At 44.4% G+C, this 57,671-nt stretch carries 52 protein-coding genes and 1 pseudogene; 41 read left to right on the top strand and 12 right to left on the bottom strand.

The features are described 5' to 3' along the window. The first annotated feature begins 96 nt into the window (after positions 1 to 96). Genes pglZ through B5E64_RS10245 form a run of 4 tightly spaced genes read left to right on the top strand, consistent with a single transcriptional unit; the run spans position 97 to position 7,452 of the window. Positions 97 to 2,691: a BREX-1 system phosphatase PglZ type A gene (gene pglZ / locus B5E64_RS10260; RefSeq protein ID WP_087168427.1), complete on the top strand. Its 2,595-nt coding sequence runs from the start codon at positions 97 to 99 to the stop codon at positions 2,689 to 2,691. A gap of 18 nt (positions 2,692 to 2,709) precedes the next feature. Further along, the gene (gene brxL, locus B5E64_RS10255) at positions 2,710 to 4,776 is read left to right on the top strand and encodes a protease Lon-related BREX system protein BrxL (RefSeq protein WP_087168426.1); all 2,067 of its coding nucleotides are present in this window, start codon (positions 2,710 to 2,712) and stop codon (positions 4,774 to 4,776) included. Positions 4,777 to 4,784: 8 nt separating this feature from the next. Continuing rightward, positions 4,785 to 7,172 (top strand): PHP domain-containing protein, encoded by a 2,388-nt coding sequence (locus B5E64_RS10250; RefSeq protein ID WP_087168425.1) that lies wholly within the window; start codon positions 4,785 to 4,787, stop codon positions 7,170 to 7,172. Further along, entirely contained in the window at positions 7,150 to 7,452 is a 303-nt protein-coding gene (locus B5E64_RS10245; RefSeq protein WP_087168424.1) for a hypothetical protein, read from the top strand. The genes B5E64_RS10250 and B5E64_RS10245 overlap by 23 nt, the downstream gene beginning before the upstream one ends. Before the next feature lie 24 nt (positions 7,453 to 7,476). On the opposite strand, the gene B5E64_RS10240 is transcribed toward B5E64_RS10245, so the two are convergent. Further along, positions 7,477 to 8,181 (bottom strand): hypothetical protein, encoded by a 705-nt coding sequence (locus tag B5E64_RS10240; RefSeq protein ID WP_087168423.1) that lies wholly within the window; start codon positions 8,179 to 8,181, stop codon positions 7,477 to 7,479. Positions 8,182 to 8,484: 303 nt separating this feature from the next. Here B5E64_RS10240 and B5E64_RS10235 point away from each other — a divergent pair, with 303 nt between their 5' ends. Further along, on the top strand, positions 8,485 to 9,234 hold the full coding sequence (locus B5E64_RS10235) for a hypothetical protein (protein ID WP_087168422.1): 750 nt from the start codon (positions 8,485 to 8,487) through the stop codon (positions 9,232 to 9,234). Positions 9,235 to 10,168: 934 nt separating this feature from the next. On the opposite strand, the gene B5E64_RS10230 is transcribed toward B5E64_RS10235, so the two are convergent. Together B5E64_RS10230 and B5E64_RS10225 are read right to left on the bottom strand one after the other, a co-directional pair. Further along, on the bottom strand, positions 10,169 to 10,501 hold the full coding sequence (locus B5E64_RS10230; protein ID WP_087168421.1) for a type II toxin-antitoxin system RelE/ParE family toxin: 333 nt from the start codon (positions 10,499 to 10,501) through the stop codon (positions 10,169 to 10,171). Continuing rightward, positions 10,498 to 10,803, bottom strand: coding sequence for a type II toxin-antitoxin system RelB/DinJ family antitoxin (locus B5E64_RS10225; RefSeq protein ID WP_087168420.1), 306 nt, complete (start codon positions 10,801 to 10,803; stop codon positions 10,498 to 10,500). Before B5E64_RS10225 ends, B5E64_RS10230 begins: the two co-directional genes overlap by 4 nt. 1,054 nt (positions 10,804 to 11,857) lie before the next feature. Between B5E64_RS10225 and B5E64_RS10215 the strand changes: the two genes are divergently transcribed. The 7 genes from B5E64_RS10215 to B5E64_RS10185 all read left to right on the top strand — a co-directional run bounded on the left by B5E64_RS10215 (position 11,858) and on the right by B5E64_RS10185 (position 17,114). Beyond that, positions 11,858 to 12,967 (top strand): XRE family transcriptional regulator, encoded by a 1,110-nt coding sequence (locus tag B5E64_RS10215; protein ID WP_087168419.1) that lies wholly within the window; start codon positions 11,858 to 11,860, stop codon positions 12,965 to 12,967. Between the two features lie 4 nt (positions 12,968 to 12,971). Then, a complete protein-coding gene (locus B5E64_RS10210; RefSeq protein WP_087168418.1) occupies positions 12,972 to 13,172 on the top strand; it encodes a PLD nuclease N-terminal domain-containing protein in 201 nt (66 codons plus the stop codon). Then, complete coding sequence (locus B5E64_RS10205; RefSeq protein ID WP_087168417.1) at positions 13,169 to 14,086, top strand: ABC transporter ATP-binding protein; 918 nt, start codon at positions 13,169 to 13,171, stop codon at positions 14,084 to 14,086. Before B5E64_RS10210 ends, B5E64_RS10205 begins: the two co-directional genes overlap by 4 nt. Then, the gene (locus tag B5E64_RS10200) at positions 14,083 to 14,841 is read left to right on the top strand and encodes a hypothetical protein (protein WP_087168416.1); all 759 of its coding nucleotides are present in this window, start codon (positions 14,083 to 14,085) and stop codon (positions 14,839 to 14,841) included. The genes B5E64_RS10205 and B5E64_RS10200 overlap by 4 nt, the downstream gene beginning before the upstream one ends. Positions 14,842 to 15,011: 170 nt before the next feature. Continuing rightward, complete coding sequence (locus B5E64_RS10195) at positions 15,012 to 15,920, top strand: YafY family protein (protein WP_087168415.1); 909 nt, start codon at positions 15,012 to 15,014, stop codon at positions 15,918 to 15,920. A gap of 61 nt (positions 15,921 to 15,981) precedes the next feature. Beyond that, complete coding sequence (locus tag B5E64_RS10190; protein WP_087168414.1) at positions 15,982 to 16,488, top strand: GyrI-like domain-containing protein; 507 nt, start codon at positions 15,982 to 15,984, stop codon at positions 16,486 to 16,488. Next, positions 16,485 to 17,114 (top strand): GyrI-like domain-containing protein, encoded by a 630-nt coding sequence (locus tag B5E64_RS10185; RefSeq protein ID WP_087168413.1) that lies wholly within the window; start codon positions 16,485 to 16,487, stop codon positions 17,112 to 17,114. Before B5E64_RS10190 ends, B5E64_RS10185 begins: the two co-directional genes overlap by 4 nt. Before the next feature lie 466 nt (positions 17,115 to 17,580). Here B5E64_RS10185 and B5E64_RS10180 read toward each other — a convergent pair whose 3' ends face one another. From B5E64_RS10180 to B5E64_RS10170, 3 genes are read right to left on the bottom strand one after another with little or no spacing between them, the layout of a single operon-like run. Next, positions 17,581 to 17,775 carry a cysteine-rich KTR domain-containing protein gene (locus B5E64_RS10180; RefSeq protein ID WP_087168412.1) on the bottom strand — a complete coding sequence of 65 codons (195 nt, stop codon included), beginning with the start codon at positions 17,773 to 17,775 and terminating at the stop codon, positions 17,581 to 17,583. Position 17,776: 1 nt separating this feature from the next. Beyond that, a complete protein-coding gene (locus B5E64_RS10175; RefSeq protein ID WP_087168411.1) occupies positions 17,777 to 18,526 on the bottom strand; it encodes a CPBP family intramembrane glutamic endopeptidase in 750 nt (249 codons plus the stop codon). Further along, positions 18,523 to 19,095, bottom strand: coding sequence for a TetR/AcrR family transcriptional regulator (locus B5E64_RS10170; RefSeq protein WP_087168410.1), 573 nt, complete (start codon positions 19,093 to 19,095; stop codon positions 18,523 to 18,525). Before B5E64_RS10170 ends, B5E64_RS10175 begins: the two co-directional genes overlap by 4 nt. 393 nt (positions 19,096 to 19,488) lie before the next feature. Here B5E64_RS10170 and B5E64_RS10165 point away from each other — a divergent pair, with 393 nt between their 5' ends. From B5E64_RS10165 to B5E64_RS10130, 8 genes and pseudogenes are all read left to right on the top strand, one after another. Further along, the gene (locus tag B5E64_RS10165) at positions 19,489 to 19,746 is read left to right on the top strand and encodes a hypothetical protein (protein ID WP_087168409.1); all 258 of its coding nucleotides are present in this window, start codon (positions 19,489 to 19,491) and stop codon (positions 19,744 to 19,746) included. Between the two features lie 3 nt (positions 19,747 to 19,749). Next, a complete protein-coding gene (locus B5E64_RS10160) occupies positions 19,750 to 21,399 on the top strand; it encodes a recombinase family protein (RefSeq protein ID WP_087168408.1) in 1,650 nt (549 codons plus the stop codon). 224 nt (positions 21,400 to 21,623) lie between these two features. After that, complete coding sequence (locus B5E64_RS18390) at positions 21,624 to 22,346, top strand: helix-turn-helix transcriptional regulator (RefSeq protein ID WP_242960145.1); 723 nt, start codon at positions 21,624 to 21,626, stop codon at positions 22,344 to 22,346. 97 nt (positions 22,347 to 22,443) lie between these two features. Next, entirely contained in the window at positions 22,444 to 23,118 is a 675-nt protein-coding gene (locus B5E64_RS10150; protein ID WP_087168469.1) for a response regulator transcription factor, read from the top strand. A 4-nt stretch (positions 23,119 to 23,122) separates the two neighbouring features. Further along, entirely contained in the window at positions 23,123 to 24,043 is a 921-nt protein-coding gene (locus B5E64_RS10145; protein ID WP_087168407.1) for a HAMP domain-containing sensor histidine kinase, read from the top strand. Between the two features lie 57 nt (positions 24,044 to 24,100). Continuing rightward, positions 24,101 to 24,811 carry an ABC transporter ATP-binding protein gene (locus B5E64_RS10140; RefSeq protein WP_087168406.1) on the top strand — a complete coding sequence of 237 codons (711 nt, stop codon included), beginning with the start codon at positions 24,101 to 24,103 and terminating at the stop codon, positions 24,809 to 24,811. Continuing rightward, positions 24,805 to 27,444, top strand: a complete 2,640-nt coding sequence (locus B5E64_RS10135) for an FtsX-like permease family protein (protein WP_087168405.1) — start codon at positions 24,805 to 24,807, stop codon at positions 27,442 to 27,444. The genes B5E64_RS10140 and B5E64_RS10135 overlap by 7 nt, the downstream gene beginning before the upstream one ends. Before the next feature lie 84 nt (positions 27,445 to 27,528). Beyond that, positions 27,529 to 27,861: pseudogene (locus B5E64_RS10130) on the top strand (iron-containing alcohol dehydrogenase); the annotation flags it as partial. A gap of 89 nt (positions 27,862 to 27,950) precedes the next feature. Here B5E64_RS10130 and B5E64_RS10125 read toward each other — a convergent pair. After that, positions 27,951 to 28,628, bottom strand: coding sequence for an alpha/beta hydrolase-fold protein (locus B5E64_RS10125; RefSeq protein WP_087168404.1), 678 nt, complete (start codon positions 28,626 to 28,628; stop codon positions 27,951 to 27,953). Between the two features lie 230 nt (positions 28,629 to 28,858). Here B5E64_RS10125 and B5E64_RS10120 point away from each other — a divergent pair, with 230 nt between their 5' ends. The 5 genes from B5E64_RS10120 (at position 28,859) to mgrA (ending at position 35,063) form a co-directional block, all read left to right on the top strand. After that, entirely contained in the window at positions 28,859 to 29,074 is a 216-nt protein-coding gene (locus B5E64_RS10120) for a hypothetical protein (protein WP_242958991.1), read from the top strand. A gap of 143 nt (positions 29,075 to 29,217) precedes the next feature. Further along, the gene (locus B5E64_RS10115; RefSeq protein WP_087168402.1) at positions 29,218 to 30,918 is read left to right on the top strand and encodes a M3 family oligoendopeptidase; all 1,701 of its coding nucleotides are present in this window, start codon (positions 29,218 to 29,220) and stop codon (positions 30,916 to 30,918) included. Positions 30,919 to 31,015: 97 nt separating this feature from the next. Next, positions 31,016 to 31,849 carry an acyltransferase domain-containing protein gene (locus tag B5E64_RS10110; RefSeq protein WP_087168401.1) on the top strand — a complete coding sequence of 278 codons (834 nt, stop codon included), beginning with the start codon at positions 31,016 to 31,018 and terminating at the stop codon, positions 31,847 to 31,849. A 251-nt stretch (positions 31,850 to 32,100) separates the two neighbouring features. Continuing rightward, on the top strand, positions 32,101 to 34,050 hold the full coding sequence (locus tag B5E64_RS10105; protein ID WP_087168400.1) for a fructose-1,6-bisphosphatase: 1,950 nt from the start codon (positions 32,101 to 32,103) through the stop codon (positions 34,048 to 34,050). Positions 34,051 to 34,061: 11 nt separating this feature from the next. After that, positions 34,062 to 35,063, top strand: coding sequence for an L-glyceraldehyde 3-phosphate reductase (mgrA, locus tag B5E64_RS10100; protein WP_087168399.1), 1,002 nt, complete (start codon positions 34,062 to 34,064; stop codon positions 35,061 to 35,063). Between the two features lie 55 nt (positions 35,064 to 35,118). On the opposite strand, the gene B5E64_RS10095 is transcribed toward mgrA, so the two are convergent. Further along, entirely contained in the window at positions 35,119 to 36,045 is a 927-nt protein-coding gene (locus B5E64_RS10095) for an AraC family transcriptional regulator (protein ID WP_087168398.1), read from the bottom strand. Between the two features lie 251 nt (positions 36,046 to 36,296). Between B5E64_RS10095 and B5E64_RS10090 the strand changes: the two genes are divergently transcribed. Together B5E64_RS10090 and galT are read left to right on the top strand one after the other, a co-directional pair. Continuing rightward, the gene (locus B5E64_RS10090) at positions 36,297 to 37,460 is read left to right on the top strand and encodes a galactokinase (protein ID WP_087168397.1); all 1,164 of its coding nucleotides are present in this window, start codon (positions 36,297 to 36,299) and stop codon (positions 37,458 to 37,460) included. Positions 37,461 to 37,478: 18 nt separating this feature from the next. Continuing rightward, on the top strand, positions 37,479 to 38,969 hold the full coding sequence (galT, locus tag B5E64_RS10085) for a UDP-glucose--hexose-1-phosphate uridylyltransferase (protein WP_087168396.1): 1,491 nt from the start codon (positions 37,479 to 37,481) through the stop codon (positions 38,967 to 38,969). 137 nt (positions 38,970 to 39,106) lie between these two features. Here the strand turns inward: galT and B5E64_RS10080 are convergent, their stop codons facing one another. Continuing rightward, positions 39,107 to 40,849, bottom strand: coding sequence for an NFACT RNA binding domain-containing protein (locus B5E64_RS10080; RefSeq protein WP_087168395.1), 1,743 nt, complete (start codon positions 40,847 to 40,849; stop codon positions 39,107 to 39,109). A 121-nt stretch (positions 40,850 to 40,970) separates the two neighbouring features. Here B5E64_RS10080 and B5E64_RS10075 point away from each other — a divergent pair, with 121 nt between their 5' ends. The 8 genes from B5E64_RS10075 (at position 40,971) to B5E64_RS10040 (ending at position 47,843) form a co-directional block, all read left to right on the top strand. Then, a complete protein-coding gene (locus tag B5E64_RS10075) occupies positions 40,971 to 41,849 on the top strand; it encodes a YicC/YloC family endoribonuclease (RefSeq protein ID WP_087168394.1) in 879 nt (292 codons plus the stop codon). Between the two features lie 29 nt (positions 41,850 to 41,878). Continuing rightward, positions 41,879 to 42,496, top strand: a complete 618-nt coding sequence (gene gmk, locus B5E64_RS10070; RefSeq protein WP_087168393.1) for a guanylate kinase — start codon at positions 41,879 to 41,881, stop codon at positions 42,494 to 42,496. 26 nt (positions 42,497 to 42,522) lie between these two features. Continuing rightward, the gene (rpoZ, locus tag B5E64_RS10065; RefSeq protein ID WP_087168392.1) at positions 42,523 to 42,765 is read left to right on the top strand and encodes a DNA-directed RNA polymerase subunit omega; all 243 of its coding nucleotides are present in this window, start codon (positions 42,523 to 42,525) and stop codon (positions 42,763 to 42,765) included. 63 nt (positions 42,766 to 42,828) lie between these two features. Beyond that, positions 42,829 to 44,151, top strand: a complete 1,323-nt coding sequence (gene rimO, locus B5E64_RS10060; RefSeq protein WP_087168391.1) for a 30S ribosomal protein S12 methylthiotransferase RimO — start codon at positions 42,829 to 42,831, stop codon at positions 44,149 to 44,151. Continuing rightward, positions 44,152 to 44,697: a CDP-diacylglycerol--glycerol-3-phosphate 3-phosphatidyltransferase gene (gene pgsA / locus B5E64_RS10055; protein WP_087168390.1), complete on the top strand. Its 546-nt coding sequence runs from the start codon at positions 44,152 to 44,154 to the stop codon at positions 44,695 to 44,697. A 1-nt stretch (position 44,698) separates the two neighbouring features. Next, a complete protein-coding gene (locus B5E64_RS10050; protein ID WP_087168389.1) occupies positions 44,699 to 45,964 on the top strand; it encodes a competence/damage-inducible protein A in 1,266 nt (421 codons plus the stop codon). 155 nt (positions 45,965 to 46,119) lie between these two features. Continuing rightward, positions 46,120 to 46,812, top strand: coding sequence for a nitrogen fixation protein NifU (locus tag B5E64_RS10045; protein ID WP_048622003.1), 693 nt, complete (start codon positions 46,120 to 46,122; stop codon positions 46,810 to 46,812). A 20-nt stretch (positions 46,813 to 46,832) separates the two neighbouring features. Beyond that, positions 46,833 to 47,843 (top strand): GGGtGRT protein, encoded by a 1,011-nt coding sequence (locus B5E64_RS10040; protein ID WP_087168388.1) that lies wholly within the window; start codon positions 46,833 to 46,835, stop codon positions 47,841 to 47,843. A 259-nt stretch (positions 47,844 to 48,102) separates the two neighbouring features. Here the strand turns inward: B5E64_RS10040 and B5E64_RS10035 are convergent, their stop codons facing one another. From B5E64_RS10035 to B5E64_RS10025, 3 genes are all read right to left on the bottom strand, one after another. Beyond that, entirely contained in the window at positions 48,103 to 48,381 is a 279-nt protein-coding gene (locus B5E64_RS10035) for a DUF4160 domain-containing protein (RefSeq protein WP_087168387.1), read from the bottom strand. Beyond that, complete coding sequence (locus B5E64_RS10030) at positions 48,365 to 48,637, bottom strand: hypothetical protein (protein WP_087168386.1); 273 nt, start codon at positions 48,635 to 48,637, stop codon at positions 48,365 to 48,367. Before B5E64_RS10030 ends, B5E64_RS10035 begins: the two co-directional genes overlap by 17 nt. Positions 48,638 to 48,812: 175 nt before the next feature. Then, positions 48,813 to 49,352, bottom strand: a complete 540-nt coding sequence (locus B5E64_RS10025; RefSeq protein WP_087168385.1) for a Uma2 family endonuclease — start codon at positions 49,350 to 49,352, stop codon at positions 48,813 to 48,815. Between the two features lie 253 nt (positions 49,353 to 49,605). Here B5E64_RS10025 and B5E64_RS10020 point away from each other — a divergent pair, with 253 nt between their 5' ends. From B5E64_RS10020 to B5E64_RS09995, 6 genes are all read left to right on the top strand, one after another. Continuing rightward, positions 49,606 to 50,151 (top strand): histidine phosphatase family protein, encoded by a 546-nt coding sequence (locus B5E64_RS10020; protein ID WP_242960144.1) that lies wholly within the window; start codon positions 49,606 to 49,608, stop codon positions 50,149 to 50,151. Between the two features lie 129 nt (positions 50,152 to 50,280). Next, positions 50,281 to 51,492 (top strand): aminotransferase class I/II-fold pyridoxal phosphate-dependent enzyme, encoded by a 1,212-nt coding sequence (locus B5E64_RS10015; protein WP_087168384.1) that lies wholly within the window; start codon positions 50,281 to 50,283, stop codon positions 51,490 to 51,492. Between the two features lie 129 nt (positions 51,493 to 51,621). Further along, positions 51,622 to 52,965, top strand: coding sequence for a CapA family protein (locus B5E64_RS10010; protein WP_162610176.1), 1,344 nt, complete (start codon positions 51,622 to 51,624; stop codon positions 52,963 to 52,965). Positions 52,966 to 53,024: 59 nt separating this feature from the next. Further along, the gene (locus tag B5E64_RS10005; protein ID WP_087168382.1) at positions 53,025 to 54,356 is read left to right on the top strand and encodes a replication-associated recombination protein A; all 1,332 of its coding nucleotides are present in this window, start codon (positions 53,025 to 53,027) and stop codon (positions 54,354 to 54,356) included. Next, positions 54,343 to 55,923: a DUF975 family protein gene (locus B5E64_RS10000; protein WP_087168381.1), complete on the top strand. Its 1,581-nt coding sequence runs from the start codon at positions 54,343 to 54,345 to the stop codon at positions 55,921 to 55,923. Before B5E64_RS10005 ends, B5E64_RS10000 begins: the two co-directional genes overlap by 14 nt. A gap of 100 nt (positions 55,924 to 56,023) precedes the next feature. Then, a complete protein-coding gene (locus tag B5E64_RS09995; protein WP_087168380.1) occupies positions 56,024 to 57,472 on the top strand; it encodes a 4Fe-4S dicluster domain-containing protein in 1,449 nt (482 codons plus the stop codon). Positions 57,473 to 57,671: the final 199 nt, after the last annotated feature.

Here is a 57,671-nt window from a genome sequence, read left to right as displayed (position 1 = left end):
GTTATTATTATATGCTAAAAATAAGAAACTGTCAAGAGCGTAGAAGAAAATCAAGTGTTTTTGCTCTTTACTTTTTTAAGTAAGGAAGGTATCGGTATGGATTCAGATAAAATCATACAAGAATTGAATCAGCGGTTTGCCGCACCACTGCAGGAATTCTATAAGCGTCGTATCATATTCTGGTACGATGAAGATGGAGAGTTCCGTGAGAGGCTGGATGAAGTTACGCTGAATAATGCAAAGTTGGTCGCACTGACCGGAACCAACAACTTTGCGGTGAAAAAACTTCTGTCGGTGGACAATACCACGAACAATTTTCTGGTATATTGCCCGCTGTCCTATGAGAAGCCGGAGGATGACTGGCTTCTAGATATTGAAATGTATAGCGAAGAATTCCGGGCAGATCTGATCTCTATCTGGATGGACGAGCTGGGGATTCCGTCAACGTCAGCGATGCGTAAACAGGTGAAGGAATACCGGAAGTTTTTCAAAGCAAAGGTGCGCAGGGATAAGATTGCAAGTCAGAGTAAAGCACCTGTGATTCCGGTGCAGCTCCATATGGCTGTTATGGGAGCACTGGGTGGTCTGAAGGATGTCTCACCGGCAACAATCATGAAAGAAGTACTGAAAGCCGGAATGGATATTAATACGAATAATCTGTACCGGGAGTTTGTGAATTATGGTGCGGATAAGGCTTTTTGGAACATAGTGAAGCAGGTATCTGGTTATGTATCTGATCAGCCGGCGATCACAATGCTGGCAATACATATGTTATTGACAGCAACCACAAGGACGATGAGGCTAGAATATCTGGCGGGACTGGACAAGTTCATTTCTTCGCCGCATCAGGCGTTCTGCTTTGATTTTATTTCTGACTGGCTTCATGCCGAAGATCGGGAACAGCTTGTAGAGATCGCAAAATCTGTGGAGGATGAACTGAAGCTTCCGCAGCGGTTTATGAAGCTGGAGGTCAGTGATCTGCTGGATACGGAAGTCTTTCCGTGTCTGGATGAAGTGATCCTGATCAAGCTGATGACAGAGATCGGAGATCATATCATTGATGTGGATGTGATCAAGCGGACAGTAGAGAAACGCCGGACGTGCGTAAACTATAAGCCATTCAAAGATTATTACGAGGGAATCCTGCAGGTGGCGAACATGCAGGCGTTCTATAAAGAGCATTCGACAGGCTTCCATTCTGCTGAGGCGAAGAAGGTCTGGAAAGAATATACTTCCGAGTATTACAGGATGGATACTTATTACCGTCTGTTCCATAAGAGCTATGGAGAAAGCCTGAAGGCATACAATTCTGATTTGCATGACCTGTTCCGCTCTGTCATGGAGAAAGTGGAAGGGCTGTATAAGAACTGGTTCCTGGGGCAGCTGGGCGGCAACTGGCAGACCGTATGTTCTGAGGAACTGGCAAAGTATGGCCGGATTTTGGAAGTGCCACAACAGGCAGACTTTTACAGAAACCGCATTGAAAATGCGGACAGCAGGGTATTTGTTGTCATTTCCGATGCCCTGCGGTACGAAGTGGCTGCTTCCCTTGCGGAGCAGTTAAGACGCGAGACACAGGCGGATGTAAAGCTTCAGGATGTCCAGGGTATCTTTCCGACCATCACAAAGTTCGGCATGGCTGCGTTGCTTCCGCATAAGGAACTGGAAGTGGAGCTGCATGGTGAAGTCCTGAAGGTTATGGCGGACGGCGTTTCAACGGATGCCGGATACCGGGATAGGATCCTGAAGGCGGAGAAGCCGAACAGCGTGGCAGTAAAATATGAAGATCTGGTAAATGCGAAGAGAGCTGACCGAAGCGCAATGGTAAAGGGAATGGATGTTGTGTATATCTATCACGATACCATTGATGAGGCAAGTCATACATCCGATACGATGGTGTTCCCGGCCTGCGATAACGCAATACAGGAATTGAAGAACCTGACGAAGATCATCTGTAATGATTTCGGCGCGACACACATCTTGTTCACGGCGGATCATGGATTCCTTTATACCTATAGTCCGCTGACCGAGGATGACAAGATTGATAAAACCGGATTCGTCAATCGCATTGTGGAGTATGGCAGACGCTATGCAATCATGATGAAGGATTCGGATCCCGGTTATCTGCAGAAGGTTCAGTTCCTGGGCGGAACATCCGAGTATGATGCTTTTGCACCGAAAGAAAATATTAGAATTAAAATGAACGGCAGCGGGCTTAATTTCGTTCATGGCGGGATCAGCCTTCAGGAAATGGTCGTGCCGGTCATTGATTATCATTTCCTGAGAAATCAGAGTAAGCAGTATCAGCGGAATCAGAAGAAGTATGATACGAAGCCGGTGGAGGTGAGTCTTCTGTCGGCAACACATAAAGTCAGCAATATGATCTTTTCACTGAACTTCTACCAAAAAGAACCGGTGGGGGATAATCGCGAGGCTGCGACTTATCAGCTGTATTTCACGGACAGCAATGGAAAGCAGATCAGCGATGTTGCGAAGATTATTGCGGATAAGACCAGTGACAACGGACAGGAGAGGACATTCCGGTGCAGCTTCAATCTGAAGTCGCTGAAATATGATAACAAGGAAATCTATTATCTCGTGATTGCGGATGCGGACGGCTTGGTTGTATCCAGGGAAGAGTTCCAGATAGATATTGCCTTTGCGGTGGATGAATTTGATTTCTTTAGTTAAGGCGAAAGGAGAGAATGTATGGAGCCTATCGCTGAAAATGCTGTAAATAAGCGTGAGGAAATAAAGAACAAGCTCCGTGAGAGTTTTGACGGAAAGATCGTTCGGAAGGATCTGACGAAGAAGATTAAGGAAGGGGCGAATGTGCCGGTGTACGTGCTGGAGTTTCTTCTTGGTCAGTATTGCAGTTCCGATGATGAGTCTATCATTGAGCAGGGGGTACAGAATGTGAAGCGGATCTTGGCGGATAACTTTGTCCGTCCGGATGAATCGCAGAAAGTTCTGTCAAAGCTCAGGAAAAAAGGAAGCTATACCGTCATCGATATGATTACGGCACGGCTTGATATGAAGCGGAATATTTATATTGCAAGTTTCTCTAATCTGGGTATCGACAATGTTCTTCTGGAAGATGAATACCCGGAGAAGTATGACCGGCTGCTCTGTGGCGGTATCTGGTGTATTGTCCAGCTTGATTACGAGTATGTGGAAGAAGAAAAGAAGAATGGGATGCCGGTACAGATCCGGAAGTTGACTCCGATCCAGATGCCTCATGTGGAGATTGACGAGCTGAAGGAAGGCAGGAAGCGTTTCACAGAGGATGAGTGGCTGGATATCATGATGCGTTCTATCGGTATGGAGCCGGACGTTTTGTCTGAGCGTGAGAAGTGGCTGCTTCTTTTACGTATGGTTCCGCTGGTAGAGAATAACTTTAACCTGTGTGAATTGGGTCCGAGATCCACGGGTAAATCCCATCTGTATAAGGAAATATCGCCGAACAGTATTCTGGTATCCGGCGGACAGACCACGGTGGCTAACCTTTTTTATAATATGGGAAGGAAAACAATTGGCCTTGTCGGTATGTGGGATGTTGTTGCTTTTGATGAGGTGGCCGGTATTCATTTTAAGGATAAAGACGGGATCCAGATCATGAAGGATTATATGGCGTCCGGATCCTTTGCCAGAGGCAAGGAGGAAAAAGCGGCCTCCGCATCGATGGTTTTTGTGGGAAATATTAATCAGAGTGTGGATGTTCTGTTGAAAACTTCCAGTCTATTTGATCCGTTTCCGCCGGAGATGGGGACCGATACAGCGTTTCTGGATCGTATACATTGTTATATTCCGGGGTGGGAGATTCCGAAGTTTCGGCCGGAGCATTTTACAAATGATTATGGTTTCATTACGGATTATCTGGCTGAGTTCCTGCGGGAGCTGAGAAAAGAACAGTATGGGGACGCTCTGGATGAGTATTTTCGTTTGGGAAGGAACCTGAATCAGAGAGATACGATTGCGGTTCGGAAGATGGTGGGCGGTCTTGTGAAGCTCATGTATCCGGACGGCGAATATACAAAAGAACAGCTGGAAGAGATCCTGAAGATTTCTCTGGAAATGCGTCGGCGTGTTAAGGAACAGCTGAAAAAGCTGGGTGGCATGGAGTTTTATGATGTGAATTTCTCCTATATCAATCTGGAAGACATGTCCGAGCATTATGTTTCGGTGCCTGAGCAGGGCGGTGGCAAGCTGATCCCTGAAGGGCTGTGCAATCCGGGACAGGTTTATACCGTATCACAGGGAAAGTCCGGGATGATCGGAGTGTTCCGCCTGGAAAGCCAGATGCTTCCGGGTAACGGCAAGCTGGAGCGGACAGGACTAGGTTCTGACCGTGATGCGAGGGAATCTTCCAATACGGCTTTCAATTATCTGAAGGCGAACGGTAACAGGATCAGTGGTTCTATCAGTACAACGCAGAAGGATTACATTATCAATTATCAGGATCTGCAGGGAATCGGTATGACCGGGAAGTTGGCTCTTCCAACGCTGATTGCGCTGTGTTCTATCGCTTTGGGAAGACCGGTGCAGAGTTCCACGGCGATCCTAGGTGAGATCAGTATCAGCGGTACGTTGATCAAAGTGGATAACCTGGCGGATACGCTGCAGGTGTGTCTGGATTCCGGGGCGAAGAAGGTGCTGCTTCCGCAGACATCATTTGTAGATTTTGCAACGGTGCCGCCGGAGTTGATGAGTGCGTTCCAGTTGATTCCGTATCAGAGTGCGGAGGATGCGGTGTTTAAGGCGTTGGGGGTTGAGTAAGGAGATTTATGAAGATAGTAGAAACTGGATATAAAATTGATTTACATATCCATTCCGTTTATTCTTGTGCAAAGGATAAAAAGAAGGTGGCTTTCAATACAATAGATAACATTGACGTTCTGGCAGAGAGACTGAATGCCAATGGCGTTCAAATGTGTGCCATTACGGATCACGATGTGTTTAGATTCGATATGTATAAGGCGTTGAAGGATTACGAAAACGATGAACAGTACTCTGTTATTAAAGTATTTCCAGGTGTCGAATTTACAGTTGAGTTTATCGGAGAAAAAGGTCCGACCATTTTACATGTAATTGCAGTTTTTAATGATGAGGATGAGACCAAAGTGGCGAAGATCGCTGATTGTTTGGTAGATGATAAAGGGAAAACTGCATATGACAAAGGGAGTGCTTTTTCAGAAGAAAAGTTTCTTTCCATTTTGAGAAGCATTGATCTGGATACAGCCCTTATTGTTCATCAGAAGAGTTCGTTGACAGCATCTCGTCCGTACAAAAATGATGCAAAAACTGTTGGAGAAGAGAAGTTCCAAGAGTTTGTTTATACTGACTATTTTGAAGCGTTTGAATTCAAAAACCGTAAGAACGAGGTGTTCAATAAGAATTTTCTGAATGCACAGGATCTGACTGAGGATATCCGATTTATTACGGGGTCTGATTGTCATGACTGGCGGCATTATCCCAAAGAGACAGAAAATGATAATACGGATTTCGTCTATACCTATGTGAAATGCCTGCCCTGTTTCAGAGGCCTGGTTATGGCAATTACAGATCACAGAAGAATAAAGACTGTCAATAGCTTTTTCAATCCGACTGAGACCTACACGAAGAACTTGCAGATTACGATTGATGGTGAAAACTATGTTGTTCCTCTTTCGAGAGGAATCAATGTTATTATTGGAGACAATTCGATAGGAAAGTCCCTGCTGCTGCACAAGTTAACAGAATACAGAAAGCAGCAGGAAGGTCTGCTCAATAAGTCCGTGGTTCGAGGATATGAAAAATATTTGAAAAAGCATAATATCGAGATTGGAACAACAATTCCTGCGGCAGAGATATTTGCTTTTGATATGCAGGGTGAGATCCGTGATAAGTTTGAACAGGAAAAAATCAAGTCTGACGATTTTCTGAGTCCGTATTATCCGGCTCCAATTAAGTCAGGAGCATACAAAGAAAAGATTCAGAGAAAGCTGAATGTTATTTTTGCATTCCTGGAAGAAAAATTTGCACTGGAACTTTTGGAAGCTCAACTGGGTAGATTTAAGATACTTGATGAAGACATAGAACAGGCAGAGAGTATAACGTTTGTTGGATCCGTTTCAAAGAATAATCGACGTGTAGAAGGCTACAATAATATAAGCGGTGATCTGGATAATGTTGTCGAACAGATTGAGACGATAATGGAAAGCCCCTGGCTTGAACAGGATGACAGAAAACAGTTGGAATATATTATTGAACAGCTGGACAGTATGTCCATGCGTTATGAGAAGAAAAAGAAAAGGGCCGAAAGAGAAAATACAAAAATCGCTCTTTTTCAGAACGCTGTCAGTAAGTTTAAGCAGAAATATCAGTCCTCTGTTTCGGATACGCAAAAAAAGCTGTCAACTTACAATGAGAATATTGACAATGCAGCAGAAGCGATTGCGGCTATTATTAGGCGGAGAGAGAAGCTAACAGTGCCGGACTTCCGCATTGAGAAGGAAACTATTCAGATACAGACGGAACGTGTCCACGATTATGAATTTAATAGTCGGTTAGGAATAACAGAAATTGACGAAGAGTATGTTAAGAGCCTTTTTGCATCGGAGATGAAAAAAGGCACTAAGAAGTCTGTTCTGGAAATGAGCCAGGATGAATTGTCAGAACGATTTTCATATTTTACAGGAGCTCCATCAGAAGCACTGAATGAGTTGAAATCAAAAATACAGGAAAAGTTGGATGACGATCTGGCGAACAAATTTACGATAACTCAGGCGGGAAAAGACCGGACGCAGGAATTGTCCTCCGGACTAGATGCCCAAATATATTTTGATATCTTATCTTATGAAACGAGTCACGATGGTATGTATATCATTGATCAGCCAGAAGATAATATTTCACAGAAGGCTGTTCGGGATTATCTGCTTGACAGGTTTAAGATTATGGGGGAACATCGGCAAGTTTTAATGGTAACCCATAGACCGCAGTTTATCGTAAATCTTGATGTCGATAATGTTATTTTTATTGGGAAAGAAGATGACAAGATTTATATTCAGTCAGGGGCTCTTGAATATCGGGATGCGGATTATAACATCCTCGATATCATTTCTGACCACATCGAGGGTGGTTTAGATACATTACGAAGGAGATGGAAACGATATGAAAAGAACACTTCAATTTAGAAGTACAGAGGATGGTTATGCATGCTTTGACAACAAAGAAAATATTTTTGAGATATCGAAAGCCGAACTCCAATTTGACGTAAAAGCATTTTATCAGGCTTTTTACAGTGGAGATAAAGATTTTGAAGATATCGAAGTGGAAAACTGTGTTTCGGACGATAAAGAGGCAAGACGTGTTTATGAGTGTATCACTCAGCTTATAGCGAAAATAAAGGAGAAGCTTTCTGAAATGCCTGATGACAGTGAAGAGGAGGTGGAAGAAGATCCATCCGTAGAATAAATCTGTGGATGGATCTCTTTAGACTTAGATGTGGCTTAGGGTGTCTATATATTCGTCAAAGATTGGACGAAGAGTAAGGATCCAGCCGTAAAGCGTCCGATACGGTTTACCGAGAATGATAGAAGCTTCCTTGAGGGTATATTCGTGCCCGAGAAGTTCCACCAGTTTCGTGTATTTACTGTATTTCGGATGGTGTATCTTGATAAAGCGGATCAGGCCATATAAAAGTTTCATGTACTCGTCCGCCTGATTGAGTGGGTACGGTGATGCGGGATCAAAGGGATCCTCATTTCCATGGTTATCAGTGACGGTTAGGGTTGAGAAGAAAACCTTGCCCTTTTCTGATTTGAAGGATCTGTAATACTGGCACTTGGCGCAGTCGTTTATAATGGTTTTGGGAACAGTGCCGCTTTCCTTGTATTCAGGGTTCGGAATTCTGCATGGACAGAATCTGGATTTACCGCCTGCTCCGCCGATGATGCAGCGGTTTTCTTGTTTGTAGCGGTATTCTTCCATCCACTGGTCCCTTTTGAAGGTATCGTAGGTGGATTTATCGACTTCCAGCTTGATAGCTGGAAGCATTTCGCCTTCAACACGCATCTTGGAGAGAGAAGTGACGTTGCGCTCCTGTTCGGAGGAAGCTTTGTATTGGCGAATGCCTTCCTCGTCAGTTTCAAAGAGTACATAATACTTTTTGTCGCTGGTTGACTCTGTGACTTTTTTGTTCATGATGAACCTCCTTTTTGGCGATTGCCGGATCAGGGAGGATTCATCCGTGGCTTGATCTTTGATGCATGCATGAAGAAAGCACACCAAAACAAAGAGGTAGACATTCGACCCCATGGCTGCTTTGCGACAGTTCTGGAATCGGGATGTAATCCTCCTGCTTTAGCGCGCTTAAGATCTTCAGCAATCGAATTATTTTGCTATGGAGATCATTGAGTTTATCGAGTTCTGGGTCAATCAGTGATTTGGGTTTATCGGGTTGATTCAGTTGATCGCAGATAATTACTTGAAAAGAAGGTGAAATGAATGGATGGAGAAACGCCGATTCGCTTTTGTGGGGGCATTTTTTTTACATTGATATTGAAGGCAAGAAAGAAGCCGGTAAGAAATCAAGAAGAAATCTTGAAAGATTTGCTGGTGATTTTTGATCGTGGTGTGAAGGGTATGTACGGAAACACCTTGACGACTTACGCATCTAAATTCAAAAATTGCGATCCGGATTTGGACACCGAATATATAAAGTTTGGCGATGAGGTGGTGCTGGCCGCTTTTAATGATCGCCTGAAGAACGAATATGAGGCTGTTCTTGAAGAAATAAAAGCTTTTGTCACAAGGTCTTTGGACGTCGAAACAAATGGAAAATGGCTGGTAAGGGCCATTCTAGAAATGATAGAGGCAGATGCCGGAATTAAAGAGAATGTTAAATTCCATATTATGCCGGAAAACATCCCTGTGTATAAGTCAGATCTTCGAGATCTGAAGATGGTCTATTTTTACAATTTTCTGCTGGGAGTCTGGCAATATATCTGCACCTATTGTGTCGATAACGGTGTAGGAGCTGATACGTATATTGCCATCACGGAGGATGCAGGGAAGAATAAGGGGCGCAAGGTTAAGAATGGAATAGGGATGCAGGGCTATAAGGATATAGAGATTTCTTATAGTACGGAGCAAGAAATACCTAAAACCTTGGAAGGATTTAAGAGCGTGTATATTTGTACGAACATGAGTTTACAAACCATAGAAAACATATTTGAAATTGATTATTTATGTTGACTGGTTTATAAAAGATTTATGAGGAAGGGAGAAACATGGGATTATTTGGTAGTATTTTAAAAAATTTAATTTTTAGATGCTCAGTTACAACAGTCACGAAAACAAACCTATGAGCCGCCCAAACGATATACACCTGAAGAATATGTAATCTATGAACAAGAACAGTCTGGAGAAAAATGGCATGGAGTACCTTTGAACGAACTAAGCAAGGTGGCTCAAACAGTTTCTCATGGGAAATACGTCAAGGTTGACAAATACGGTTTTCTTGTTTTCCATTATACATCGAACTCGGGTAAGACGAAATATAGTACTCAATGTGAAATTGATGGGAATGGTCAGTTAAGTCGTATGAGTTACCGTTATTATCCGGGACAGTGGAGGGATTCAGCAGATACGTTTGTTGAGAAGGCAAATCAGATATTTATTTTTAGGTGAACGGTGTAATCTTGGCGTCCCGACATGTTCCCGTGAACCCTATCAGCTAAAAAGTAGTCGATATGGTACTGGGGCGGCATTTTACGAACAGGTGGAGGAAATGTATATCTAAATCATTTCCTCGTGCTATGTTGAGACGGTTGTGCTGATGTCAAAAGTTAAAGAATAGAATACTGAAAAAGTATAGAAAACAAGGGATTTCCGGGAGTCGGGGCTTGTCAGAGGACAGGTTTCGATTTCCGGATTTTTTCATTTTATAGGTAAGTAGAAACTGGTCTACTTTGGAAAATAATGGAGAGTTGGTGGCCAATTTTGATATTAGGGGTGTGGAGCTGACAGGTTGGAAACAAGAATAATCTGGAAGGAAAGGTATAAGGAGGCAGGAAAAGTGGATGGGAAAAGTCAATGACGGCGTGAAGTATGAGTGGATTGTCGCTCAGGAGGAGCTTGATAAGTTCTGAATGCAGAAAGGAACAGCTATTCTGTTCCTTTTTGCGGATTACTCACGTTTTGCCTGAATGATGTCCTCGATATCCCTGCCACCGTAGAAAATTCGGATCACAGTTATCGTGCGGCTGCCGTTATTTACGACATAATAGACGATGAAATTGTCTACCGGTACCCGATGCATCCCCATGCTTTTCCACGGCTCCCAATCCACGACAGCATATCGGGACGGCATAAAATCCAGCGACCGGATTTCTTTCCGGATACGATTGACCTGGCCCTCTGCTGTCTCCGGTGCCTGCAGGTCATAAGCGATGTAAGAATAAATCTCCCTCAGATCATCTTTGGCTTCCGAGGAGTAGATAATGGAATAGGTATCGCTCATATACCGAACTCCCGCTTTAACTCGGAATCCACCTCATCTGCTGTATAGGTTTTTCCGGATTTCATGGATTCCACACCTTTCATAAGCTCTGCATTCAGCTGTTCCCGGCTCATATCGCCGACTGCGGTAGGTTTTGTGGAAGGCAGGCGCAGTTCAAAAGGCATTCCCTTTTTTAGTACAATTTGACTGTAAAGCATCTGGATTGCGCTGGACGGGGAAATCCCAAGCTGAGAAAGGATTCCTTCTGCGTTTTCTTTTAGCTCCTTATCAATACGGGCATAAACTGCGGATGTATTTGCCATATCTATCACACTCCTTTGGATATATTATACCCACTTTCTTTTGCAAATGCAAGCAAATGCAAGCATATTTAAAATTTGTTTACAGACATGTAAGGAGGAATTGTAGAAAACTATATCAAATCCAATAACGAGTGGAAATTTGGCGGACTTTACTTTGACAAAAGCATTTTGTCAGAAAGCGAGTCGGTGTCTATTTTTGAGAATGTGAAGTGGGTTATCAAACGGCGTTTTTAGAATGGAACCTTCATCATTTCCTATCCCAATACGGTTATGCCAATGTGGACGGGGAGATGGTGATCGTGAAATAGTGGGGCTAAAAAGGAAATGGTTATGACACCGGAAGATACCAGAACTGGTATGGTTTTCCGGTCGGATCTGCTGTGGAGAATGCGGAGGTAAATATAAGAGACGGATGCTTTATAAACCCAGCAGCCAATATATAGTGCGGACTTGTGTTAATCACCTGACAGATAAGAACGGTTGTTCATAGAAGCACTTCACGAATGATGCCCTGAAACTGCCTTTTGTCTATAATTTCTATAATTGAGATCAGGCAACTTGAGCTTATCGGGCAAAGAGCCATTATTTTATCTGCGAAGCTGATGGTCATACGGAACGCTCACTTACTGAGCAGGAGGAACAAGAAGGTCTGGAGCCCAGATGGGTTCCGGTGGAAAAAGCGATTGAAATTTTCTCAAAGCATCAGGAATATGGGCACATGGAAATGAAAAGTGGGATGTATTTTCGTGAATATAAGGCATTGACAGCATGTTTGCTTAATGAATGATGCTTGAATGAAGAATCAGCTTCGTGCTAAAAAATGAAAAACTGTAAAAACATGTATTTTTCGGGAATCGGAACTTGTCAAAGGACAGGGGGCGGTTTCCGATTTTTTATTGGTAAACAAAGCTCAAAGTCTCTGTTTTATATAGCTATCCGTTCCCATGATTCAGACCTGTTTCCTTATGGTTGATTTTATCAACCAAAATCAACTTCTAATCCATTGTTAATACGATCAATACAGGTATAATAATAGGCAAGGAAGGTGATAAAGTTGAATGAACTAAATATAGCAAAAATACTTGTTTTAAAACGTAAGGAAAAAGGAATCACCCAAGAAGAGCTTGCGGCTTATATCGGAGTATCAAAAGCATCGGTATCGAAATGGGAAACGGGACAAAGCTATCCTGATATTACATTTCTCCCGCAGCTTGCTTCGTATTTTAATATTACGGTTGATGAGCTTATCAATTATCAGCCGCAGATGACAAAAGAAGACATACAAAAACTGTATCTGCGGTTATCCAATGATTTTGCTCAAAAACCATTCGATCAAGTGATGGACGAAATTCGAGAAATCAGAAAAAAATACTTTTCATGTTTTCCTCTGCTTTTTCAAATCGGTGCATTGTTGCTGAATCACTATATGTTGGCAAAGGGAAGCCAGCAGCAGGAAATTCTCCGCGAAGCGATTGATCTGTTTTCACGAATAAAAACAGAAAGCGATGATTTAACATTGTGCAGGAAGAGCAATGTAATGGAAGCTACCTGCTATATCATTTTGGAAGAACCTGTTAAAACCATTGAATTACTCGCAGACGCAAAAACGCCTGTGCTGAATGAAAATCATATTTTGTCAATGGGGTATTCTATGAGTGGTAAGCCGGATAAGGCTAAAGAGATATTACAAATTGAGATATACCAAAATTTCTTAAACATCATGCAAAGTCTTACTACGCTTTTACAGCTTGAGATAGCAGATGCACAAGCCTCGAAAAATATCATTGACCGGATTAATTGTCTTTCTGATACTTTTCATGCACCGGAGTTACATCCTGCCACAATGCTTTCTGCATATTTAAACGTGGCTGCGGTTTTTGCCATGCAAAATGACACCGACAACGCACTGGCGGCATTACAACAGTATTGTGATTTAGCAGTGGGAATATCTTATCCAATATCACTTCACGGCGATCGCTTTTTTGACAGAATTGATGAGTGGCTGGCGGAGCTTGATTTAGGTGTTCATGCACCGCGGGATGATAAAACAGTCAGGCAAGGCATCATTGACGGTGTTGCGAAGAATCCGGTCTTTTCGGTACTGGCTGATCATGTAAAGTATCGGCATATTGTCGAAAAACTTACATCTGTGTTAGGAGGATAGCGTTATGGATGTTTTAGTAGAATATCTTCCTTTTTTGATTCCTTTGATCATAATTGAATGGATTCTTGCAATAACAGCACTGATACACGTTTTGAGGCATTCACATTACAAGTTCGGCAATAAGTCTTTCTGGATTGTTGTTGTATTGTTTGTACAGATAATCGGGCCGATTGTCTACTTTATTTTTGGCAGAGGTGAAGAATGAGTATTTTAAAAATTGAAAATCTCAGTAAAAAATTTGGCGGGCACAATGTTATCAATAACCTTAGCCTTTCCGTGCCTGAAAATACAATTTATGGATTTTTGGGACAAAACGGTGCGGGAAAAACAACAACAATGAAAATGATATTAGGTCTGCTGAAACCATCAAGCGGTAAAATATCGGTATGCGGAGAAGAGGTAACATACGGCGAAACCAAAACTAATCGTTATATTGGCTTCCTGCCCGATGTTCCTGAGTTTTACGGTTATATGAAACCAAAAGAATATCTGGCACTTTGCGGTGAGATTACTGGCCTTGATCGGAAAACAGTAAAAGCAAAGTCAGAAGAACTTTTATCACTTGTAGGGCTTGAGAAAGCGAATAAACGTATCGGGGGCTTTTCCCGTGGGATGAAGCAGAGACTTGGAATTGCACAGGCATTGTTGGCCGAACCGAAACTGTTGATCTGCGACGAACCGACTTCCGCACTTGATCCGATTGGGCGAAAGGAAATTCTTGACATACTGCTCTCAGTTAAAGGAAAAACAACCGTTGTTTTTTCAACACATATCCTGTCTGATGTAGAACGGATCTGTGATCACGTTGCAGTTTTGAACAATGGAAGTTTAGTGTTAAACGGGACCCTTTCTCAGTTAAAACAAAACCATCGTCTTGACACACTGCAGATCGAATTCCGTTCGCCGGAAGATTTGCAACGTTTTGCTGGGAATGAATGTGTTGGTATGCTTTTTCAAAATGCGGAGCGTACAGATTGCACGGTGATATTGAGGTCAAAGAATATCGATGAGGCAGCAGGACAGATTTACGATGCTATTTATAAAACAAAAATCTATCCGGTAAAGGTCGAAATTTTAGAGCCTACGTTAGAAAATCTGTTTCTGGAGGTGGTGAAGTGAGAGCGTTCATTGCCATGGCGAAAAAAGAATTTCTTGAAAGTATAAGAACATATAAATTGCTTATTGTTGCTACAGTTTTTTTACTTTTCGGTATGCTGAATCCGATTACGGCAAAAATTATGCCGAAACTTCTTTCGTCGTTTATGCCGGAAGGAATGACGATTACTCTTGGTGAACCGCATACCGTTGATTCATGGATACAGTTTTATAAAAACATGTCAACACAGCTTATTCTTTTTGTCATTGTTTTTAGCGGTATCGTGTCAAATGAACTTACCAAAGGAACACTGATCAATATGCTGACCAAGGGGCTGCCGCGAAAAACGGTCATACTCTCAAAGTTTACAGCAATCATTTCAATATGGACAGTGAGCTATCTGATATGTTTTGTAATAACGTTGATCTATACAAGGTATCTACTGCCGGGAGAATTGCCAAATTTACCTTTTGCTGCATGTTGTATGTGGTTATTTGGCGTACTGGAAATCTCAATGATGCTTCTTGGAGGGGCTCTGTCTGGCAGTATTTATGGATCCCTTCTTTTAGCAGGCGGTTTTGCAGGGGTGCTTATGCTTGCGTATATTTTTCCGAAGCTTGAAGAGTACAATCCATACTTACTGTCAACAGGGTGTGTGTCTTTACTCACATCAGAGAGGGTTCCATCGGATTTCTATGTTTCTATCATTGTAACGCTTGCTTTCATTTTATTGATTATGATAAGCAGTATCTGTTCTTTTAACAAAAAACAGATATAGCAGCGATGCTGCATATGAGGAGGGACACAAGGCGTATTGGGCTTTGTGTCCCTCCTGCTCTTTTATTATAAATCCACTCTTAATGTACGTTTTGGTTGCCTTTTGCATTAAAACATGACATGCTATTGTCATAGATCGTAGTTATACTGAATGCAAAGGAGATGATGGAAATGAAGATAGATCGACTGATTGGAATTTTATCCATCCTTCTTCAGAAGGATAAGGTGACTGCTCCTTATCTGGCAGAAAAGTTTGAGGTATCCAGACGGACGATCAACCGGGATATTGAGGATTTGTGCAAGGCCGGTATCCCGTTGGTAACGACCCAGGGTGTAAACGGTGGAATCTCCATTATGGAAGGATATAAAATAGACAGTACGCTGCTGACCTCCACCGATATGCAGGCGATTCTTGCAGGTCTTCGCAGTCTGGACAGTGTAAGTGGTACAAACCGGTATATGCAGCTGATGGAAAAGCTGTCTGCTGGTGCCTCTGATTTTATGCCGGGCGGACAGCATATTTTGATTGATCTTTCTTCCTGGAGCAAAACCGCTTTGTCACCAAAGATAGAACTGATTCATGGGGCAATTGAGTGCGAAAGGTGTGTCAGCTTCCATTATTATGCCCCGAAGGGAGAAAGTGAACGGCTCATAGAGCCCTATTATCTGATTTTCCGCTGGGCCAGCTGGTATGTCTGGGGATATTGTCGGGAAAGAAAAGATTACCGATTATTTAAACTGAACCGGATGACAGAACTGCAGATGGAGGAACCTTTTGAAAAACAGGCAGCACCACTGCCGGATCTGTCCAATGAAACAGTGTTTCCGCACACCTATTTGGTAAAAGCATTGATTGTACCGGAATATCGGTGGCGGTTGATAGAAGAATACGGACCTGGTTGTTTTACTCAGCAGGTAGATGGAAAACTGTTATTTTCTTTTGGATTTACCGATGAGGATGCGATCCTTGGCTGGATTTTATCTTTTCAAGGCGGTGCAGAGCTTTTGGAACCGGCGTTTCTCCGGCCAAAATTGAGTTCCTTTGGACAAGAACTGCAAAAACAATATGCAGATTCATGACAAACAGTTGTCCTGTTTGGTTTGATAGAATGAAAATACCAAACGGAAAGGAGCATTTAACATGAATTATGAAATCGTAAATTTACAAGAAAAAGTGGTGGTAGGAATTGTTGCCCGTACCAATAATCATGCACCCGATGTGGGAGCGGTGATCGGAGATCTATGGCGTCAGTTTTACACAGATGGAATCTATGAGAGGATACAGGATAAGACGGATGGAAAAGCCATTGGGCTTTATACGGACTATGCCGGAGATGCAGATGACGACTATACGATAATGGTTTGTTATGCAGTAGAACATCAGCCGGAACATCCCCGGTATGAGACTCGCAGAATTCCAGCAGGACCGTATGCGAAATTTGTGATCCAATGCGATATGCGTACATCGTCTGAAGAGATTTCAAAAGCCTGGCAGGAAATCTGGAAAATGGATCTCCCGAGAGCATATCTCTGTGATTTTGAAGAGTATCAAAATGACGATATGGAACATGCAGAAATTCATTTCTACATCGGATTAAAGAATGCGCTTCCGGAACAGAAACCAAAGAGAGGGAGGAAAAAAGAATGACGGCGTTTGATTATAAAAAAGAGTATAAGGAATTTTATCTTCCGCCCAGGAAACCACAGATTGTGGAAGTTCCTGAGATGAACTTCCTGGCGGTGAGAGGAATGGGGGATCCGAATGAAGAAGAAGGAGATTATAAGGCGGCAATCGGATTGCTGTATAGTATTGCTTACACCATCAAAATGAGTAAGATGGGCAAACACAGGATAGAAGGATACTTTGATTATGTGGTCCCGCCACTGGAGGGATTCTGGTGGCAGGACGGAGTGCAAGGTGTTGATTACACACGGAAAGATCAATTTCAGTGGATTTCTCTTATCCGCCTTCCGGAGTTCGTTACCAGGGAGGAGTTTGATTGGGCCATACAAGAAGCAAGTGTGAAAAAGCAGATGGATTTTTCAAAAGTGGAATTTTTTACTTACCATGAGGGGTTATGCGTCCAGTGTATGCATATCGGTCCGTATGATAATGAGCCGGTGACGGTCCGGGAGATGGAGCGGTATGCCAAAGAACAAGGCTATGAACTGGATTTTTCCGATCAAAGATATCACCATGAGATTTATCTCAGTGATGTGCGTAAGTGTAAGCCGGAAAACTTAAAAACGGTTATCCGACAGCCGATTAAATAAGGTGAAAAGAAAAAGCACTGTACCCAAGATAAAGAGGGATAAGGAACAATTCAACGGCTGACAGACAGGTTGTAGTAACTGAAAGCGGGTATATCGTGAAATGCGGTATATCTGCTTTGTTACGCGATAGAACGCTGTTTTTGAGGGATTGAATATAAAACCCTTATCTCTCCATTTTCGCGCCCGCAAAGCCGCATAAATCAAGGCTTTTTTAACCCCTAAATGACCACACGACACCCATGATAGATAGAGGGCGCAAGCGGTCTTTCCGTTTGCGCCCTCTTGTCTGCCTGTGAGCAAAGGCGGGAAAAGCCGTCAAGGGCGCGAAGCGTTTATCTTGACCCTTGACGGCTTTTCTTGGCTTTGCTATTTCCCTAAAAGGTCAAGAAAAGTTTGTCGATATGGCGGCATTTACATTTCTCCAAGAGAATATGAAAAAGCCGATAACCGCATTTTCATCTGCGTATTATCGGCTCTGCGTCTGTGCGTCTGGCTCTTTGATAACTGTGGTATTCAGATGTTTTACATTGATTAAAGTCTCTTGTCTACACTTAGGACAGAACAGCGGAAAATATTTTAGTTCTGTGTCCCCACGGATTTTCAGCCTTGTCTTATTTCCGCAAACAGGGCAGCGCAACCATTCTGAAATCACATTTTCCATATCAGTTATCCTCCCTGTCGTAATACTGATTTTTAGGGAGTGTCTTTGTGAGAATAAAAGAATAAGTAATAGTAATTGCAAACAGTACCAACTGGAAGATGATACGCTTTTCTATCGTCAATCCTACCACATTTGCAAAAACACTTGTGATGTTAATTGCGGAGTGCGTAATTATACAAGGGAACAAACTACCGCCACGATAATAAAGAATGACAAACAGAAAACCAATCGCAATCGCCCCTGTAACTTGAAGTAAGTTTTCTGCTATTCCCGCACCACTGCCATTTACCAAGTTTAATAAATGTCCCAAACCAAATGTAACACTTGAAATGATAATTGCCGTTTTTACATTGTCTTTTGCTATCGCTTTGAAAAGCAGTCCTCTAAAAATAACTTCTTCTAAAAATCCAACCCAAAGCATACAGGCAATATAGCAGACAGTTCCTGCCAAGTTCAAATTAAACGCCGCTCCGTTCCAAAAATTTCTTGTGGCTAAAATTATCAAGGGAATATAGAACAGAAAGCGGCTGGCAGATATAGGAGATTTGCAAAGCCCATATCGTTTTAGTAAGTTATTTTTTCGAATAAAAACCAAGAGGATCACGGACTGTAATATAGAAAAAATTGCACTTGCAGAATATTCAACCCCTATTTTTTCATTTAGTGGATTGGCTAAAGATTGCAGCACACAATAAATCACAATCCACACAATCGCAAAAGTCAGTTCGTTTTTTTCGTATAGTTTTCTCATTTTGTTTCCTCCTGTGTTGCTAATATTGCCCCTCTGTAAGCCCGTTCTAAATGAGATTTTATGAGTTCTTCATCATACTCCAAAGAATTGTTGGCTATGATACTCGCATATCCGTGAGCAAATAAAAAAACTGTCAAAAAAATTTCTTTCACTTGCTCTATACTTCCTCCGACTGCTCCTTGCATTGCCAAAAGAACAGGCGCAAGTTCTTCGGCATCTATCATTTCAAGCAAAGTCGTTCCATTAAAAAAGTTCGATTGAAAAAGGAAGCGGAACAAATGCGGTTCTTCAATCGCAAAGCGGATATAATTCAACCCAATTCCAAGCATAACGCCTTTCTGCGGGCTTTCAATATTCATTAGATATTCTGTATGATAGTCGTCTGCTTTTGCATAAGCCGCTTTTTTCAATTCTTCAATCGTTGCAAAATGGTACATGACTGGCTGTGTGGAGCAGTTCAGTTTCTTTGCAACAGTTCTTGCATTGATGTTTTCCGCTCCTGCTTCACGGGCTATCTCAAAAGCAGCGTCAATAACCATATCTTTTGTTACTTTTACTTTTGGTGGCATAAGTACTTTCCTTTCAAAAAATTATTGATGTTATATAACAATAATTATATATAAAAACTCAATGAATGTCAATAGAGTTAGGAACATTCTGTGGAGTGTTTTGAATAGGCTTTTCTGAAGTTTTTTCAAAAACTTTCTCAAAACTTTGGCAAAATCGCAAAGTGCGGTGTTGTATATAGTGAGGGACAAAGTGCAACAAAAGCCGCTTTTCGGACGGGATATTGAGTGAGAGAACACAAAAGGGTTTGGGATTTTCCCAACAAGAGAAAATGCGGCGCATTTTACGGAAAGGGTACCCCTTTCCTATGCTTGCTGCGGAAGAAGCAAGCGGCAAATGGGTACTCATTTGCTGTGCTTGCTCCCTACCCAAAATAAGGAAAGGACAGGAAAGGAATGGAAAGGAAACGAGAAATTGAATACAACGATTTGCTACCGAAAAAGGGCAATCCGCTGAATGAAACCGTTACATACAAAGTTGGCGGCACGCTTTATGAAGTGTCAACGGTTTGCGGCGGCTCTGAACTGCTCTATGACAAAATGAAACGGCTCATAAAATCGGAAACCGTGAAAACGCCTACTGACAAAGAAAAAGAAGTCCGCTATAATGAAGATAACAACCTGTTTGTCGGGCGTTCATTACAGGAGGAATGAACAATGACGACAACGAAAAATTATCCCGACAACATTACCGCTTTATATGCCCGATTAAGTCAAGAGGACGCGCTTGATGGGGACAGTAACAGCATTGTCAATCAGAAAAAAATCCTTTTGCAGTATGCAGAGGACAACGGTTTCCCTAACCCGACTTTTTTCATTGACGACGGCGTTTCCGGCGTAACTTTCGATAGACCCGGCTGGAATGAAATGATAGGGCTTGCGGAAGCGGGAAAGGTCAAAACGGTTATCGTCAAGGATATGTCCCGCATGGGACGCGATTATCTGAAAGTCGGCTATTACACCGAGAGTTTTTTTGCCGAGCGTGATATTCGATATATTGCAATCAACGACGGTGTGGACAGCGACAAGGGCGACAACGATTTTACCCCATTTCGCAACCTGTTCAACGATTTCTATGCACGCGATACAAGCCGGAAGATCCGTGCGATACTTACCGCAAAGGCAAACGCTGGAGAACATATGGGAAAGCAGCCCTACGGATATTTGAGGGACAAGGATAATCCGAAACAATGGGTTGTAGACGGAGAAGCCGCCGAAGTAGTCAAAAAGATTTTTGCGCTGTGTGTAGACGGGAAAGGTCCTATGCAGATTGCAAGAATACTGCAAAAGGGAAAAGTTTTGACGGTAAAATCCTACTATGCAAAATGCGCCGGAAAGCCTTTGCCGGATAATCCGTATTTATGGGACGCAAACTCTGTTTCCAAGATTTTAGCGCGTTTTGAATACTGCGGGCATACGGTCAATTTCAAAACCTATTCCAAGTCAAACAAACTGAAAAAGCGGTATGAGAACACGCCCGAAAACCGCCGGATTTTCCGCAATACCCATGAAGCAATCATTGATGAAAAACTTTTTGAACGGGTGCAGGAATTAAGGGCAAGCAAACGCCGCCCCGCCAAGCAAGCGGAACGGCAAGGGCTGTTTTCCAACTTAATTTTCTGCGCTGACTGTGGCAGTAAATTACATTTCTGTACGGCAAGAAGTTTGACACCCTCGCAAGACAGTTACCGCTGTTCCCGTTACAAGAGCAATACGGGAAGTTGCACCGCCCATTATATCCGAGAGGAAACGCTGAAACGGATTGTCCTAAAACGGATTTTTGATGTAACCGCTATGTTTATCGACGACATCACTTCGTTTCGCGATATGGTGTATGAGCAGCGTTTTGAGAAAATGGAAAAGGATATGAAGCGGCGCAAGAAAGCATTGGAACAGGCAAGGAAACGGATAGCCGAACTTGACCGGATTTTCAAGCGGATTTATGAAGATGATGTAAACGGAACAATCAGCCACGAACGGTTTTTGAAACTGTCTGCGGAGTATGAAGTCGAGCAGAAAGAATTGACGGAGTTTGTTCATGCAGAGCAAAACGCTGTTCATATCTTCGAGCAGGACAAGGCAGACTTTGACAACTTTGCCGCCGTCATTCGCAAGTATGTGGGCGTGAAAGAATTAACCCCTACGATAGTGAATGAGTTTGTGAAGAAAATCATAGTCCATGCGCCGGATAAGTCCAGCGGCCACCGCCGACAGAAAGTGCAGATTGTTTGGAACTTCATTGGGGAAGTTAATCTTCCTAACGACAGTCAAGTGATTGAACGGCAAAGAAAAGGCAGAACGGCATAGCCACACGCTATGCCGCCCTGCAAGATACGATTACTTCCTTATCACTACTCAAGACATAAGGAAGTAGTTCTATTTATGCAGGGCGGCATGGCCGAAAGGCTGTGCGGTTCTGCATTTTTCTGCTTGTCAAAGATTCTTTGCGTAAGTATTTTAGGTGTGTAAAGGTAAGTTGCTGGCTTTTTTGAACCATGAGCTCGATAATGAATCCAGAAGGAGGTAACAAAATGAACATCGGTGCAAAGATTATCGAAATAAGAAAACAGAGAAACATGACACAGGAAGATTTTGCAAAAATTTTCCATGTAACAAGACAAACGGTTTCTAATTGGGAAAATGAAAAAAGTTATCCTGATTTACAAACGCTTGTTCAAATCAGCAATGAATTTGATGTGTCGCTCGACACGATGTTAAAGGAGGATATGCTCATGGTAAAAAGAATGGATCACTTTAAGATTTACAAAAAAGCCTTTATAGGTTTAATAACGTGCATTTTAACTGTCGGAGTTTTTGCCGGGATCTATATAGGTGTATGTAAAATGCAACACAATCGTATGTATGACAAAGTGGAGAATGCCGGTTTTACAAAAGAATTGAATGAAGATTTTATCGAAAGGTATCAGGGATATTATGCCTTAACAGAGAATGATGTTGATTATCTCGTAGAACCGAAAAGCATCGGCGAATATGAATTAGACACTGATAATTTCGTACTGACTGCCCGCAAAGGTGACAGGGATATTACAATAAATATCGATGAGAATAAAAACATATATTTGGCTTTATATCCGGGAGAGGTCGAAATAGACGAAAATGGTAATGTGATGAATCCATCGAAAAAGTTAACCGATGTGCAAAAAGAACATATGGAAAATTTATTGAACAATCGAAAAGAAGAAATCCTCCCAATTATTAACAGAGCATTGGAATTGTGGGATTCTATCAATTAATAGAAATCCTGTTATTGAAGGGGCAGATAGAAAATAGATGAGAGATTCTCTGCAATCTATGCTATAATTGAAAAAACTGCTGAAAAGGAACTGCAACATGAATCAATACAAACTGTTAATAATAGAAGATGATACGGATTTAAGAGAAGGCTTATCCTTCTCTTTTTCCGGTGATGGATATGATATTACAGAAGTGGGAACCAAAAGGGAAGGATTGAGAGAAATAGAGAAGGGAGAGTACGATATTGTCCTTTTGGACTGCAATCTTCCGGACGGAACAGGGTTTGAACTTTGCAAAGAGGTGCGGAGCTACAGCAATGTTCCGATTATTATGCTGACTGCCCGTGATACCGAGCTGGATGAGATTCAGGCGTTGGAACTGGGAGTCAATGACTACTTGTCCAAGCCATTTTCCCTTGGCGTATTAAAAGCGAGAATGAAGCGGATTTTACAGGAAAAAGTGGAAACTGCCAAGATTGTCACCGGATCATTAAGCATCGATCAGAGCAGCTGTAAAGTGTGGAAACGGGGAGAGGAAATTCCACTTAGCAAATTAGAATATCGTTTGCTTTTATACCTGATCGAGAATAAGAACCATATTCTTTCCAAAGATCAGATTTTAGAGAAAATCTGGGACAGTAACGGGAAGTATGTAGATAACAATACGTTGTCTGTCAATATCAGCAGGCTTCGTACGAAAATAGAAGATGATGCATCCAATCCTGTGCATATCAAAACGGTGCATGGAATCGGATACATCTGGAAGGAATAAAACGATGTGGATTACGATCATCTTAGCCGTACTTTTATTTCTATCTGTCTGTTACGGCATTTATCAGAAAAGAAAAACATACCGCATGATTGACCGCCTGCTGGACAGCGTATTAAGTCAGGAAATGATTGTATATTCTGATGTTGAGGAAGGAGAATATTCTGCCCTGATCAGCAAGATCAAGCAGATTCAGGAAGTACTTGGCAATCACGCCCAAAGTGCAGAGCAGGAAAAGGAGCAGGTGAAAAGTCTGGTGTCCAATATGTCTCACCAACTGAAAACCCCGCTTGCGAATCTTTCTCTTTATACGGAAATTATGGGGACAGGTGAGTTGGCGCCGGAGAAGAAAGCGGAATTTGCGGATAAAATGCAGAGACAGATTGAAAAGCTGAACTGGATTGTAGAGTCTCTTTCGAAAATGGTGAAGCTGGAGCAAAATATTGATGAATTTGAAGTGCAAGATACAAAGATAAAGCAGACCATTCTGGATGCGGTGGATGCAGTCTATGCGAAGATGGAGAAAAAGGGAATCCGCCTTGAAATGGAAGAATTTGATGACAGACTGCTGTATCACAACCGGAAGTGGACAGCCGAAGTCTTTGTGAATCTATTGGAAAATGCCGTAAAGTATACAGAACCAGGCGGAGCGATTCGGATTCAGGTTCGCCCGTATGAACTGTATACAGAAATTCAGATTGCAGATACGGGACGGGGCATCCGGCAGGAAGAACTGACAGAAATTTTCAAACGGTTTTACAGAAGTCCGGAAGTGGAGAATATGGAAGGCTCCGGGATCGGCCTGTATCTGTCGAATCTGATTCTGGAAAAAGAGAAGGGTTACATCACAGCTGTTTCCGAGTATGGAAAAGGCAGCTGTTTTTCTGTGTTCTTACAAAACTGTAAGAACGAATCATCCGTTTTGTAACGAAATTGCAAGATCCTCCCTCTATACTGGAGGTATCAAGAAAAGGAGCGATGACGGATGAGTATTTTAGAATTACAGAATGTGGAAAAAATATACGGCGAAAAAGAAAATCAGGTCAAGGCATTACGAAATATCAATCTGCAGGTGGAAGAGGGCGAGTTTGTTGCTATCGTAGGCACGTCCGGCTCGGGCAAATCGACACTTCTCAATTTAATCGGTGCTTTGGACAATCCGACACGAGGAAAGATTTTCATCAAGAAAAGGGAAATCGGTTCTTTGTCGAGGAAAGAACTGACTATCTTCCGGAGAAGAAATATTGGTTTTGTCTTTCAGAATTACAGCTTGATGCCGGTGCTGAATGTATATGACAACGTGGCCCTGCCGGTCACCTTTGACAGGGGAAGGCATATCAACCGCAAGTACATGGAAGAACTGCTGCGGGAGCTTGGCATCTGGGAGAAGCGTAAGAAATATCCAAATGAACTGTCGGGCGGACAGCAGCAGAGAGTAGCCATTGCAAGGGCGCTTGTCAATAAACCGCAGCTTCTCCTTTGCGATGAACCGACAGGAAATCTGGATTCGGCCACAACGATTGAGGTCATGGGGCTATTGAAAACGAGCTGCAGAAAGTATAAGCAGACAATCCTGATGGTAACCCACAACGAAGCTATCGCCCAGACGTGTGACCGGGTGATCCACATTGAAGATGGATGTATTATTACGGGAAAGAGAAGCTTCCCGGTAAAAGGCGGTGATGGCGTATGTTAAAACTGGCATGGAAATACATGCGGTACTACAAAAGCCAGACACTGGCCATTTTTGTGAGTGTCTTATTAACAGCGTCACTGCTTTCCGGAATCAGTTCTCTGATTTACAGCAGCCAGAAAAGTGATCTTGCAAACAGGAAAACTATTTACGGCGACTGGCATTATTATGTTGAGACAGACAAAGAAATATATGAGTCTGTGCAGAGCGGCGACAAGGGAGACGGATATGATCTGGAACAATGCGGAAAGATGGAAATCCGCGATGTGGTTTCGGAAGAATTTTTCATCACGTTTATCCACGCGGATGATGCTTACCGCCAGATGGCACATAGAGAACTGCTGGAGGGGACCTTCCCGGAAAAGGAAAATGAAATTGCAGCGGACGGATATGTACTCAGCAATCTTGGATTTTCCGGTAATCCTGGGGATTCTCTTCGGATTGGCGAGAAGGATTATGTGGTAACAGGAGTGCTCAAAAGTGAATGGGCGGCAAGCTCCAGTGAGATGGAAGTCTTTGTGAGTGATTCTTTTACGGGCCGGGGAAGTCAGACCTTCTTATATTTGAAATTCGATGAAGACAAGAAGCTGTACAGGCAGCTGGATGCGTTTTTACAGGAACACCGGATTTCCTCCGAGGCTGTTGTCGGGAACGATGAAGTCACACAGTATCTTGGCGGCGAGAAACCCCAGAACGTTTATGATACCGTGAAATTCGGATTGACCAGCGAGGAAGGGAATTTTACCTATATTGTCCTGCAATTACAAAGCGATTACAATCTGGCTTACTATGGAATGATTCTGCTGCTGTGTCTGTTCAGCCTTTTTATTGTATACAGTGTATTTAATATTTCTGTGTCAAAGAGGACTTCCGAATATGCCATGCTGCAGACATTGGGAGTCAGTGAGCAGCAGATCGGTGGCACGTTGCTTCTGGAACTTTGGATGCTGTTTCTCGTTGGATATCCCCTTGGATGCCTTTTAGGCAACGGGATGCTAAGACTTGTGTATCAGAGATTCAGTGGAGTTTTTGGAGAACAGGTGTTATCTGTCGCAGACCAGACGCTGGCAGAAGGAAGCGGAGGGATTCAGTTTTATCTTTCCTGGGACGCCATGGTATTTGGATTTGTGTTCCTGCTGATTTCATTTGCGCTAATTGCGTTCCTTGTAGTCCGGTCCATGCGAAAACAGTCCTTGAAAGAAGGAATGAGCGGCGATCTTTCTTTTACAAAAAGAAGAAAAATCTATGCACTGCGTCATGTGAACATGGCAGGAGTGGTAGTAAGGAAATTTATGTTTGCGAACAGGAGGAAAGTGGTTGGGATTCTGTTGTCCCTGTCCATTGGCGGCTGTATTTTCTTATGTACCACTTATATGGTAGAGAATTTGAAAGTGCATGCGGAGCTTTCTCTGAAATCGGACGACGGACTTAGTTCGGAATACCGGATTGGTCTAAAGTCCAATTCACTGGAAGATACGATTCCGGAATCGGTGGCGGATCAAATAAAAAGTATGCCGGAAACGGATCAGGTCTACGCAACAAAGTATATGCTGGGAGAAATACAGCGTACAAAAGGTGAATTCCTGGCGGATGAGAGATGGAAAGATTTTTTTCAATATCAAAATGAGGAACCGTATTTTATTCAGAGGTATGCGGGGATCTGCAATCAGCAGGAGGATGGAACGTACCGGATTAAATATGATGTGTATGGTTACGATGAGGCAATGATCGAACAGCTTCGTGATTATGTTCTGGAGGGGGAAATTTCACCGGAAACCATAAAAAGTGAGAACCAGGTGATTGTGACGGCCAATATGGATGGCCAGGGGAATTACTATTTTTACGGGAAAAAGCCGGGAGATACGATTACGCTGCGGGTTCCAAAGCCAGAGGCGTATACAGATGACCTGCTGAAATTTCAGAGCAAGGAAGAAAATTATATAGAAAAAGAATTTGTCATCGCGGCCATTGTAAGCAGACCGCTGGCTCAGGAACAGGATTTCTTGAATACGGAAGTCTGGGAAAATGCGCAGAGCATCATTATGACAAATGAACAGATGAAAGAAAACTTCGGAATCACGAATTACAGTTTTATCCATGCGTCACCGGCAGAAGGAGCAGAGACGGCAAGCGTAAGTAATCAGTTACTGCAGACGATTCGTGATGTTCCAAAAGCAGTATTGCAGGACTATACTTCCGCGATTAAGACACAGAGGAATTATCTGAACCAGCAGCAGATTTTCTTCTCCAGCATTGCAGTGATTCTGTTCATCATCAGCCTGTTCCACATTATGAACAGTATGAACCACACCATTCTCGCAAGGAGAAAGGAATACGGAATCATGCGTGCCATGGGGATTACGGACAGTGGCTTTTACAAAATGATCCTGCAGACAGGTATTTTGTATGGATTACTGGCAGATGCATTGATCTTCGTATGTTATCATTACATTTTTCGTAGAGTCATGGATTACTACATGGCACATGTCGTACAGTTTTTACATGTAACCTCCACGGTCCCGAACATGGTTTTGGCCGGAATCATGGTGTTGAATGTGGTGCTTGCCATTGTGGCGGTGATGATTCCGGCACGGAAGATGATACGCGAAAATATTATCAGTGAGATCAGACGGTAAACCGTTCTTTCACCATTTCCAGCATCCGCTCTGCAATAGGGGTAAATACCTGATATTTTTTCCAGATCAGGTAGATACTGGTTTTATGATACTCCGCATGGTGTTGCATGCGCTATGATGCTGCCGATCGTAATGGAGTACAACGCTGACTGTACAGGAGAAAAGTATCGTGAAATTGCAAGAGCAATGGGCGTCAAAGGTGTGGACGAGATGTCTGTTGAAGAATACCGGAAAGCAGCAATCGATGCCGTTCAGCAGCTGTCTGTAGATGTTGGAATCCCGACAAAACTGGAAGCATTAAAAGAAGCAGATCTGGACTTCCTTGCAGAATCTGCTCATGCAGATGCCTGCGCGCCTGGCAACCCGAAAGACGCAAGCGTGGAAGATCTGAAAGATCTGTTCCGCAGATTGATGTAAAAACAGTTAGAAAAAGCAAAAAACCCGCTGGTGCCTTTGTGTGGGGCATCCAGCGGTTTTTTTGGATATTTCACCATCTGGCATGGAATTCAATGCTGTTCCACGATCCATTGAATACCCGCTGCTGTTCTTTGATCCGGATGATCAAAATGCCCGCCTTCATTCCATTCAAAGGTTACGTGGATGTTCTGTGACTGAAAACAGGAGACGGCCTTTTCCGTATGATGTGCGACTGTTTTCATGAGAGGATTTCTTGTTTTGTGCTCTTTTTTCCCGAGAGAAAGGTAAATACAGTCCGGCCGGACAGCCAAGGAATGGGATTCCATGTATTCGGAGAAGCCGGGAAACCACAGAGAACCGGACATACTGGCAGCTCTGGAAAACAGATCTGTGTGATAGAGCGTATAGATGGCGAACAGCCCGGCAAGAGAATAGCCGGCGATTCCTCTCCAGACTGGTTCGGATCCGATCCGCCGTTCTGCTTCAGGAAGAATCTGCTCTGTCAGCTGGTGGATGTATGCGTCAGCGCCTCCGGTAAAAGGATCACCTTTTGGAAAGACAGCCGGACAGTCCCAGGGTGCCATATCGTGATTCCAGGAAAGATCACTGATCGAAATAAGTGTAAGATCCGGACAGCCGGATTCCAGCAGATACCGGGAGATGCAGGCACCTTCGTCCTTAACCGAAGGAAGATAAATAACGGGTGCGTCCGGTCGTCTGCCGGGTAAAATGGAAATCTGATTTTGGCCCAATGAAAAAGACTGCATAAAACGTTCTTCCTTTCTTTTCATATCGTTTAATTAAATATAGAAATAGTATAGCAGAAAGAAAACTAACCGGAAAGAGTTTGAAAGGATACATCGGGCATTCTGGAAATTCCATATTTGATAATTTTTTATCAGAAATTCTTTGACAACAGAAAAAGGAAGGACTATACTAAAAGTTAGAAATAACTAATTAAAGAAAGAAGGCCTTAAAATTGGGAAGGTATTATCGAGTGGCAAAAAATCTGACAGAGGAGATGGTTTCGGAAATCCTGAAAGAGATGTTGGAAATCCCGGAGGTGGAACGGGCAGAGTTTACGGAAGATAATACGAAAATACTGGTTCTGACACAGGAGGAGCAGTATCCCGAAGTCATGACGAGAATCGTCAATATCTTCAGCCGTGTTGGACACGGATGCGAATTATCGTTTGCCGGATTTGCACATTAGGAAGAGCGTGTGAGGGCACAAAAACAGAATAGACAGACAGAAAAAGGCGGGGAGACGACTGGAAAATGTCGTACTCCCCGCCTTTTTTTGCCTGTATGAATGTGGTATACTGAATCTATCTTAAGACTGGAGGGAAATGTCATATGGAGAGAAAGGAAACATTCAGCGAATTTTCTTACAAAAGAATCGATCTCGAGGAAGTGAAAAAGAAGATCAGGGAAATCACAGAAGAGGTAAAACAGGCATCTTCTGCCGAAGAGCAGGCAGCGGCCATTTACCGGATGAATGAAGTGGAAAAGGAGATTTCCACAGCAGATTCTCTCGTATACATCCGTTATACGGTGAATACGAAAGATGAATTTTATGCAAAAGAGCGGGAATATAACGACCGGATTTCTCCGATTCTCGAAGAAGAGATGCAGAAATACAAGGAAGCGCTGCTTCACTCGCCATTCCGGAAAGAACTGGAGGAAAAATTCGGGAAAGTGATCTTTTTGAATCTGGATCTTGCGATGAAAGGATTTTCACCGGAAATTACCGGGCTTCTTCAGGAGGAGAGCACGTTGCAGACTCAGTATCAGTCTCTGCTTGCAGGAGCGCAGATCAAATTTCAGGGCGGACAGTATAATCTTTCCCAGATGGGACTGTTTATGCAGAGCCAGGACCGTGAGATCCGGAAGGAAGCGTACGAAGCCTACGGGAAGTTTTTTGATGATCATCAGGAAGAACTGGATGAAATTTTCGATAAACTGGTGAAAAACCGTACCGAGCAGGCACACCGCCTTGGTATGAAAAATTTCGTGGAGCTTGGCTATGTGCGCCGCCAGAGAAACTGCTATGCACCGGAAGCCATTGCGGACTTCCGCGATCAGGTGGTTCGGGATCTCGTCCCGGTTGTCTGTGAAATCAAGAAGACACAGGCAGAGTGCATCGGTGTAGATCATTTGAAAATATACGATGATTCCTTCCGTTTCCCGGATGGCAATGCGGTTCCGCAGGGGACGCCGGAGGAAATCATGGAGGCAGGACGCCGGATGTATACGGAAATGTCCCCGGAGACTGCGGATTTTATCAAAATGATGTTCGAACGGGAGCTTTTCGATGTGGTAGCTAAACCGGGGAAAGCGACCGGCGGTTACTGCTGTGATATACCGGGCTATGGCTGTCCGTTTATCTTTTCCAATTTTAACGGTACGGCAGGAGATGTGGATGTGCTGACCCACGAAGCGGGACATGCTTTTGCCTCCTACATGGCGGAAAAGCACATCGATCTGCTTTCCATGCATCTGCCGTCCATGGAAGCTGCAGAGACTCACTCCATGTCCATGGAATTTTTTGCGACACCGTGGTATGAGCTGTTCTTCAAACATCAGACAAAGAAATATGAAGTTTCCCACCTTGAGGGAACGCTGAATTTTATTCCATATGGATGTCTGGTGGATCACTTCCAGCAGGTAGTCTATGAGCATCCGGAGATGACGCCGCAGGAGCGCAACGAAGCGTGGCTGAAGCTGGAAAAACGGTACCGCCCGTATCTGGATCTGGAGGGAATTCCTTTTTATGAAAGAGGAGCCGGATGGCAGAGACAGAACCATATTTACGCATCACCGTTTTACTATATTGATTACTGTCTGGCACAGACCGTGGCGCTGCAGTTCTGGCTGGAAATCGAAAAAGACTGGGATCAGGCCTGGGTAAAATACAAAGAGTTTGTAAAACGCGGAGGTACGGATACATTCCTCGGACTGGTAAAGGGAGCGGGACTGACTTCTCCGATGGAGGACGGATGTCTCCGTTCGATCGCGGAGTATTCCGGTAAGTGGCTGGAAAAGCATAAAATCTGAAGTGTTTAAGAAATAGGATGTTAAAAATAACATCAATGGATGGACTGAGAAAGGGACAAGCTTTCTCAGTCCGTAACTATGTTATGGAGGTGACAGAATGACCTTGCATACCATGCTTTCAGAACTGCATTACCGGGATCAGATTCAGGAAGCGGTTCAAAAGGAAATAAACAGGCTGGGTGACACAGTGGAAGTGCTTGCAGACAAAGCGTATCAGGGAGAGGATTTCCAGTTTTTCCTGTGTGATCAGGTTCCGGCTGTCCGTTTAGCTGTCATTACCTGTCTTCTTGTGGAGAAATATGAAGAATACAGGGCACGGGGAATCTCGGACAGTATTATTTTTGATACCTTCCAGGATGTTACGCTGCGGGCAGAGATTTATTTTCAGAAAACCGGCCGGGCCGGGCTTGAAAAAGACGATGTGATCTGGTTTCGCCACATTATGAATGCTGAGATTTTTAAAATTGGCTCTTTGCAGTTTCAGCCATTCCAAATGGTATATCTGGATGATGATTATTTTTATATGATTTATTCCACGAATGCACAAGAACTTCTTCCCTGCGGCTGTCCGGTGTTAAACTGTCATGTTCAAAGAGGGGCAGATCTGCATACAGAGGCGGTGGAGGACTCCTTCCAAAGAGCGAAAAAGTTCTTTGCTCAGATTGATCCTGAAACGAAATATAAGGCTTTTCTGTGTTACAGCTGGCTGCTTTATCCGCCGATGATCCAAGCTCTTTCTCCGTCCTCCCATATCAGGCAGTTTGCGGAAAAGTTTCAGATAATTGGTACAAGCAGAAATTCAGATCAGGCAATGGAAAATCTTTTTAACGGGAAAGAAAAGAGACTTACTCCAGACTCTACGTTTCTTCAAAGGATGGCATTGAAGCAGGAAGAGCGGTTTGGATTTGGCTGTGGTGTTATTTTGCTTTAATTTGAGTGGAAATTGAACGAGAAATTTACGCACTGATAAGAAAATATGATATAATCATTTCATCAGGTAAAGTGATACGGAAAACCTGCGGGCAGTGAGATGATTTGAAGCAGAGAAACGAGGCGGGAATTGGTCAGACCAGTTCCTGTCTGTTTTATAATAATCAAATATAGAGCAGGGATTCTGGCAGGGGAAATACCTGGTTTTCGAAAGGCTTTAAATCCGTTTCGCGCCGCGGTAAGGAGGAGAATATGGAGCAAAATAAATATCTGGAATATCTGGCTGAACTGTATCCGACAATCGAGAAGGCATCCACTGAGATTATCAATCTCCAGTCAATTATCAACCTTCCGAAAGGAACGGAACATTTTCTGTCGGATATTCACGGGGAATACGAGGCCTTTTCCCATGTGCTGAGAAATGGTTCGGGTGCCGTGCGAAAGAAGATTGATGATGTATTCGGACATACCCTTGGTACGGCGGAGAAGAGGTCGGTCGCAACATTAATTTATTATCCGAGAGAAAAGCTGGAACAGCTAAGACAGTCCGGGGAGGACATGCAGAACTGGTATCGAGTGACGCTTTACCGTCTGATCGAACTTTGCAGAGTCGTTTCTTCCAAGTATACCAGATCCAAGGTACGGAAAGCGCTGCCGCCGGATTATGCTTACGTTATTGAAGAGCTGATTACAGAGAAGCCGGAACTTTCGGACAAAGAGGCGTATTATGAGGCCATCATTCAGACGATTCTGGATATCGGGAGGGCAGAGCCTTTCATTATAGCGATGGCAGAATTGATACAGAGGCTTGTGGTAGACCATCTGCATATTATCGGCGATATTTTTGACAGGGGACCTCTGCCGCACCAGATCATGGACTGCCTGATGGACTATCATTCACTGGATATTCAATGGGGAAATCATGACGTCCTCTGGATGGGAGCCGCAGCCGGACAACAGGCATGTATCGCGACGGTGATTCGCCTGTGCCTCCGGTACGGAAATCTGGACATTCTGGAGGATGGATACGGCATCAACATGCTTCCGCTTGTAACCTTTACGCTGGAGACCTATGTGGATGACGAAGCCCGGCAGTTCGGAATCAAAACCCAGCAGGAAAAAGCAGATATTTCGCTGGCGCTTCAGCAGAGAATGCACAAGGCAATTTCAGTGATTCAGTTTAAAATTGAAGGACAGCTTGCCAGCGAAAATCCGGAGTTTGGAATGAATGGACGTTGTCTCCTTGATCAGATTGACTACGAAACAAATCAGATCAGGATTGACAGAAAACAGTATGAGCTTTTGGACGGGCGGTTTCCGACAATCGATCCGGCTGAGCCATATGCCCTGAGCGAACAGGAGAAAAACGTGATGGAGAGGCTGACACGGGCCTTCAAAAACTGTGAGAAACTGCAGAAGCATGTGAAGTTCCTGTTAAAGAAGGGCAGCCTTTATAAAGTATACAATGGAAATCTTCTGTATCATGGATGTGTGCCGATGAATGAGGACGGAAGCTTTATGGAAGTTCCGGTTTATGGGCAGACTTATCATGGAAAGGCACTCTACGATGTCCTGGAACAGTATGTGCGTAAAGCATTCTTCTCAATGGAAGAGGAGGAGAAAGAACGGGGCAGGAATATTCTCTGGTTTTTATGGTCTGCACCGGGATCTCCGCTCTATGGCAGAAGTAAGATGGCGACCTTTGAGCGGTATCTGATTGCAGAAAAAGAAACGCATCAGGAAGTAAAAAATGCGTATTATCAACTTCTGGAAAAGAAAGAGACGGCAGAGAAAATCCTGAAAGAATTCGGACTGGAAGGGGAAGAGGCACGTATTATTAACGGGCATGTTCCGGTGCATCAGAAAGAAGGAGAAAGTCCTGTCAAATGCGAAGGCAAACTTCTGATTATCGATGGCGGATTTTCCAGAGCATATCACAGGGAAACCGGAATCGCCGGATATACGCTGATTTATAATTCCTACGGAATGTCGCTTGCGGCACACGAGCCGTTTGAGACGACAGAAATCGCCATTCAGGAGGAAAAAGATATTGTCTCCCATCAGATTGCGGTGAATTACAGCCACAAGCGCCAGACAGTGGGAGATACGGATAACGGAAAACAGCTTCTGAAAAAGATTGGGGAATTAAAGGAACTGATCGGCGCATACCGGTCAGGAACAATTAAAGAGAGAGGAAATTAAGGAGGAGCAACATGTATCAGGCAGCAGAAACAAGATATCAGGGGATGAGCTATGCAAAATGCGGGAAGAGCGGACTGAAGCTCCCGGCAGTTTCATTCGGACTGTGGCATAATTTTGGCAGCAATGCAGCATATGACAGAATGAAGGAACTGGTATTTACCGCGTTTGATCTGGGAATTACCCACTTTGATCTCGCGAATAACTATGGGCCGGTACCGGGAAGCGCTGAGGAGAATTTCGGACGGATTTTAAAGAATGAGATGGCAGCGTACCGGGACGAGATGATTATCAGCACAAAGGCAGGATACGACATGTGGGACGGCCCTTATGGAACAGGAGGAAGCAGAAAGTATCTGACAGCCAGCCTGGATCAGAGCCTGAAGAGAATGGGACTGGACTATGTGGATATTTTCTACCACCACTGCATGGATCCGGAAACACCGCTGGAAGAGTCGATGGGCGCTCTTGCGTCAATTGTCAAAAGCGGGAAGGCATTGTATGCAGGGATTTCCAACTATGATGGAGAGACGATGGAAAAAGCGGCAGATCTTCTGGAATCTTATCATTGTCCGTTTATCATCAACCAGAACCGCTACTCGATCTTTGACCGTTCGATCGAAGAAAACGGATTGAAGGCAGCGGCAAAACAGCGTGAAAAAGGGATCATTGCATACAGCCCGCTGGCACAGGGAATGCTTACGGACCGTTATCTGAATGGCATACCGGACGACAGCCGGATCCGGACAGACGGAAGATTCCTGAAAGAAAGTGCTCTGACAGACGAGCGGATTCACCAGATCCGTGCCTTGAAAGAACTGGCATCCCAGAGAGGACAGACCCTTTCACAGATGGCCTTGAACTGGGTATTAAAAGACAAAGAAGTGACAAGTGTTCTTGTAGGAGCATCCAGACCGTCTCAGCTTATGGAAAATGTCGGAGCGGTCAGCAGAACGCCGTTTTCTGAGGAAGAACTGGAACAGATCGATAAAATCAGCTTAAAGAAATTCAACTAATATAAAATGAGAGCAGCCCCGGGCAGAAAAATCCGGGGCTGTATTTTTCAGCTGTTTAATCTGTTTGGGGAAATGTCTCCCGGGATGGATGTCTGTCCGGGCGGAACCGGGCCTGATACTGTCTCGGAGTACAGTTCATATACCGCTTGAACAGTTTCCCGTAATAACACGCATTGGAAAATCCGCAGGACTCGGCTGCCTTGGAGATCGTACAGAGACCTTCCTGCAAAAGCGGAAGACTCTGCTGAATACGGTAATATAAAAGATAATCAAAGACGGTCATATTCATATGCCGCTTGAAAAAGCGACAGCACTCACTTTTTGACAGATGCACATGATCTGCAATCTCTTCCAGTGTAATCTGCTTTGCATAGGAAGTATGAATGAAAGACAAAATCTCTTTCAGCCGTCCAATGGAATCTGATGAGGACGGCTCTTCAAAGGAGCAACTTGTGAAATGTCCATATAAGTGTCTCCAGATTTCGGATATGAGAATATGAAGACGCAGTTCCTGGTCCGGTGCCGGCTGCAGATAAAGTGCATAGATCTCCCGAAGAAGGGAAAGAATTTCTGATGCCCATTCTTCCGATGAAAGAAATACAGCAGAAGAGAACGCCGGGGCATTCAGGATCGGATCCACATATTTGGTCTGAAGAATGCTGTTTTCAAATCCGTACAGAAACCGGGGATGAAACGTGGTGGAAAAATACTGGCAGTCCTGGTTGTCAATGCGCATTCCTGCATGCATGGCGTTGCTGTTGCAGAACAGCCCGTCGCCGGCCTTCAGATGGTAGGTGCGCTCATTGACCCGGTATTCGATCTGGCCTTTCAGAACTAAAGTCAGTTCTATTTCCGTGTGCCAGTGCCAGAAAAAAGCACCGCCTTCATATCTGGACAACATCTCGCCGCTTAAATTCACCGGAAACGTGTAATCTCCATGTTGTTTTAATTCTTTTTTATCTTCGTTAATCTGAATCTGCATAGTTTCAAACTCTACAGTCGAAATACAGCCATTTCGACTGGGAAGCATAGTAGTTTAGTAGTGTCAATAAGACTTGGCTGAAAGGCTGTGATTTCAGTCCTATGTATCATACGCTGTTCCGGGGAAAAAATCAAGCTTTAACACCTCAATATTGTTATGGTTTTGAGCAATATATTTGTTGTACTGATCTCATAAACGCATTATAATTTTATTACAGAGAATAAATCAGGAAAAGAAAGCAGGTATGAAGTATGGAAAAGAAACTGATGGAAACATTTCAGAAACTGTACGGAGGGGAAGGGGAAATCAAAACCTTCTTTTCGCCGGGAAGAGTCAATCTGATCGGAGAACACACAGACTATAACGGCGGACATGTATTCCCATGCGCACTGACCCTTGGTACATATGGAATTGCAAGAAAAAGAGAAGACAGAAAGCTTCGCTTTTATTCTGCAAACTTTGAAAAATTAGGCGTGATTGAGACAAGCCTCGATGATCTGGTGCCGTCACAGGCAGCACAGTGGACCAATTACCCGAAGGGTGTAATCTGGGCATTTGAAAAGAAAGGCTACTCAATTCCGCAGGGAATGGATGTCCTGATTTACGGAACAATCCCGAATGGATCCGGACTTTCTTCCTCCGCATCACTGGAAGTGCTGATCGGAGTTATGCTGAAAGAACTGTTTAACATTGAAATCTCAATGCAGGACATCGCGCTGATCGGCCAGTATTCCGAGAACAATTACAATGGCTGCAACTGCGGTATCATGGATCAGTTCGCTGTAGCAATGGGCAAAAAGGACTGTGCAGTATTCCTCGATACGAATACACTTCAGTATGAATATGCTTCCGTAAAACTGGATGATGCAAAGATTGTCATCACAAACAGTAAAGTAAAACACAGCCTTGTAGATTCCGCTTACAATGACAGAAGACGGGAGAGTGAAGAAGCGCTTCATGATCTCCAGAAAGTCGTAGATATCAAGACACTCGGAGATCTGACAGAAGAAGAATTCGAGGCACACAAGGATGCCATTAAAGATGAAATCTGCAAAAAACGTGCAAAACATGCGGTTTATGAAAACCAGAGAACAATCCGTGCGGTAAAAGCACTGAAAGAAAATGATATTGCAGAGTTCGGACGTCTGATGAATCAGTCTCATATTTCTCTTCGCGATGACTATGAAGTATCCTGCGAAGAAATCGATGTTCTGGTAGATCTGGCATGGAAGATTGACGGAGTGATCGGATCCAGAATCACAGGAGGCGGATTCGGCGGATGTACAGTCAGCATTGTAAAAAATGATGCAGTGGATACCTTTATCGATCAGGTCGGAGCAGGATACAAAGAAAAGACAGGCCGTGAAGCAGAGTTCTATGTAGTAGAGATCGGTGACGGTGCAAGAGTATTATAAGGAAAGAAGGAAAATACGATGTTAAACGAAAGTATCAGCAGGCTGGTGCAGTATGGAATCGAAACCGGACTTCTTCCGGAATGTGAAAAGATCTATGCGACAAACCTCCTTCTGGATCTGTTCCATGAGGACAGCTATGAGGAACCGGAAGAAAAGGCAGAGAACATTGATCTGGAAAGTGTATTAAAAGAGCTTCTTGATGAAGCGGTAAACAGAGGACTGATCGAAGACAGTATCGGATACCGGGATCTTTTTGATACAAAGATGATGAACTGTCTGGTACCGCGTCCGGCACAGGTACAGAAAGAATTCTGGGATGCATACGAAAAATCTCCGGAAGCAGCCACAGAATATTTCTACAAACTGAGCCAGGACAGCGATTATATTCGCCGTTATCGTGTAAAGAAAGATAAAAAATGGACGGTAGAAAGTCCGTATGGTACGATTGACATTACGATCAATCTTTCCAAACCGGAGAAGGATCCGAAAGCCATTGCAGCAGCGAAAAATGCGAAGAACAATGCATATCCGAAATGCCAGCTCTGTATGGAGAACGAAGGATATGCGGGAAGACTGGATCACCCTGCAAGAGAAAACCACCGGATCATTCCGATTACCATCAATGAATCCAAATGGGGATTCCAGTATTCACCGTATGTTTACTATAATGAGCACTGCATCGTGTTCAACGGGGAGCATACGCCGATGAAGATCGACCGTGCTGCATTTACCAAGCTGTTTGACTTTGTAAAGCAGTTCCCGCATTACTTCCTTGGATCCAATGCGGATCTTCCGATCGTAGGCGGTTCCATTTTAAGCCACGACCATTTCCAGGGAGGCCATTATACGTTTGCCATGGCAAAAGCACCGATTGAAATGAAAGTGACAATCCCGGGTTATGAAGATGTAGAGGCCGGAATCGTGAAGTGGCCGCTTTCCGTACTTAGAATTCGTCATCAGGATGAAAAGAGACTGATCGACCTTGCGGATCATGTACTGAAAGCATGGAGAGGATATACAGATGAAGCGGCATTTATCTTTGCCGAGACAGATGGAGAGCCGCATAATACCATCACTCCGATTGCAAGAATGAAAGACGGTATGTACGAACTGGATCTGACGCTTCGGAATAATATTACGACAGAGGAGCACCCGCTCGGCGTTTACCATCCGCACGCACAGTACCACCATATCAAGAAAGAAAACATCGGTCTGATCGAGGTAATGGGACTTGCAGTTCTGCCGGCCCGCCTGAAAGACGAGATCGAATTTCTGAAAGAATACATTCTGGAAGGAAAAGACATCCGCAGCAATGAAAAGATCGAAAAACATGCGGACTGGGTAGAGAAATTCCTTCCAGAATACGAAGAAATCAATGCGGACAACATCGAAGAGATCCTGCAGCAGGAGATTGGTAAGGTGTTTGTTCATGTACTGGAAGACGCAGGTGTCTATAAATGCACCGAAGAGGGAAGAGAAGCGTTCATGCGCTTTATCCAGACTCTGTAGAAACAGACGGAGAAAAAGAGATGTATAGGATTGCGTCACGCTTTGACGTGAAAGCATCAGATAATGGAAAAGAATAAAAGAATGAATAAAGGGATCGACGGGATTTTACCCGACGATCCCTTTTCTGGCTCTTATGATCAGGATTCGGATACTTCTTTTAACATACTGATATCAGTATCCGCAATTAACGAATAATTGGTATGATAGATAACGAATCCCGGTTTCTGCCCTTTGACCTTTTTCACATGCTTTTTCTCTACATAATCGACTTCGACCTTTTCGCTTCCATTATTTTTGGAATAGAAAGCGGCAAGTTTTCCGGCCTCCTCAAAGACGCGGTCCGGCATGTCTTCTCCCTGGGATTTGACAATGACATGGGAGCCCGGCACTTTTTTTGCGTGGAACCACCAGTCATTTCCCGATGCGAAAGAGAAAGTCAGCTCTTCGTTCTGGAAATTATTTTTTCCTACATACATATCATAGCCGTCACTGGAAATATAGTGGAGCGGCATACTTTTGAATTTCTCTTTTTTCTTTGTGAATTTCCGGCGGACATAACCGCTCTGTGTCAGCTCTTCTTTGACCTGCGCCAGATCGTCTTCAGTCCGGGCAATGTCCAGTGCGTTGCTGACAGATTCCAGATAGGAGATCTCGTCCCGGGTTTCTACGATCAGATGGGAGAGCGCTTCATAAGTCCGCTTCATCTTATTATATTTTTCAAAATAGCGTTTTGCATTTTCCAGAGGCGTCTTCGTTGGATCCAGTGGAATCCGGATCATTTCATTTGTGTAGTAATTCAGCGCCTCCAGCTCCTTGGCCTCCGGTTCTGCCTGATAGCCGTAAGTCTGCAAAAGTTCTCCATAGACTTTGTAGGTTTCCCTCTTATCCGTATCTTTCAGCTGGCGGGCCTGCAGGTCGTATTTCTTCCGGTTTCGCTCCAGGGCAGTCTGCACGATGTGCCGGAGATCGGCTGATTTCTGGCGGATCCGGGTGATCCGGTTCTTGACTGCGTAGTAGGAAGAGAGTACCTGAGAAATGGTGTCAAACTCCTGACGGGCACATCCTTCCAGATGCGTCAGCGGAACAGATGCAAACTCCTGAGGCTCGTTGTTCCGGTAATAGATGGCCGGATGAAAATCCTCTTCTCGAACCTGATCAAGAAACAGAGAAAACTGCCGGTACAGATGCGTCATCAGATCATCGGAAAGCTCTGACGGCGGAAGAGCAGAATCCAGTCCGGCGAGAAAGCAGATTTCTTCAGCCACGACAGGACTGATTCCGGTAAGGCTTGTGTAGAGAGCCTTGGAAAGCGCTGACGGCTTCTGTCTGAGAAGCTCTGCAAAATCGGATTCCGATATGGTCAGAGGGTCCGCTTTGTGCATCGTATCCGGTATAAAGTAAGTCCGTCCCGGAAGAACCTCCCGCACGGAACTCATCTGGGCAGGCACGTGCTTGATACTGTCGATGATCCGGTCATCCTCATCACAGAAAATGACGTTGCTGTGTTTGCCCATGATCTCAATGACAAGTTTCTTACGGCAGAGATCTCCAAGCTCATCCAGATGCTCGATTCCAAGCACGATAATCCGCTCAAGAGACGGCTGTGTGATGGACACGATCCGTCCGTTTGCAATATGTTTTCTGAGAAGCATACAGAAATTCGGGGCTGTAAACGGGCTTGGTTTGTTCTCGTCTGTCAGATACACAAGAGGCAGGGAAGCGCTCGCTGAGATATAGAGACGGCGCTGTCCGGAAGGTGCCTTGACAGTAAGAAGAAGCTCGTCAGCCTCCGGCTGGGCGATCTTTGCGATCCGTCCGCCAAGGAGGGCATCCCGCATTTCTTTTACTATATTTGCAATGGTAATTCCATCTAATGCCATAGGTCATTCTCCTTTGCTTTTAGTCTGTTTTACAGTATAACATAGTTGAACATGGTTGACGATAAAAATCAAATGAATTATAATGAAAAACAGCAAAATAAACTTTATAGAGGAAATGATCATGATAAGAAGTATGACGGGCTTTGGCCGGTGCGAGATTCAAAGCGGAGAAAAGAAATTTACAGTCGAGATGAAGGGTGTAAACCACCGCTACCTGGATGTCAATATCCGTATGCCGAAAAAGCTCTATTTTTTTGAAACCGCAATCCGGAGCTATTTGAAAAAGTATATTCAGAGAGGGAAAGTGGATATCTTTGTAACTTACGAAGACCTCTCAGAAGGACAGATGTCTCTGAAATATAATGAGGCGCTTGCCTCTGAGTATCTGGACTATTTCAGACAGATGGAGGAGAAGTTCGGACTGGAAAATGATGTCCGCATTTCCGCACTTTCCAGATACCCGGAAGTCTTCACAATGGAAGAGCAGGATGTGGATGAAGAGGAAATGTGGAATGGCCTGAGAGAGGCACTGGATGGAGCTTGTGTCCAGTTTGTATCGGCAAGAGAGACCGAAGGAGAGAAATTAAGAGAAGATCTCATCGGCAAGCTTGACGATATGAAGGCTGTTGTAGAGAAGATTGAGGAGCGCTCCCCGCAGATTCTTTCGGAGTATCGGGAAAAGCTGGAAGAGAAGGTAAAAGAACTTCTGGCAGATACGCAGATCGATGAGAGCCGTATCGCCGCGGAGGTTGTGCTGTTTGCGGACAAGATCTGTACGGATGAAGAAATTGTCCGTCTGAAAAGTCATATCGATCATATGAAATCTACCCTCCAGGCAGGAGAGGGCATCGGACGTAAACTGGACTTTATCGCTCAGGAGATGAACCGGGAGGCCAATACGATTCTGTCAAAGGCCAATGACCTGACCGTTTCCAATTATGGAATCGATCTGAAAACAGAGATCGAGAAAGTCCGGGAACAGATTCAGAACATTGAATAGCAGTTAGATAGGAAAGGGAAGAAACAAACATGCAAAAAGGGATACTGACCGTGCTTTCGGGATTTTCCGGAGCAGGAAAAGGGACGGCCATGAAGCGTCTGATGGAGAAATATGAGGACTATGCTCTGTCCATTTCAGCCACCACGAGAAAACCGAGAGAGGGAGAAGTGGACGGAAGAGAATATTTTTTCAAAGAAACCGAAGAATTTGAAAAAATGATTGCACAAGACGAATTAATAGAGTATGCTAGATATGTTAACCATTATTATGGGACACCACGCTCCTATGTGGAGGAGCAGCTTGAGAAGGGCAAGGATGTGATCCTTGAGATCGAAATACAGGGGGCATTGAAGGTAAAAGAAAAGTTTCCGGATACGCTTCTTGTTTTTGTCACCCCGCCAAGCGCTGAGGAGCTCCGCAGACGTCTGATTGGACGGGGAACCGAGACGATGGAAGTCATCGAAGAGCGGCTTGCCCGCGCCAAAGAAGAGGCCAGAGGCATTGACTGTTACGACTGTCTGATCATCAATGATGATCTGGAGACCTGTGTGGATGAGCTTCACGCAGTGATTCAGAATGAGAAGAAGAAAGTCATGAGAAACGCGGAGTTTATCGCTAAAATAAGAGAAGAACTTGAAGAATTGTAAAGAAGAATAGAAAGGAGAATGAGGCTATGCTGCATCCATCTTACACAGACTTAATGAAAGTGGTGAATCAGGACGTAGAAGAGGGGGATACAAAGATTGTAAACAGCCGTTATTCTATCGTTCTTGCTACAGCAAAGAGAGCAAGGCAGCTGATCGATCATGCGGACCCGCTTGTTTCGGTTAAAGACGGAGAAAAACCGCTTTCTATTGCTATCGACGAGATGAACAATGGAAAGTTAAAAATTCTTGGAGAAGAAACCGAAGAATAAGAGACAAAAAGGCAGGTGCTTTTGAAACAAGTATCTGCCTTATGAACTGTTAGGAGAGAATACATGAATATTTTATTTATCTCACTTGGGTGCGACAAGAATCTTGCCGACTCGGAGACGATGCTGGGGATGCTGGCTTCCAGAGAATATCAGATCGTCGATGAAGAGGAAAAGGCGGATGTGATTATTGTCAATACCTGCTGCTTTATCCATGATGCCATGGAAGAGAGTATTGAGACGATTCTGCAGATGGCGGAGTACAAAAAATCCGGCAGTCTGAAAGCTCTGATCGTGACGGGATGTATGGCAGAACGATACCGTGAGGAGATCACAAAGGAGATCCCGGAAGTGGACGCGGTCCTCGGGACAGCTTCCTACGGACACATCCTTGACGCAGTGGATGAGGCTTTGAAAGGACACTCTTATCTGATGATGGAGCCGCTGGATACACTACCGCTGATTGAAACGCACCGGCTCGTGACTACCGGCGGCCACTATGCCTACCTGAAAATCGCAGAGGGGTGTGACAAACACTGTACGTACTGCATCATCCCGAAACTCAGAGGAAATTTCCGAAGCGTTCCGATGGATCATCTGATCAAAGAGGCGGAACAGCTGGCCGCAGACGGAGTGAAAGAGCTGATCCTGGTGGCTCAGGAGACGACACTTTACGGAAAAGACCTTTACGGGGAAAAGAAACTTCCGGAACTGCTCCATAAGCTCTGCCAGATCAGCGGGATCCGCTGGATCCGGATTCTTTACTGCTATCCGGAGGAGATTACCGAAGAGCTGATTCAGACGATGAAAGAAGAGCCGAAGATCTGTCATTATCTGGACCTTCCGATTCAGCATGCAAGCGACGGCATTTTAAAGAGAATGGGAAGACGTACATCCAAAGAGGAACTGGTACATATTATCTCAAGACTGAGAGAGGAGATCCCGGACATCACACTTCGTACAACACTGATTACCGGATTCCCGGGAGAGACGCAGGAACAGCATGAAGAGCTGATGGACTTCGTGGACGAGATGGAGTTTGACCGTCTTGGAGTATTCACCTATTCGCCGGAAGAAGGCACTCCTGCGGCATCCATGCCGGATCAGATTGAGGAAAGCATCAAGGAAGACCGGAGAGCCGAACTGATGGAACTTCAGCAGGAAATTGCCTTTGAACAGGCAGAAAACATGATTGGAAAAGAAGTTCTCGTTATGATCGAAGGGAAAGTAGCAGATGAAAATGCCTATGTGGGCAGAACTTATAAAGATGCGCCGAATGTAGACGGACTGATCTTTGTCAATACCGACGCAGAACTCATGTCCGGAGATTTCGCGAAAGTCAAAGTGACCGGTGCATGTGAATATGATTTGATAGGAGAGTTGATGTAAATGAATCTGCCAAACAAACTGACTGTACTGCGTGTCATCATGATTCCGTTTTTTGTTGTATTTATGCTGACGGATCTGGGAGGAACGTACAGCAACTATATCGCACTTGTGATTTTCTGCGTGGCAAGTCTTACAGATATGCTGGATGGAAAGATTGCAAGAAAGTATAATCTGGTAACAAATTTCGGAAAATTTATGGATCCGCTGGCGGACAAGCTGCTTGTAAGCTCCGCAATGATCTGTCTGATTCCGATGGATAAACTTCCGGCCTGGATTGTCATTGTCATTATCAGCCGTGAATTTATTATCAGCGGATTCCGTCTGGTAGCATCGGACAGCGGTATCGTGATTGCCGCAAGCTACTGGGGAAAATTCAAAACCGTTTCCCAGATGTTTATGATTATTTTCCTGATTCTGGATCTTCCGGGGAATATTGCTTCCGTCATTGAGACAGTGTTGATCTATCTTGCGCTGATTCTGACGGTAGTATCCCTGATCGATTACATTGTAAAGAACAAAGAAGTATTGACAAAAGGAGGTATGTAGGATGGTTGCAGAGCTGATTTCCGTCGGTACAGAAATCCTGCTCGGCAATATCGTAAATACCAATGCAGCTTACCTAGCAGAGAAATGCGCTCTGCTAGGTTTGTCTTTATATCACCAAAGTGTGGTAGGGGACAATGAGGCGCGCATGGAAGATACGATCCGCCGGGCGTTGGAACGGTCTGATGTGGTAATTCTGACAGGAGGACTTGGACCGACCAAAGACGACCTGACAAAAGAAGTGACCGCAAAAGTATTTGGAAAGGAATTATATGAGGATGCCCACACAAAAGAGCGGATTCAGGAATTCTTTAACCGGCTTCATTCAAAGGGGAAAATTACCCGGAATAACTGGAAGCAGGCGCTGGTTCCGGAGGGAGCAATTGTGATTGAGAATCAGAACGGTACGGCTCCGGGGCTGATTGTGACGGGAGAGGAAGGCGCCGAGTATGAAGGCAAGCGTGCAATCCTGATTCCGGGGCCGCCGAATGAGTGCATCCCGATGTTTGAAACTCAGATTGCGCCGTATCTATCCGGGCTGCAGCCGGAAGGAATCTATTCCTGCATGGTAAAGGTCTGCTCTATCGGTGAAAGCCGGGCGGAGACCATGGTGGCAGATCTGATGGATGCTCAGACCAATCCGACCCTTGCGCCGTATGCAAAGACTGCGGAGGTGCATTTCCGGATCACTGCAAAGGCAAAAGACGAGGAGACGGCAGAGCAGCTGATGGCGCCGATGGTACAAGAATTGAAAAACCGGTTCGGCGATTATATTTATACGACAAAAGAAGAAGTCACATTGGAAGAAGCCGTGGTTCATATGCTGGAGGAACGTCATATGACAGTGACGACAGCAGAGTCCTGTACCGGAGGACTTCTGTCCGGACGGCTGATCAATGTGCCGGGAGCATCCAGCGTGCTGAACGAGGCGCATGTGACGTATTCTAATGAAGCAAAAGAGCGGATTCTGCATGTGCCGCATGAAATTCTGGTGCAATACGGAGCAGTCAGCGAGGAGACAGCACGGGCCATGGCAGAGGGAGCATGCAAAGTCTCCGGGGCAGACGCATCCATTGCTGTGACCGGAATCGCAGGTCCGGACGGCGGAACACCGGAAAAGCCGGTGGGGCTTGTTTACATCGGCTGTACTGTGAAAGGAAAAACAAAAGTCGAACGATGCTGCTTTACGGGAAATCGTCAGAAAAACCGGGAATATGCTGTGGCGAGAGGACTCATTCTGTTAAGAGAGATGCTTCTGGAAGCAAAATAGGATGATCGCCACATGGATCTAACCGAAAAATTCGACGTTTTGTGCAATCAGCTGATTGACGAAAACGCATTTTTGTGAGAAAATTAACACGGATAAAGGCTGTCAAAAGGCAGTCTCCCAAGAGAGATTACACATAGTTGAAAGGAGTCCTTAAGATGATTTATTCACACGAAGTAGAAATGATGTGTCCAGTTGCACAGGGTGCGAATCATGGACCAGCTCCAATCCCAGAAGAAGCAAAATGGGTACAGGCAAAAGAAATTAAAGATATTTCCGGTTTAACACACGGTGTAGGCTGGTGTGCTCCTCAGCAGGGAACATGTAAGCTGACACTGAACGTAAAAGACGGAATTATCCAGGAGGCACTGGTTGAAACAATCGGATGCTCCGGTATGACACATTCTGCAGCCATGGCTTCCGAGATCTTACCAGGAAAAACTATCCTCGAAGCTTTAAATACAGACCTTGTCTGCGACGCAATCAACACAGCAATGAGAGAGCTTTTCTTACAGATCGTATACGGACGTACACAGAGCGCATTTTCTGAAGACGGACTTCCGATCGGTGCAGGACTGGAAGACTTAGGAAAAGGTCTTCGTTCCCAGGTTGGTACCATGTACGGAACACTTGCAAAAGGTCCTCGTTATCTGGAAATGGCAGAAGGATATGTAACAGGAATCGCATTAGACGAAAACAATGAGATCATCGGTTACAAATTCGTAAGCCTTGGAAAATTCACCGATTTCATTAAGAAAGGTGACACACCGAACGAAGCATGGGAAAAAGCACAGGGACAGTATGGCCGTGTGGATGATGCAGTGAAGATCATCGACCCAAGACAGGAATAGGCGAGAGGAGGACTTTTAAAATGGCTTTATTTGAATCATATGAAAGACGAATTGATAAAATCAACGCTGTATTAAACAGCTATGGCATCGCTTCTATCGAAGAAGCAGAGAAAATTACAAAAGACGCAGGCCTTGATGTTTACAATCAGGTAAAAGGCATTCAGCCGATCTGCTTTGAAAACGCATGCTGGGCATATATTGTAGGTGCTGCAATCGCAATCAAAAAAGGATGCACAAGAGCAGCAGACGCAGCAGCAGCAATCGGAGAAGGACTTCAGGCTTTCTGTATTCCAGGATCTGTAGCTGACCAGAGAAAAGTAGGTCTTGGACATGGTAACCTTGGAAAAATGCTTCTGGAAGAAGACACAGACTGCTTCGCATTCCTTGCAGGACACGAATCTTTCGCAGCAGCAGAAGGTGCGATCGGTATCGCTGAGAAAGCAAACAAAGTACGTAAAAAACCATTACGTGTTATCTTAAACGGTCTTGGAAAAGATGCTGCAAAGATCATTTCCAGAATCAACGGATTTACATATGTACAGACAGAGTATGACTACTATACAGGAGAACTTAGAGAAGTTTCCCGTACATCCTACTCTGACGGACTTCGTTCCAAAGTAAACTGCTACGGAGCAAACGATGTTCGTGAAGGTGTTGCAATCATGTGGAAAGAGGGCGTAGACGTATCCATCACTGGTAACTCTACAAACCCGACACGTTTCCAGCATCCGGTTGCAGGTACATACAAAAAAGAATGTATCGAAGCAGGAAAGAAATACTTCTCTGTAGCATCCGGCGGTGGTACAGGACGTACACTTCACCCGGACAACATGGCAGCAGGACCGGCTTCCTACGGTATGACAGATACATTAGGACGTATGCACTCTGACGCACAGTTCGCTGGATCCTCTTCCGTACCGGCTCACGTAGAAATGATGGGTCTGATCGGAGCAGGAAACAACCCGATGGTTGGTATGACAGTAGCTGTTGCAGTTGCCATTGAGGAAGCTGCTAAGGCTGGTAAATTCTAAGAAATTTTAATTTTAAGCGGTACTTTGTAAAATAGAGTGCCGCTTATTTTTATTTTTCTGTATCTCCTCTAAGTTTTTCAAGACTTTATGTGTCGATGATCAGTATTTAATTTTAATATGGAATTAAGAAACGGGAGACTGTGAATAAAAAATAAGAATAATATAATGAAATGAAGGCTAGCACCTTAGGCGCTAGCCTATTACAATGCAAAATACATGCTTGACAGGTAATCATGATTTTATAACAAAAGTGAAAGTGCTAGAGGTAATACCGTATCTCACCAAATTGTGTGTACCATTTGTCTAATATAAGGTCACTGTTTGCTTCGATAATTCGGATCATTCGGCGAAGTTCTTTTTGAGGAATCTTGGAGTTATTATTGCATACTAAAGCTTTTCCAGTGCTGGTTATCCAAATTTTTGTGGCATTTGCTGATGCGCGTCCTTCTGAAATATGCACGTGTACTGGTTCCAGAGGATCGTTTTCATTTGACCAAAAGTAAACAAGATAGGAACCAATTCTAAAGATTTGCGGCATCAGAGAAGCCTCCTTCCTGAGAAAACTCCATGATCAAGTGCGCGTTGTTGCGAATCAGTTTTTTGAAATAGTTCATTTCATTTTCTGAGTAGCCGTGAATATCTGTCCATTCATATTCGGGAAGAAAACAAGTTGCATTATGGAACCCGTCTTTCAGATCGGGTGTTTCAATATAGACTTTGACACGACCATCTGGGAGCATCTCAGAATGTGTGATTTCCGTATCATCATTAAGAGTTAAATATGGATACATCATGCCTTTATACCGTCCTTTCTATATATTATTCCCCAGATTGCTATGGAGACATCTGGTGATTTTCTATTTTTTCTTCTATAAGAAGATGTATGATATTTGTGTCCTGTATTATCATGAGCAAGAGTGATGTTGCTAAAGAATAATGAGATCATACCATCAGCACACCACTTTTCACCTAGATCAAAGAAGCTATTGTAAAGCTTAAATCTCCATATATTCCCACTGTTACAGGCTGATCGAAAGGAATCATGACAGGAGCGGAATCTTCGTCATAATGGTAAACAGTCGTTCGTTCCTTTTCGGGATCGACAATCCAGTATTCGCGGACACCTGCCTCGGCATATTTGCCATTTTTGATGCTGTAGTCCAGCTTACGACTGCCTGGCGAGACAATTTCGATGATGAAGTCGGGAGCACCAACACATCCTTTATCGGTCAGCTTATCTTTTGAGCAGATAACAGAAATATCTGGTTCAACATACACGGTATCATCCGCGTTGAGGTTTACGGCGAATGGTGCGGGATAGATTTTACAGTCACCACGTTTGTCAGAAATGTAGTTACCAATAACGCGGCTTAACTGATGTACCAGTTCCTGATGTAAGCGACTTGGCGGAGCCACCATGTAGAGCTGTCCATTGATTAGTTCTGCACGTTCTCCGTCCGGAAGGTTCCAGTAATCATCTGATGTATAGCGTTTTTCCGGTAATGGCATAGTGTCACGTCCTTTCTCAAAGCTCTTTTTTGTTCAAGCTGTTTAAATATATTATACAAAAGAACACAATGAATATCAAACTTTTTGGAACACCCACTGGTTTGAAATCTCTTAGTATTATTGAATTTTCGACATCGACACAACAGACTTTGCAAATCTGGACATAAAGAAGATTCTGAAATGGATTGACAAAAACCGGGAAGAATGAGAAAAATATAATATACTTACAATAAAAAAGCAAGGAGTGATCAGTATGGAGACTTTTCATGAAGCATCCATGAATGTTTATTTTATCCGGCATGGTCAGACTGATTATTCCCTGAAAGATCAAAAGATTTACCAGGGATTCGGTGTGAATCTGGCACCGCTTTCCGAAGAAGGGATCCGTCAGATTGAAGAGGCAGCCAAAGATCCGAGACTGAAAGATGCAGAGTTAATTCTGACATCTCCTTATACAAGGGCGGTCCAGACAGCGGCAATTCTTTCCAGGCGGTTGGATCTGCCGATTGCCGTAGAGACCGACCTGCATGAATGGGTGGCAAATAAGCATTACATTTACGAAGAAAATGAAACAGCTCACAAAGCATTTCATGAGTTCATGGAACGTAACGGAGAAGCAATGGAAGGAGCCCTCTGGGAGTCCGCAGAGGATATCCGGCAGAGGGTAGAAGGGGTTCTGAAAAAATACAGGCAGTATCATAAAATCATAGTTGCCGGACATGGATATATGATTCAGGCGATGACAGGGGTACCGCATCCTGACAATGGAGAGATCTGCTTTTATCAGGAAAAGCTATAAGTTTCCGAAGACATTGGGAAGTATCTATCAGTAACTTGTACCGCATACCGGGATGATTGTGGTATAATAATAAAAGCGCTTGCGTTTGCAAGAGAAGATACGACAGCAAAAACGAGGAGGTTTACCAACATGAAGTATGATTTTACATCCATTATGGACCGGCGCGGTAAGGACGCCATTGCAGTGGATCTTCCGGGCAATGTTCCGGCAGGGGGATTTGCGCCGGGAGGACCGAAGGAAGGGTTTGATCTGATCCCGATGTGGGTGGCAGACATGAATTTCCCGACAGCGCCGTCTATTATCGAAGAGGTGAAGGCACGTCTGGAACATCCGGCATTTGGATATTTTAATCCATCGGATGCATATTTCGATGCCATTATCAACTGGCATAAGGAACGTAAAGGCGTGGAAGGACTTACAAAGGAAGATATCGGTTATGAGAACGGAGTGCTTGGGGGACTGGTATCTGCACTGAATGCGTTTGCATCTCATGGGGATCCGATCCTTGTTCACAGTCCGACTTATATCGGTTTTACAAACAGTATCGAAGGAGCAGGGTATAAGATCGTACACAGTCTGTTAAAGCAGGATGAAGAAGGAGTCTGGCGGATGGACTATGAAGATATGGATGCCAAAATCAAGGAAAACAAGATCCATGTCGCAGTGTTCTGTAATCCACACAACCCGACCGGAAGAGTCTGGGAGCCGGAAGAAATCGAAAAGGCCATGGAAGTCTATAAGGCAAACGACTGTATTGTTATTTCCGACGAGATCTGGTCTGATCTGATTCTGGAAGGATATCACCACACACCGACCCAGTCTGTAAGTGAGGACGCAAAGAACCGGACCATCGCACTGTATGCACCAAGCAAGACATTCAATCTGGCCGGTCTGATTGGAAGTTATCACGTGATCTATAATTCCTATCTTCGTGACCGAGTTGTGGCAAGCAGCAGCAAATGCCATTATAATTCCATGAATGTGCTCTCCATGCATGCGCTTGTGGGAGCATACAGGAAAGAAGGAGCTGAGTGGGTAGATGAGCTCCGTCAGGTACTGTCCGGAAATGTGGACTATGCATATGATTACATCAAAGAGCATTTTGAAGGTGTAAACCTCTCAAAACCGCAGGGAACCTACATGTTGTTCCTGGATTGTGAAGAGTGGTGCAAAAAGCATGGAAAAACAGTGGACGAGCTTTTGAAGGCAGGATGGGATGTCGGTGTTGCATGGCAGGACGGACGTCCGTTCCACGGTGAATACGGTATTCGTATGAACCTTGCGTTGCCGCTTTCCAGGGTGCAGGAAGCATTCCGTCGGCTTGACGAATATGTATTTTAAAGGATAAAGGCTGATTACAAAAGAGATGTGCCAGGATAGAAGTGTAACATATATCCGGGGCGCATCTCTTTTTACTGCCTTTTTATGTCGAATATGGTATAATCAGCACAGGACGAAATGTCTGAAGGAATGAAAACAGTTACAAAAGAGAAAAGAGGGTGGAAAGCTATGACCGAAGAGGAAAAAAGGCGGGAATTAGCCAGGCGCAAGAGAATCCGAAGAGAAAAGCGCCGGAAGAAGCTGATCTGGAAGCGGAGAATTCTGATCGGCTGTATGGTACTGATTCTTGTGCTGATTGTTGGCTTGATTTCATCGATCCGCTCCTGCCATCAGAAGGCAGTAGAGACTGATGCGAAGATTCAGGCGGAGAAAGAAGCCAAAGAGAAGAAAAAACGGGAAGAAGCGGAGAAAAAAGAAAAAGAGGAGCACACACTGCACATGGTGGCTGTCGGAGACAACTTTTTCCATGACACCGTACTGGCCGACGGACAGCAGGAAAGCGGAGTGTGGAGCTATGATTACATTTATGAAAATGTAAAAGAAGAGATTGAAGGGGCGGATCTTGCCGTTGTCAATCAGGAGACGCCGATTGTGAGCAGCCACGACAATACGAGCGGCTACCCGACCTTTGGAATGCCGCAGGAAGGCGGCCAGGCCCTTGCAAATCTGGGATTCGATGTGATTACCATGGCAACGAATCATTCCTATGATAAAGGAAAAGAAGGAGTGACAGATTCCCTTGCTTTCTGGGAATCCCAGGAGACGCCTCCGGCAGTGCTTGGAATTCATGAAAGCGCCGAAGACCAGCAGGCGGACCGGGTGAAGATCATCGAGAAGAAGGCGTTTAAGATTGCAATGATGAATTACACAACCCTGATCAATATCGGAGCTCCGGTTCCGGAAAATGAATCTTATGCGGTTGATGTCTATGATGAAGAGACGGTAAAAGCGGATGTGGAACGAGCCAAAGAAGAGGCGGATATCGTGATGGTCTTTCTGCATACCGGGGTGGAATATCAAAATGAACCGGATGAAGCGACGAAAGAGCGGGTGGAGTATCTGGCCGATCTTGGAGTAGATGTAGTGATTGGCACGCATCCGCATGTGATCCGTCCGTACGGCATGATGGAACGTCCGGATGGAAAGCAGATGCTTGTGTACTATTCTCTTGGGAATTTTGTTTCCGGACAGCAGGGAATTTCCCAGCTTCTGGAGGGAATGGCAGATATGACGTTTGTCAAAGATCCGGATACAGGCGAGATCAGTATTGAAATGTACTCCATGGAGCCTCTCGTGATGCATTATGAACCGGGATATTCAGGATATGCGGTATATCCGTTGGAAAAATATACCGAGGAGCTGGCAGCGGCCAGCGGTGTTCATCAGGAGACGAATGAGGATTTTTCACCGGAGAGTATTCAGGCTTACTTTGAACCATATCTGAAGCCGCAGGTATTTGAGCGGTCAGAATAATCCGGTCAGTCAGACAGCCTGCAACAGGGGCGAGATGAAAAAGGAGGTAAAAAAGAGCTATGGAACAATTATCGTTATTTGATGACAGAGAACGGTCGGCGCCTCTTGCCTCCCGGCTTCGTCCTTCCTCTTTGGAGGAGTTTGCAGGGCAGGAGCATCTGGTCGGGAAAGGGAGGATTTTAAGGCAGCTGATTGAGAAAGATCAGATCTCCTCCATGATTTTCTGGGGGCCGCCTGGTGTCGGAAAGACAACCCTTGCAAGTATCATTGCGGGGAAAACGAAGGCGGAGTTTGTCAATTTCAGTGCCGTGACAAGCGGGATCAAAGAGATTAAGGAAGTCATGAATACGGCGGAGATGCAGCGTCAGATGGGAAAACGGACCGTGCTCTTCGTGGACGAGATCCACCGGTTCAACAAGGCGCAGCAGGATGCCTTCCTTCCGTTTGTGGAAAAAGGAAGTATTATTCTGATCGGGGCGACTACGGAGAATCCGTCTTTTGAGGTAAATTCCGCGCTCCTTTCCAGATGCAAGGTCTTTGTACTGAAAGCACTGGAGATGAAAGATCTGGTGAAACTGCTCGAGCATGCGTTGAAAAGTCCGGCGGGATTCGGAAATCAGAATCTTCAGATTACCGGGCAGCAGATAGAGGCGATCGCCGCCTTTGCAAACGGGGATGCCAGGACTGCGCTGAATACGCTGGAGATGGCGGTGCTGAACGGGGAAATGAGCGCAGAGGGAATCCGGATCACCAATGAAGGACTGGAGCAGTGTATCAGCCGGAAGTCTCTGCTCTATGATAAGACCGGGGAGGAACATTACAATCTGATTTCCGCCCTTCACAAGTCCATGAGAAACAGCGATCCTGATGCAGCAGTCTACTGGATGTGCCGGATGCTGGAAGGCGGAGAAAATCCACTTTATATTGCCCGGAGACTGATCCGGTTTGCAAGCGAGGATGTGGGGATGGCAGACAGCCGGGCGCTGCAGGTGGCGGTTGCGGCATATCAGGCGTGCCATTTTCTTGGAATGCCGGAGTGCGATGTACATCTGACCCATGCAGTTGTATATCTGGCAATGGCGCCAAAATCCAATGCCCTGTACCGGGCGTGTGAGTCCTGCAAGCGGGATGTGAAAGAAAAACGCGCAGAGCCGGTGCCGCTGGTATTGAGAAATGCGCCAACAGGACTGATGAAAGAGTTAAATTACGGAAAAGGGTATGAATATGCTCATAATACTGAAGAAAAGCTGACCCGTATGCAGTGCATGCCGGACAGTTTAAAGGGAAGAATCTATTATGAGCCGACGGAACAGGGAGAAGAGCGCAAAGTAAAAGAGCGCCTTCAGAAGATAAAGGAATGGAAAAACGGAGATCGAAATGATGTGGAGTAGAAAAAAGCTGAAGAAACAGGGAAAGCAGGCTTTGCGTAAGAACTGGTGGCGGATTATCGGAATCAGTTTGATGCTGGCATTTATTGCAGGAGGTATGAGGATTTCCTACCGGATTGACGATGCGGCAGTCAGACTTACCGGAGGGGAAATCGGAATACCGACGAATGCGCAGATTTTGAACGACTGGTATTTGAGTATAGAGAGAAGCTCTGATACGGAGAGCGGACAGATTCTGGCCTTTCTGGGGGAGCACTATACCCCGAAAAAAGGGGTGCTGGCCGGAGTCTATAATCATATGACCAAGGAAAGATCTGCTTTTTTTGGATTTTTAAATGCGATGAATGATTTTTTGTTCAAAGATAAAATTGCAGAAGGCTTTGTTATTCTGATCGGTGTCATTTTACTGATTCTGTTTCTGATTTTTGTAAGTAACGTCCTGAGCGTAGGGCAGTGCAGATTTCTTCTGGAAAACAGAACATACCGCCAGGTAAAAATGGGCCGGCTTGCCTTTGTCTGGAGAGCAAGACGCTGGAAAAATGTAATGTTTATCATGCTGAAAAAATCAGTTTTTCTGTTTCTGTGGGATATGACGATTATCGGCGGTATCATCAAAAGGTATTCTTATCGGATGATTCCGTTTATTCTGGCGGAAAATCCGGATATTCCGCACCGTGAAGCCTTTCTTTTGTCCAGACAGATGATGAATGGAAATAAAATGCGGGCTTTTATCCTGGATCTTTCTTTTCTGGGATGGCATATCCTGAATATATTTACCATGGATATTTTAAGGCATGCCTTTATTACCCCGTATACGGAGACCACATCTGCCGAGCTTTATGTGGCGCTGAGAGAGGAAGCGTTTGAAAAAGGACTTGATGGAGTCCGTTTCCTCGATGACGAGAGGTTGTATGAAGAATCAGATCTGGAAGAGTATCCGGTAGAATCCCATAGACTTTATAATCCGCAGGTGAAAAAATGGATCCGCATTGAGTATGAGCGGACCTATTCTTTGAGATCCCTTATTCTTATATTTTTTACCTTTTCATTCGTTGGATGGCTGTGGGAAGTGTCTCTTCATTTGTTTGGGGACGGTGTGTTTGTAAACAGGGGATTTTTTCATGGACCGTGGCTGCCGATTTACGGAACGGGAGGCATTCTGGTAGTCATGCTTTTGAAACGGTTTGTGCATAAGCCGCTTGTGACTTTTTTGATGGCGGTGGTTGTGTGTGGTGCTGTAGAATATCTGTCCGCATGGCTTTTGTGGGAAATTAAAGGTATGTACTGGTGGAATTATACCGGATACTTTTTGAATCTTCACGGGCGCATCTGCGCGGAAGGGTTGATCGTATTCGGGCTTGGAGGCTGTGCCTTTATCTATATCGCGGCGCCGTTTTTTGATGAAATTTACAGGCGGATTCCACAGAAGATTGCAAGAATCATCTGTGTAGTCCTGCTGCTTCTGTTTGCTGTTGATATCGTTTATTCACTGATCCATCCGAACAGCGGGGCAGGGATTACCGACTATCATGTACATGCTGGCGAAGTATTGTCGCTGCTTTGTCTTTGAATAAATACACGGTGCACACTTTCCTTTTTTCCATGATTAATTTATAATAGAATCAGCGCATTAATGAAAGAGTAAGAAAAAAAGGAGACAGGAGAGAAACATGTACGCTGATGAAAATGTAATCACAATCAAACATAAGGTACTGAATGAAGTGGCGAGGCTGGCTTTTGAAGGGAAACTGGAAGAAGAGCGGGATCACATTGCAGGCAGACTGATTCCGGGACCTCTTCCGCAGTTTCGATGCTGTATTTACAAAGAAAGAGAAATCATACGTCAGAGAGTTCGTCTGGCAGAAGGAAAGGCGCCGGGTGAAGAGGATGATGGAAATATTATTCAGGTCATTAATTCGGCGTGTGAGGACTGTCCGATTTCCAGTTATACAGTGACTGAAAACTGTCAGAACTGTCTTGGAAAAGCATGTATCAACGCATGTAAATTCGGAGCAATCGAATCAGGAAGACACCGGTCCCATATTGATGCATCCAAGTGTAAAGAGTGCGGACAGTGTGCAAAGGCATGTCCGTATAATGCAATTGCACATTTGAAGCGGCCGTGTAAGTTCAGCTGTCCGGTTGACGCAATTACTTACAATGAATACGGTCTTTCCGTGATCAATAAGGACAAATGTATCCGCTGCGGAAAATGTATCCACAGCTGCCCGTTTGGAGCAATCGGAACAAAGAGCTTCATGGTACCGGTTATTGAAGCGTTGAAGTCCGGAAAACATGTTTATGCAATGGCAGCCCCTGCCACAGAAGGACAGTTTGGTCCGGATATCACGATGGCAAGCTGGAGAAAGGCCATGAAGGAAATCGGCTTTGTGGACTTTTACGACGTAGGACTTGGAGGGGACATGACTGCGGCATACGAGGCGGAAGAATGGACGGAAGCCTACAAGGAAGGAAAGAAGAAAGTGACATCCTGCTGCCCGGCATTTGTCAATATGGTGCGGATGCATTTTCCACAGCTTGCAGACTGTGTTTCTACAACGGTATCACCGATGTGTGCGGTATCCAGGCTGATCAAGGCACAGGATCCTGAGGCAGTTACGGTATTCATCGGACCATGTGTGGCGAAGAAATCAGAAGTTGTGGATCAGCAGATTGAAGGAAATGCAGACTTTGTACTTACATACAGTGAGATCCGCGCGATTATGAGAGCAAAAAATGTGAAACTGGAACCATGTGAGAATAACGATCAGATTGCATCTACATTTGGAAAACGCTTTGCAAATTCCGGTGGAGTGACGGCGGCAGTACTGCAGAGTATGAAGGAGGCCGACGCCGATATCGATGTGAAAGTACAGAAGGCGAACGGGGCCGCAGAATGCAAGAAGGCTCTTCTTCTTTTAAGAGCAGGAAAACTTCCGTTTGACTTTATCGAAGGAATGGCATGCGAAGGCGGCTGCGTGGGAGGACCAAGCGCATATAACGACCAGTTTTCATCTAAAAAGAACAGAGATGCACTGATCAGCCAGGCAGACGACAGAGGAATTCACGAAAACCTGAGCAGATATCAGATGGACAGCTTCTCCATGCACAGAGAGTAGGAAATATCTGATTTCCTGTATATAGAAACGAATATAGAAAAAGGAAAGTTCATTGGAACTTTCCTTTTTTGTTGTGCGCCCGGCGGGCACACGTTCTAAGGGGTGAAAGTCCCTGACCCGCCCGGCAGTGGGAAGGGTGCAGCCAAAGGCAAGGGCGTCACCGTGAGGTGGGGTCTGAAGGAAGCCGGAGGCAAACCAC

Source organism: Drancourtella sp. An12 (assembly GCF_002160935.1).
In the GTDB taxonomy this organism is placed as follows: Bacteria; Bacillota; Clostridia; order Lachnospirales; family Lachnospiraceae; genus Sellimonas; species Sellimonas catena.
This window is presented reverse-complemented; position numbering and strand designations above follow the sequence as displayed.

Excerpts from the sequence above, each read along its gene's own strand:
- pglZ (WP_087168427.1), top strand. The coding sequence starts at position 97 with ATGGATTCAGATAAAATCATACAAGAATTGAATCAGCGGTTTGCCGCA.
- brxL (WP_087168426.1), top strand. The coding sequence starts at position 2,710 with ATGGAGCCTATCGCTGAAAATGCTGTAAATAAGCGTGAGGAAATAAAG.
- B5E64_RS10250 (WP_087168425.1), top strand. The coding sequence starts at position 4,785 with ATGAAGATAGTAGAAACTGGATATAAAATTGATTTACATATCCATTCC.
- B5E64_RS10245 (WP_087168424.1), top strand. The coding sequence starts at position 7,150 with ATGAAAAGAACACTTCAATTTAGAAGTACAGAGGATGGTTATGCATGC.
- B5E64_RS10240 (WP_087168423.1), bottom strand. The coding sequence starts at position 8,181 with ATGAACAAAAAAGTCACAGAGTCAACCAGCGACAAAAAGTATTATGTA.
- B5E64_RS10235 (WP_087168422.1), top strand. The coding sequence starts at position 8,485 with ATGGATGGAGAAACGCCGATTCGCTTTTGTGGGGGCATTTTTTTTACA.
- B5E64_RS10230 (WP_087168421.1), bottom strand. The coding sequence starts at position 10,501 with ATGAGCGATACCTATTCCATTATCTACTCCTCGGAAGCCAAAGATGAT.
- B5E64_RS10225 (WP_087168420.1), bottom strand. The coding sequence starts at position 10,803 with ATGGCAAATACATCCGCAGTTTATGCCCGTATTGATAAGGAGCTAAAA.
- B5E64_RS10210 (WP_087168418.1), top strand. The coding sequence starts at position 12,972 with ATGGATGTTTTAGTAGAATATCTTCCTTTTTTGATTCCTTTGATCATA.
- B5E64_RS10205 (WP_087168417.1), top strand. The coding sequence starts at position 13,169 with ATGAGTATTTTAAAAATTGAAAATCTCAGTAAAAAATTTGGCGGGCAC.
- B5E64_RS10195 (WP_087168415.1), top strand. The coding sequence starts at position 15,012 with ATGAAGATAGATCGACTGATTGGAATTTTATCCATCCTTCTTCAGAAG.
- B5E64_RS10190 (WP_087168414.1), top strand. The coding sequence starts at position 15,982 with ATGAATTATGAAATCGTAAATTTACAAGAAAAAGTGGTGGTAGGAATT.
- B5E64_RS10185 (WP_087168413.1), top strand. The coding sequence starts at position 16,485 with ATGACGGCGTTTGATTATAAAAAAGAGTATAAGGAATTTTATCTTCCG.
- B5E64_RS10180 (WP_087168412.1), bottom strand. The coding sequence starts at position 17,775 with ATGGAAAATGTGATTTCAGAATGGTTGCGCTGCCCTGTTTGCGGAAAT.
- B5E64_RS10175 (WP_087168411.1), bottom strand. The coding sequence starts at position 18,526 with ATGAGAAAACTATACGAAAAAAACGAACTGACTTTTGCGATTGTGTGG.
- B5E64_RS10170 (WP_087168410.1), bottom strand. The coding sequence starts at position 19,095 with ATGCCACCAAAAGTAAAAGTAACAAAAGATATGGTTATTGACGCTGCT.
- B5E64_RS10165 (WP_087168409.1), top strand. The coding sequence starts at position 19,489 with ATGGAAAGGAAACGAGAAATTGAATACAACGATTTGCTACCGAAAAAG.
- B5E64_RS10160 (WP_087168408.1), top strand. The coding sequence starts at position 19,750 with ATGACGACAACGAAAAATTATCCCGACAACATTACCGCTTTATATGCC.
- B5E64_RS18390 (WP_242960145.1), top strand. The coding sequence starts at position 21,624 with ATGAACATCGGTGCAAAGATTATCGAAATAAGAAAACAGAGAAACATG.
- B5E64_RS10150 (WP_087168469.1), top strand. The coding sequence starts at position 22,444 with ATGAATCAATACAAACTGTTAATAATAGAAGATGATACGGATTTAAGA.
- B5E64_RS10145 (WP_087168407.1), top strand. The coding sequence starts at position 23,123 with ATGTGGATTACGATCATCTTAGCCGTACTTTTATTTCTATCTGTCTGT.
- B5E64_RS10140 (WP_087168406.1), top strand. The coding sequence starts at position 24,101 with ATGAGTATTTTAGAATTACAGAATGTGGAAAAAATATACGGCGAAAAA.
- B5E64_RS10135 (WP_087168405.1), top strand. The coding sequence starts at position 24,805 with ATGTTAAAACTGGCATGGAAATACATGCGGTACTACAAAAGCCAGACA.
- B5E64_RS10125 (WP_087168404.1), bottom strand. The coding sequence starts at position 28,628 with ATGCAGTCTTTTTCATTGGGCCAAAATCAGATTTCCATTTTACCCGGC.
- B5E64_RS10115 (WP_087168402.1), top strand. The coding sequence starts at position 29,218 with ATGGAGAGAAAGGAAACATTCAGCGAATTTTCTTACAAAAGAATCGAT.
- B5E64_RS10110 (WP_087168401.1), top strand. The coding sequence starts at position 31,016 with ATGACCTTGCATACCATGCTTTCAGAACTGCATTACCGGGATCAGATT.
- B5E64_RS10105 (WP_087168400.1), top strand. The coding sequence starts at position 32,101 with ATGGAGCAAAATAAATATCTGGAATATCTGGCTGAACTGTATCCGACA.
- mgrA (WP_087168399.1), top strand. The coding sequence starts at position 34,062 with ATGTATCAGGCAGCAGAAACAAGATATCAGGGGATGAGCTATGCAAAA.
- B5E64_RS10095 (WP_087168398.1), bottom strand. The coding sequence starts at position 36,045 with ATGCAGATTCAGATTAACGAAGATAAAAAAGAATTAAAACAACATGGA.
- B5E64_RS10090 (WP_087168397.1), top strand. The coding sequence starts at position 36,297 with ATGGAAAAGAAACTGATGGAAACATTTCAGAAACTGTACGGAGGGGAA.
- galT (WP_087168396.1), top strand. The coding sequence starts at position 37,479 with ATGTTAAACGAAAGTATCAGCAGGCTGGTGCAGTATGGAATCGAAACC.
- B5E64_RS10080 (WP_087168395.1), bottom strand. The coding sequence starts at position 40,849 with ATGGCATTAGATGGAATTACCATTGCAAATATAGTAAAAGAAATGCGG.
- B5E64_RS10075 (WP_087168394.1), top strand. The coding sequence starts at position 40,971 with ATGATAAGAAGTATGACGGGCTTTGGCCGGTGCGAGATTCAAAGCGGA.
- gmk (WP_087168393.1), top strand. The coding sequence starts at position 41,879 with ATGCAAAAAGGGATACTGACCGTGCTTTCGGGATTTTCCGGAGCAGGA.
- rpoZ (WP_087168392.1), top strand. The coding sequence starts at position 42,523 with ATGCTGCATCCATCTTACACAGACTTAATGAAAGTGGTGAATCAGGAC.
- rimO (WP_087168391.1), top strand. The coding sequence starts at position 42,829 with ATGAATATTTTATTTATCTCACTTGGGTGCGACAAGAATCTTGCCGAC.
- pgsA (WP_087168390.1), top strand. The coding sequence starts at position 44,152 with ATGAATCTGCCAAACAAACTGACTGTACTGCGTGTCATCATGATTCCG.
- B5E64_RS10050 (WP_087168389.1), top strand. The coding sequence starts at position 44,699 with ATGGTTGCAGAGCTGATTTCCGTCGGTACAGAAATCCTGCTCGGCAAT.
- B5E64_RS10045 (WP_048622003.1), top strand. The coding sequence starts at position 46,120 with ATGATTTATTCACACGAAGTAGAAATGATGTGTCCAGTTGCACAGGGT.
- B5E64_RS10040 (WP_087168388.1), top strand. The coding sequence starts at position 46,833 with ATGGCTTTATTTGAATCATATGAAAGACGAATTGATAAAATCAACGCT.
- B5E64_RS10035 (WP_087168387.1), bottom strand. The coding sequence starts at position 48,381 with ATGCCGCAAATCTTTAGAATTGGTTCCTATCTTGTTTACTTTTGGTCA.
- B5E64_RS10030 (WP_087168386.1), bottom strand. The coding sequence starts at position 48,637 with ATGATGTATCCATATTTAACTCTTAATGATGATACGGAAATCACACAT.
- B5E64_RS10025 (WP_087168385.1), bottom strand. The coding sequence starts at position 49,352 with ATGCCATTACCGGAAAAACGCTATACATCAGATGATTACTGGAACCTT.
- B5E64_RS10020 (WP_242960144.1), top strand. The coding sequence starts at position 49,606 with ATGGAGACTTTTCATGAAGCATCCATGAATGTTTATTTTATCCGGCAT.
- B5E64_RS10015 (WP_087168384.1), top strand. The coding sequence starts at position 50,281 with ATGAAGTATGATTTTACATCCATTATGGACCGGCGCGGTAAGGACGCC.
- B5E64_RS10010 (WP_162610176.1), top strand. The coding sequence starts at position 51,622 with ATGAAAACAGTTACAAAAGAGAAAAGAGGGTGGAAAGCTATGACCGAA.
- B5E64_RS10005 (WP_087168382.1), top strand. The coding sequence starts at position 53,025 with ATGGAACAATTATCGTTATTTGATGACAGAGAACGGTCGGCGCCTCTT.
- B5E64_RS10000 (WP_087168381.1), top strand. The coding sequence starts at position 54,343 with ATGATGTGGAGTAGAAAAAAGCTGAAGAAACAGGGAAAGCAGGCTTTG.
- B5E64_RS09995 (WP_087168380.1), top strand. The coding sequence starts at position 56,024 with ATGTACGCTGATGAAAATGTAATCACAATCAAACATAAGGTACTGAAT.